The sequence below is a fragment of the Collinsella sp. LCP21S3_D3 genome (assembly GCF_052118305.1).
Lineage (GTDB): Bacteria > Actinomycetota > Coriobacteriia > Coriobacteriales > Coriobacteriaceae > Collinsella.
Map to the genome: position 1 here is coordinate 1 of NZ_JBQKHK010000015.1, position 53,595 is coordinate 53,595.

Annotated in this window: 44 protein-coding genes and 1 other RNA gene; 33 read left to right on the plus strand and 12 right to left on the minus strand. The window is 60.5% G+C overall.

What is annotated here, in order from left to right; translation table 11 throughout:
• Positions 1-332: 332 nt before the first annotated feature.
• The 4 genes from ACTQ1S_RS07320 to serB form a co-directional block, all read right to left on the minus strand.
• Positions 333-872 carry a TetR/AcrR family transcriptional regulator gene (locus ACTQ1S_RS07320; protein ID WP_441547409.1) on the minus strand — a complete coding sequence of 180 codons (540 nt, stop codon included), beginning with the start codon at positions 870-872 and terminating at the stop codon, positions 333-335.
• Positions 873-874: 2 nt separating this feature from the next.
• Positions 875-1,804 (minus strand): LarC family nickel insertion protein, encoded by a 930-nt coding sequence (locus ACTQ1S_RS07325; RefSeq protein WP_441547410.1) that lies wholly within the window; start codon positions 1,802-1,804, stop codon positions 875-877.
• Positions 1,805-1,814: 10 nt separating this feature from the next.
• On the minus strand, positions 1,815-2,597 hold the full coding sequence (gene larB / locus ACTQ1S_RS07330; RefSeq protein ID WP_441547411.1) for a nickel pincer cofactor biosynthesis protein LarB: 783 nt from the start codon (positions 2,595-2,597) through the stop codon (positions 1,815-1,817).
• Between the two features lie 117 nt (positions 2,598-2,714).
• Positions 2,715-3,350, minus strand: a complete 636-nt coding sequence (gene serB / locus ACTQ1S_RS07335; protein ID WP_427747576.1) for a phosphoserine phosphatase SerB — start codon at positions 3,348-3,350, stop codon at positions 2,715-2,717.
• A gap of 257 nt (positions 3,351-3,607) precedes the next feature.
• Between serB and aspS the strand changes: the two genes are divergently transcribed.
• From aspS to ligA, 14 genes are all read left to right on the plus strand, one after another.
• On the plus strand, positions 3,608-5,395 hold the full coding sequence (aspS, locus tag ACTQ1S_RS07340; protein WP_427729277.1) for an aspartate--tRNA ligase: 1,788 nt from the start codon (positions 3,608-3,610) through the stop codon (positions 5,393-5,395).
• A gap of 357 nt (positions 5,396-5,752) precedes the next feature.
• Positions 5,753-6,001, plus strand: coding sequence for an HPr family phosphocarrier protein (locus tag ACTQ1S_RS07345; RefSeq protein WP_441042500.1), 249 nt, complete (start codon positions 5,753-5,755; stop codon positions 5,999-6,001).
• Positions 6,002-6,233: 232 nt separating this feature from the next.
• Positions 6,234-6,476: a FeoA family protein gene (locus tag ACTQ1S_RS07350; RefSeq protein WP_229770688.1), complete on the plus strand. Its 243-nt coding sequence runs from the start codon at positions 6,234-6,236 to the stop codon at positions 6,474-6,476.
• A gap of 39 nt (positions 6,477-6,515) precedes the next feature.
• The gene (locus tag ACTQ1S_RS07355; RefSeq protein ID WP_006234774.1) at positions 6,516-6,737 is read left to right on the plus strand and encodes a FeoA family protein; all 222 of its coding nucleotides are present in this window, start codon (positions 6,516-6,518) and stop codon (positions 6,735-6,737) included.
• A 123-nt stretch (positions 6,738-6,860) separates the two neighbouring features.
• Positions 6,861-9,188, plus strand: coding sequence for a ferrous iron transporter B (gene feoB, locus ACTQ1S_RS07360; protein ID WP_441049139.1), 2,328 nt, complete (start codon positions 6,861-6,863; stop codon positions 9,186-9,188).
• Between the two features lie 180 nt (positions 9,189-9,368).
• Positions 9,369-9,569 carry a hypothetical protein gene (locus ACTQ1S_RS07365; RefSeq protein ID WP_117634210.1) on the plus strand — a complete coding sequence of 67 codons (201 nt, stop codon included), beginning with the start codon at positions 9,369-9,371 and terminating at the stop codon, positions 9,567-9,569.
• A gap of 102 nt (positions 9,570-9,671) precedes the next feature.
• On the plus strand, positions 9,672-11,621 hold the full coding sequence (locus tag ACTQ1S_RS07370; RefSeq protein ID WP_441064097.1) for an NAD(P)/FAD-dependent oxidoreductase: 1,950 nt from the start codon (positions 9,672-9,674) through the stop codon (positions 11,619-11,621).
• 344 nt (positions 11,622-11,965) lie between these two features.
• On the plus strand, positions 11,966-12,313 hold the full coding sequence (locus ACTQ1S_RS07375) for a hypothetical protein (protein WP_441547412.1): 348 nt from the start codon (positions 11,966-11,968) through the stop codon (positions 12,311-12,313).
• 544 nt (positions 12,314-12,857) lie between these two features.
• Positions 12,858-13,550, plus strand: a complete 693-nt coding sequence (locus ACTQ1S_RS07380) for a GntR family transcriptional regulator (RefSeq protein WP_427719797.1) — start codon at positions 12,858-12,860, stop codon at positions 13,548-13,550.
• 124 nt (positions 13,551-13,674) lie between these two features.
• Positions 13,675-14,697, plus strand: coding sequence for a LacI family DNA-binding transcriptional regulator (locus ACTQ1S_RS07385; protein ID WP_441547413.1), 1,023 nt, complete (start codon positions 13,675-13,677; stop codon positions 14,695-14,697).
• A 134-nt stretch (positions 14,698-14,831) separates the two neighbouring features.
• Entirely contained in the window at positions 14,832-16,169 is a 1,338-nt protein-coding gene (locus ACTQ1S_RS07390) for a glutamine synthetase family protein (protein ID WP_427728639.1), read from the plus strand.
• Positions 16,170-16,219: 50 nt separating this feature from the next.
• Positions 16,220-16,882: a response regulator transcription factor gene (locus ACTQ1S_RS07395; protein ID WP_118256204.1), complete on the plus strand. Its 663-nt coding sequence runs from the start codon at positions 16,220-16,222 to the stop codon at positions 16,880-16,882.
• 208 nt (positions 16,883-17,090) lie between these two features.
• Positions 17,091-18,551 carry a S1C family serine protease gene (locus ACTQ1S_RS07400; RefSeq protein ID WP_441547414.1) on the plus strand — a complete coding sequence of 487 codons (1,461 nt, stop codon included), beginning with the start codon at positions 17,091-17,093 and terminating at the stop codon, positions 18,549-18,551.
• 448 nt (positions 18,552-18,999) lie between these two features.
• Positions 19,000-21,228 (plus strand): NAD-dependent DNA ligase LigA, encoded by a 2,229-nt coding sequence (ligA, locus tag ACTQ1S_RS07405; RefSeq protein WP_441547415.1) that lies wholly within the window; start codon positions 19,000-19,002, stop codon positions 21,226-21,228.
• A 155-nt stretch (positions 21,229-21,383) separates the two neighbouring features.
• Here the strand turns inward: ligA and ACTQ1S_RS07410 are convergent, their stop codons facing one another.
• On the minus strand, positions 21,384-22,730 hold the full coding sequence (locus ACTQ1S_RS07410; RefSeq protein WP_441547416.1) for an MATE family efflux transporter: 1,347 nt from the start codon (positions 22,728-22,730) through the stop codon (positions 21,384-21,386).
• A gap of 208 nt (positions 22,731-22,938) precedes the next feature.
• Between ACTQ1S_RS07410 and moaA the strand changes: the two genes are divergently transcribed.
• The 10 genes from moaA to ACTQ1S_RS07460 all read left to right on the plus strand — a co-directional run bounded on the left by moaA (position 22,939) and on the right by ACTQ1S_RS07460 (position 32,784).
• Entirely contained in the window at positions 22,939-23,994 is a 1,056-nt protein-coding gene (gene moaA / locus ACTQ1S_RS07415; protein WP_441547417.1) for a GTP 3',8-cyclase MoaA, read from the plus strand.
• Positions 23,995-23,998: 4 nt separating this feature from the next.
• Positions 23,999-25,300, plus strand: coding sequence for a molybdopterin-guanine dinucleotide biosynthesis protein B (gene mobB, locus ACTQ1S_RS07420; RefSeq protein WP_441064109.1), 1,302 nt, complete (start codon positions 23,999-24,001; stop codon positions 25,298-25,300).
• A gap of 277 nt (positions 25,301-25,577) precedes the next feature.
• Positions 25,578-26,864: an MFS transporter gene (locus ACTQ1S_RS07425; RefSeq protein ID WP_441064110.1), complete on the plus strand. Its 1,287-nt coding sequence runs from the start codon at positions 25,578-25,580 to the stop codon at positions 26,862-26,864.
• A gap of 300 nt (positions 26,865-27,164) precedes the next feature.
• Positions 27,165-27,476, plus strand: coding sequence for an Asp-tRNA(Asn)/Glu-tRNA(Gln) amidotransferase subunit GatC (gatC, locus tag ACTQ1S_RS07430; RefSeq protein WP_035136890.1), 312 nt, complete (start codon positions 27,165-27,167; stop codon positions 27,474-27,476).
• Positions 27,476-28,990, plus strand: a complete 1,515-nt coding sequence (gatA, locus tag ACTQ1S_RS07435; RefSeq protein WP_441547418.1) for an Asp-tRNA(Asn)/Glu-tRNA(Gln) amidotransferase subunit GatA — start codon at positions 27,476-27,478, stop codon at positions 28,988-28,990. The genes gatC and gatA overlap by 1 nt, the downstream gene beginning before the upstream one ends.
• Positions 28,990-30,666 carry an Asp-tRNA(Asn)/Glu-tRNA(Gln) amidotransferase subunit GatB gene (gene gatB / locus ACTQ1S_RS07440; RefSeq protein ID WP_441042508.1) on the plus strand — a complete coding sequence of 559 codons (1,677 nt, stop codon included), beginning with the start codon at positions 28,990-28,992 and terminating at the stop codon, positions 30,664-30,666. Before gatA ends, gatB begins: the two co-directional genes overlap by 1 nt.
• 684 nt (positions 30,667-31,350) lie before the next feature.
• Positions 31,351-31,518 (plus strand): hypothetical protein, encoded by a 168-nt coding sequence (locus ACTQ1S_RS07445; RefSeq protein ID WP_441016404.1) that lies wholly within the window; start codon positions 31,351-31,353, stop codon positions 31,516-31,518.
• 36 nt (positions 31,519-31,554) lie between these two features.
• Complete coding sequence (locus ACTQ1S_RS07450) at positions 31,555-31,773, plus strand: hypothetical protein (RefSeq protein WP_441547419.1); 219 nt, start codon at positions 31,555-31,557, stop codon at positions 31,771-31,773.
• A gap of 145 nt (positions 31,774-31,918) precedes the next feature.
• Complete coding sequence (locus ACTQ1S_RS07455) at positions 31,919-32,272, plus strand: hypothetical protein (RefSeq protein ID WP_441547420.1); 354 nt, start codon at positions 31,919-31,921, stop codon at positions 32,270-32,272.
• Entirely contained in the window at positions 32,269-32,784 is a 516-nt protein-coding gene (locus ACTQ1S_RS07460; RefSeq protein WP_441547421.1) for a type II toxin-antitoxin system VapC family toxin, read from the plus strand. The genes ACTQ1S_RS07455 and ACTQ1S_RS07460 overlap by 4 nt, the downstream gene beginning before the upstream one ends.
• A gap of 59 nt (positions 32,785-32,843) precedes the next feature.
• On the opposite strand, the gene ACTQ1S_RS07465 is transcribed toward ACTQ1S_RS07460, so the two are convergent.
• Positions 32,844-33,278: a hypothetical protein gene (locus ACTQ1S_RS07465; RefSeq protein ID WP_441016416.1), complete on the minus strand. Its 435-nt coding sequence runs from the start codon at positions 33,276-33,278 to the stop codon at positions 32,844-32,846.
• Positions 33,279-33,517: 239 nt separating this feature from the next.
• Between ACTQ1S_RS07465 and ssrA the strand changes: the two genes are divergently transcribed.
• The 8 genes from ssrA to ACTQ1S_RS07505 all read left to right on the plus strand — a co-directional run bounded on the left by ssrA (position 33,518) and on the right by ACTQ1S_RS07505 (position 43,092).
• Positions 33,518-33,881, plus strand: a transfer-messenger RNA (tmRNA) gene (ssrA, locus tag ACTQ1S_RS07470).
• A gap of 766 nt (positions 33,882-34,647) precedes the next feature.
• Positions 34,648-35,526, plus strand: a complete 879-nt coding sequence (locus ACTQ1S_RS07475; protein WP_441547422.1) for a patatin-like phospholipase family protein — start codon at positions 34,648-34,650, stop codon at positions 35,524-35,526.
• Between the two features lie 157 nt (positions 35,527-35,683).
• Positions 35,684-36,127 carry a 50S ribosomal protein L13 gene (rplM, locus tag ACTQ1S_RS07480; protein ID WP_370450665.1) on the plus strand — a complete coding sequence of 148 codons (444 nt, stop codon included), beginning with the start codon at positions 35,684-35,686 and terminating at the stop codon, positions 36,125-36,127.
• Between the two features lie 2 nt (positions 36,128-36,129).
• Positions 36,130-36,525, plus strand: coding sequence for a 30S ribosomal protein S9 (gene rpsI / locus ACTQ1S_RS07485; protein WP_022094634.1), 396 nt, complete (start codon positions 36,130-36,132; stop codon positions 36,523-36,525).
• A 123-nt stretch (positions 36,526-36,648) separates the two neighbouring features.
• Complete coding sequence (gene glmM / locus ACTQ1S_RS07490) at positions 36,649-37,986, plus strand: phosphoglucosamine mutase (RefSeq protein WP_441042375.1); 1,338 nt, start codon at positions 36,649-36,651, stop codon at positions 37,984-37,986.
• A 71-nt stretch (positions 37,987-38,057) separates the two neighbouring features.
• Positions 38,058-38,555 carry a PTS sugar transporter subunit IIA gene (locus ACTQ1S_RS07495; protein WP_427728682.1) on the plus strand — a complete coding sequence of 166 codons (498 nt, stop codon included), beginning with the start codon at positions 38,058-38,060 and terminating at the stop codon, positions 38,553-38,555.
• A gap of 272 nt (positions 38,556-38,827) precedes the next feature.
• On the plus strand, positions 38,828-39,556 hold the full coding sequence (nagB, locus tag ACTQ1S_RS07500; protein WP_427747557.1) for a glucosamine-6-phosphate deaminase: 729 nt from the start codon (positions 38,828-38,830) through the stop codon (positions 39,554-39,556).
• A gap of 617 nt (positions 39,557-40,173) precedes the next feature.
• On the plus strand, positions 40,174-43,092 hold the full coding sequence (locus ACTQ1S_RS07505; RefSeq protein ID WP_441547423.1) for an AfsR/SARP family transcriptional regulator: 2,919 nt from the start codon (positions 40,174-40,176) through the stop codon (positions 43,090-43,092).
• Between the two features lie 61 nt (positions 43,093-43,153).
• Here ACTQ1S_RS07505 and ACTQ1S_RS07510 read toward each other — a convergent pair whose 3' ends face one another.
• From ACTQ1S_RS07510 to ACTQ1S_RS07535, 6 genes are all read right to left on the minus strand, one after another.
• The gene (locus ACTQ1S_RS07510; RefSeq protein ID WP_427795027.1) at positions 43,154-43,453 is read right to left on the minus strand and encodes a YhbY family RNA-binding protein; all 300 of its coding nucleotides are present in this window, start codon (positions 43,451-43,453) and stop codon (positions 43,154-43,156) included.
• Between the two features lie 157 nt (positions 43,454-43,610).
• A complete protein-coding gene (locus tag ACTQ1S_RS07515) occupies positions 43,611-44,336 on the minus strand; it encodes a class I SAM-dependent methyltransferase (protein WP_441547424.1) in 726 nt (241 codons plus the stop codon).
• A 480-nt stretch (positions 44,337-44,816) separates the two neighbouring features.
• Positions 44,817-46,181, minus strand: coding sequence for a PFL family protein (locus ACTQ1S_RS07520; protein ID WP_427719427.1), 1,365 nt, complete (start codon positions 46,179-46,181; stop codon positions 44,817-44,819).
• Positions 46,182-46,289: 108 nt separating this feature from the next.
• Entirely contained in the window at positions 46,290-48,848 is a 2,559-nt protein-coding gene (locus ACTQ1S_RS07525; RefSeq protein ID WP_441547425.1) for a homocysteine S-methyltransferase family protein, read from the minus strand.
• A gap of 9 nt (positions 48,849-48,857) precedes the next feature.
• On the minus strand, positions 48,858-49,646 hold the full coding sequence (locus ACTQ1S_RS07530) for a hypothetical protein (RefSeq protein ID WP_441055160.1): 789 nt from the start codon (positions 49,644-49,646) through the stop codon (positions 48,858-48,860).
• Positions 49,646-50,518: a methylenetetrahydrofolate reductase gene (locus tag ACTQ1S_RS07535; RefSeq protein ID WP_441057807.1), complete on the minus strand. Its 873-nt coding sequence runs from the start codon at positions 50,516-50,518 to the stop codon at positions 49,646-49,648. The genes ACTQ1S_RS07530 and ACTQ1S_RS07535 overlap by 1 nt, the downstream gene beginning before the upstream one ends.
• Positions 50,519-51,013: 495 nt before the next feature.
• Between ACTQ1S_RS07535 and ACTQ1S_RS07540 the strand changes: the two genes are divergently transcribed.
• Positions 51,014-53,101 carry a glutamine synthetase III family protein gene (locus ACTQ1S_RS07540; protein ID WP_441032435.1) on the plus strand — a complete coding sequence of 696 codons (2,088 nt, stop codon included), beginning with the start codon at positions 51,014-51,016 and terminating at the stop codon, positions 53,099-53,101.
• Positions 53,102-53,595 lie beyond the last annotated feature (494 nt).

Here is a 53,595-nt window from a genome sequence, read left to right on the forward strand (position 1 = left end):
CTCGAAGAGCCCGATCGCCGCCTTCCTGGCCTCGATGTCGTGCTTCACCCTCAAGTCGACACGCATAAAAAGCCTCCCATTTCTCATGTCCAAGAAATGGGAGGCAGTTCACACTTCGTGCGGCGGGGGTTCTTTCGTCCTGCGGAATGCGCTGGGAAGTTACCCCATGCGGACAGCTGCGGGGTCTTTGTTGCGTTCGTACAAGCAACCCAACATATTTCTGAATTTGGATGGGAGGGGCTTGTTGCTGTTGGGGGGCGTTGAAGTGCGAGCGACACGTTGGGATGCGTGGCGCCTTGGGTTGGGGCAATGCTCTGGGATGAGCCTCTTACTTAGGTGAAGAGGGGTTTTATGGCTGAGAGGTAGTCTTTGGCTACGTCGGCCTTATCTGCTTTAAAGTTGTGCCAGGCCCACCATTGGACGGTGGCTACGAAGCTTGAGGCTATGTGGTGGAGGAGGAAGTTGCGATCCATGGTGCTGGCGGGGCCTGCGGGGTCGACAGGGACGGTTTCGGCTGCGCGCGACATGATGGTCTTGCGGAGACAGTCGGCGAAGACGCGCGAGCCGGCGCCGGCTACGAGGGCGCGTACGCCCTGACGACGATCCCAGAGGTTGTTGAGGATATGCTCGACCTGTACGAGCGGGTCATTGAGGGGTGTACCGTCATCGTCGAGGGCATGGGTGCAGATATCGCACACGAACTCAGCGAGCAGGTCATCTTTGCTCTTGAAGAGGCCGTAGAACGTTGCCCGACCCACATGGGCGCGAGCGATGATGACGCCAACGGCAATCTTGCCGTAGTCCTCTTCGCGCAGGAGCTCGGAGAACGCCGCAACGATGGCAGCGCGGCTTTTTGCCTTGCGGGCATCCATGGCTATGCGTCCGCGTGAACGAGCAGACAGCGGAGCGTGCCGGAGCAACCCTCGTAGGGGCGTTTGCCGGCGCCGTAGCCGACGGCTTCGATGCGGTAGCGTGAGGGCAGTTGGTCGGACGTGCGCAGCGCGGTGACGATGGCGGCGCCCGTTGGCGTCACGAGCTCGCCGGCGACCGGTGCAGGCGTGAGGGCGATATTGCCTGCCTGGCACAGATTGACGACAGCGGGGACGGGAATGGGCATGAGGCCGTGGGCGCAGCGGATGGTGCCGTGACCTTCGGAGAGCGACTCGACGACAATGTCCTCGATGCCCAGGTCATCGAGGCAGATGGCGACCGAGCAGACGTCGACGATGGAGTCGATGGCGCCCACCTCGTGAAACAGGACGGTGTCGGGCGTTTTGCCGTGAGCTTTGGCCTCGGCAGCAGCGAGTGCGGTAAAGATGGCGAGCGCGCGACGCTTGGCGCCATCGCTTAGCTGTGAGCCGTCGATGATGGCGGTGACGTCCGCCAAAGAACGGTGGTGATGGTGGTGGGCGTGGTGATGGTCCTCGTGGCCATGGCCGTGAGCCTCATGGTCATGCTCGTGCGTATGCTCGTGGCAGTGTTCGTGTTCATGTCCGCCATGGTCATGATGGTGGTGCTCATACTCGTGCGTGTGCTCGGCAGCTGTTTCGTTGCCAAAGAGCCAGGCCATGTCGTGGTCGTGGTTCTCGAGCTCCTCTGCCAGCTGAACGTCAAAGTCGCAGGCGTCGATGCCATGCTTGTTTGCACGCGTGACGGCGATCGTAAAGCCGTCGACCGGCAGCGTGGCGAGCTGTTCGCGCAGGTGCTCCTCGCTGGCGCCCAGGTCGAGCAGGGCCGCGACGGTCATATCGCCGCTGATGCCCGAGGTGCCGTCGATGATAAGCGTATGCTGATGGTTGGACATGGAATGCTCCTTAACGGGCGCAGGGTGTTCCGGTGCTCAGATGATTGATAAGACTTGCCTGGTAGGCGGCACCAAAGCCATTGTCGATATTGACGACCGAAACGCCGCTGGCGCAGGAGTTGAGCATGGCGAGCAGCGCGGCTATGCCACCAAAGCTCGCTCCGTAGCCCACGCTGGTAGGAACGGCGATGACCGGACAGCTTACCAGACCGCCGATAACGCTCGCCAGCGCGCCCTCCATGCCGGCGATGGCGATGACCACCTGTGCCTGGGCAAGTTCCTCGGCATGCGCGAGCAGACGGTGCAGGCCGGCGACACCTACGTCGTAGAGGCGGTCGACCTCGTTGCCGTAGAACTCGGCCGTCAACGCGGCTTCTTCGGCGACGGGCAAGTCGCTCGTGCCGGCGCAGGCGACAACGATGCGTCCGTTACCGGTAGGGGAGGGCTTGCCGCCCACGAGGGCGAGCTGGGCGTTCGGGACATATCCCAGGTCGATCCCGTTGTCGAGAAGCTCCGAGGTGCGGGCTGCTTTTTCGGCATCCAGGCGCGTAACCAGGGTGCGCTCCTGACCGGCATCGCGCAGCGCTTTGATAATGGCTGCAATCTGCTCGGCGGTTTTACCGGCGCCGTAGACAACCTCACCGGCCCCCTGGCGCACCCCGCGCGAAAGATCGAGCTGCGCAAAACCCAGATCGGCGGTTGGCGCCGTTTGGATGCGCGTAAGGGCGACTGCCGGGGTGACTGCTCCGTCGGCAACATCGCTCAGCAGCTGCTCAAGATCTCGCTTATCCATATATCTTCCCTTCGACGGCGCAAAGTCTAGCACTCAAAGGGTATGTTTCCGAACACTAAGACAAAATTGTTCGGAAACTAGATATAGGAGATTTGATTCTGTTGTTAGATGGATCGGCTAGTCACGCAGGATGATGTCCATGGCGAGCATCAGGTTGCGCTCGTCGATGGCAAACGGGGCGGCCTCGCGCGTCTTGGGCTTGGCGCAAAATGCGATGCCCGTGCCCGCGGCCTGAATCATGGGGATGTCGTTGGCGCCGTCGCCGATCGCCACGGTATGGGCCATATCGACACCGCACTCAACCGCCCAATCCAGTAGCTGGATAAGCTTGGATTCCTTGGTCACAATGTCTGCCGCCAGCTTGCCCGTGAGCTTGCCGTCTACGACCTCCAGGCGGTTGGCCAGGCAAAAATCGATGCCCGCGGCAGCTACGATCTTGTCGGCGACCTCGTGGAAGCCGCCGCTTACCACGCCGACCTTCCAGCCCTTGCTGTGCGCCGAGCGCACAAGCTCCAGTGCGCCGGGGGTAAACGTCACGCGCTCAAAAGTGCGCTCGAAAACGCTCTCGTCCAGGCCGGCAAGCAGCCCCACGCGCTCCTCGAGCGCCTGCTTAAAGTCGAGCTCGCCGCGCATGGCACGTTCGGTGATCCGCGCAACTTGCCCGCCCACGCCTGCTTCCTCGCCCAACAGGTCGATGACCTCCTGGTTGATGAGCGTGGAATCGATATCCATAACGATGAGGCGTGCAGTCATGGTGGGCCTTTCCGAGTGCGGTTGTATTGTAGGCACATTGTCGCACGTGACAAGCGCGGGCGGGCAGTGCGGTGCGCCAATTGTTTCGTCTCCGTCAAGTCTTTGAGCGGGAGCCACTTTTTCGCGGTACATCGGCGCGGGTGCGATAAGATAGAACGCCATGTCCGGCTGCGCGGTTTACGCAGGCTGGGCAAATCTGTACGACGCCGCCCGGAACGACACGGGGCGGCACAGATCCATAAAGGAGGATCACTGGTATGAGCCAGACCCGTCCCATCGACGAGCATTCCATGCACACCCGTACCTGCGGCGAGCTTCGCCGCGAGAACGTGGGCGAAGAGGTCACCCTCACCGGTTGGGTGAGCCGTCGCCGCGACCACGGCGGCCTTATCTTCTGCGACCTTCGCGACCGCGAGGGCATCACGCAGCTTACCTTCGACCCCGAGCACTCCGACGGCGATGCCTTTAAGATCGCCGAGACCATGCGTCCCGAGTGGCCCATCAAGATTCACGGCGTCGTGCGCGCCCGTGGCGAGGAAACCACCAACGCCAAGCTCGCGACCGGCGAGATCGAGGTCCTGACCGACCACGCCGAGGTGCTCAACACCTCCGTCACCCCGCCGTTCCAGATCGAGGACGGCATCGAGACCAGCGAGGACACCCGTCTGCGCTATCGCTATCTGGATCTCCGTCGTCCCGAGATGATGGCCAACCTCAAGCTGCGCTCCGACTTCACCTTTGCCATTCGCGAGGCGCTTCACAACCGTGAGTTCATGGAGGTCGAGACGCCCTCCCTGTTCAAGTCTACGCCCGAGGGCGCCCGCGACTTCATCGTTCCCAGCCGTATTCAGCCGGGTAACTTCTACGCCCTGCCGCAGTCCCCGCAGCTCCTAAAGCAGCTGCTCATGGTCGGTGGCGTCGAGCGCTACTACCAGGTTGCCAAGTGCTTCCGCGACGAGGACTTGCGTGCCGACCGTCAGCCCGAGTTCACCCAGGTCGATATCGAGATGTCCTTCGTGGACCAGAACGACGTCATGAGCGCACTCGAAGAGGTCCTGGCCGACGCCTTCGGTCGCATGGGTGTCGAGATGCCCACGCCGCTGCGTCGCATGGACTACTGGGAGGCCATGGACACCTATGGCTCCGACAAGCCCGATACCCGCTATGGCATGCATCTGGTCGATCTGACCGACATCTTTGCCAACTCCAAGTTCAAGGTCTTTGCGACTGCCGCAAACGAGGAGGGCTCTGTCGTCAAGGCCATCAACGCCAAGGGCGCCGGTGCCTGGGCACGTGCCAAGATCGATAAGCTCGCCGGCGTGGCCTCCACGTTTGGCGCCAAGGGTCTGGCCTGGATCGCTTTCCGCGAGGACGGCTCCATCAACAGCCCCATCGTCAAGTTCTTCTCGGACGAGGAGATGGCGGCTCTGCGCGAGCGCATGAACGTCGAGCCTGGCGACCTCGTGATGTTCGCCGCCGGCCCGCGCCTGCTCTCTGACGAGATCCTGGGCGGCATGCGCTCTCACATGGCCAACGCACTCGAGATCAAACGCGAGGGGCACGACTTCCTGTGGGTCGTCAACTTCCCGCTGTTCCACTGGGATGAGGACCGCAAGGCCTATGCAGCCGAGCACCAGCCGTTCACTCTGCCGACCGAGACCGACATCGCCAAGATCGAGGCCGACCCGTTGGCTGCCGGTTCCTGCACCTACGACTTTGTCATGGACGGTTTTGAGGCCGGCGGCGGTGGCATGCGCATCCATAACGCCGAGATGCAGATGTCCATGCTCAAGCTCCTGGGCTTTACCGAGGAGCGCGCCGAGTCGCAGTTTGGCTTCCTCATGGAGGCGCTCAAGTTTGGTGCGCCCCCGATGGGCGGTTTTGCCCTGGGTCTGGACCGCGTGTGCATGCTGCTTACTGGCTCCGATTCTATCCGCGACGTCATGGCGTTCCCCAAGACGGCCAGCGGCTCCGACCTCATGTCGGGCGCCCCGAGTGCCGTTTCCGGCGCCCAGCTCAAGGACGTCAGCCTGCGCTTGATGTAGGCGAGCGGCTACATATTGTCTCTAACGAGGGAAGGACGCGTGCCTTCCCTCGTTTTTTATGCGCGGGCGTTGCGAGGGCATAGGGTGACCGGACGTCGCGGAAAGTGCGTCCCGGAATCTGCGTCCAGAATGGGCCGCGCTTTCCCAAAGGGGGTCCTCTGGGAAAGCGCGGCCCAGAATTCGGCAAAATAATGGGGCACAGTTTCCGGTTGAGCCTTCTGGCGGAAACTGTGTCCCATCGTTGACACTCGAAGTGGGATGTGGTTTCCGTCCCGCTCTCGACAAGCATCTAACGCTACAATAACTACCACGTGGCTGGGTTTGGCCGGCCAAATGTGCGATGCTGCGGGAGGGGACATGGTCGAGTTTACAAAGACGATTAAAGATCCGTTGGGACTACATGCCCGCCCGGTTGCGCTTCTCTATGACATTATCGCCAAGCATCGTAGTGACGTGTCGGTCAGCATCGGCGATCGCCACACGGATGGCCGCGATATCATGGGACTCATGGCCCTCTATGGTGAGTGCGGCGAGAGCGTCGTCTTTCATGTTTCGGGCGTGGATGAGGCCTCCTGCGTCACGTCGATCAGAAACCTCTCGCTCTAAGCGTAACAATGTGAAAAAGGAGAGTCCCCTCTGTTGCATACATTGGTATGACAAGGCACCGCAAAGAGACCGTCTTTGCGGTGCCTTTGTTTAATATGGGAAACTTTTTCGAAAACTGAATAGAGATTCTTTCCAAAAAGTTAACCATGTGTTAGTTTACTAGTTCGAACATAGGCGCGGTTAACTTTTATCGCGTCGATGTTGAGGACGAACCGATGTTAGGAGCTCACTCATGTCTTGCGGACCGCAGATGCCGGCCATGCCGCTTTCGATGGTAAAAGCGGGCGAAACCGTGCACGTTTCTCGTGTAAAGGGCGATGAGGACATAAAGCACCGTCTCAAGGACCTCGGCTTTATCGAGGGCAGCGAGATCCACGTGGTGAGCTCGAGTGGCGCCAATATCATCGTCACGGTGCTGGGCGCACGCTTTGGCATCGATTCCAAGGTTGCCATGCACATCATGACCGTCGGTTAATCCGCAGCATTTCATAAAAACCGAAAGGGGGACAAGAGGATGAAGACGTTGGGTGACGTTAAGGTGGGCGAGAGCTCTACCATCGTCAAGCTTCACGGTGAGGGCGCGCTTCGCCGCCACCTTATGGACCTGGGGCTCATCAAGGGCACTTCGTTTAAGGTCGTGAAGGTTGCACCGCTCGGTGATCCGGTCGAGATCAACGTGCGCGGCTACGAGCTTTCCATCCGCAAGGAGGAGGCGGCCGTCGTCGAGGTCCAGTAAGGGCCCACGGCGTATATTTCTGCAGATTAAGTTAGATATTTCTAACTTAATGCAGTAACTTTGAAGCACATTATCCATCCTGCGCGGAGAAAGCAGCGCGGGCAAACAAGGAAGAAGGATTGAATGGCGGATTCTCAGATCCATGTCGCGCTGGCGGGTAACCCCAACTGCGGCAAGACCACGCTTTTCAACCTGATCACCGGCGCCAACGGCTACGTTGGCAACTGGCCCGGCGTCACGGTTGAGAAAAAGGAGGCCAAGCTCCTGAGCGACAAGAACGTTACCATCACGGACCTCCCCGGCATCTACTCGCTTTCCCCCTACAGCCCCGAGGAGCAATGCTCGCGCGATTACCTCATGAGCGGCGAGCCCGATGTGGTCGTCCAGGTGGTCGACGCCACCAACCTCGAGCGCAACCTGTACCTGGCGCTTCAGGTTATCGAGACCGGCCTACCCGTGGTCGTTGCCCTTAACATGGCCGACTTGGTCGAGAAGAACGGCGACAAGATCGACACGGACAAGCTCTCCAAGAAGCTCGGCTGCCCGGTCATGATGATTTCGGCCCTTAAGAACAAGGGTATTAAGGAACTGTTCGAGCAGGTTAAGAAGTCCGCTGCTTCCAAGGGCCAGGTGCCGGAGCACAAGTTCGATTCCTCCATCGAGGACGTTCTGGACCACATCGAAAACAACCTGCCGGCGAGCGTTCCCGCCAACAAGCGTCGCTACTACGCGGTTAAGCTGTTCGAGCGTGATGCGGACGCCTGCAAGCTCATCAACCTCACTAAGGAGAAGGCCGCTCGCGTGGAAGAGCTGGTCGCCCAGTGCGAGCAGGACTGTGATGACGACGCCGAGTCCATCATCACCGGTGAGCGCTATGGCGTCATCGCGCACATCATCGACGAGTGCCTCACCAAGGCTCCGGCCAAGATGAGCACCTCCGAGAAGATCGACCGTGTGGTTACCAACCGTATCCTGGGCCTGCCGATCTTTGTGGTCATCATGTTCTGCGTGTACTACATCGCCGTTTCCACCTTAGGCGGCACAGTGACCGACTTCACCAACGACCAGCTCTTTGGCACCGACGGCTGGTACGTGCTCGGCCAGGGTCGCGACGCCTACGACGCAGCTGTCGAGGCTGCGGGCGACGATGCCGACTCGGTTGACCCGGCGCAGTACGGCCCCTATGTCCCGGGTATCACCACCGTGGTGCACGATGCCCTTGTGGCGGGTGGCACCGAGGACGGCGGCCTGGTCGATTCGCTGGTCTGCGACGGCATCGTCGGCGGTTTGGGCGCTATCTTCGGCTTCGTCCCGCAGATGTTCCTGCTCTTTGTGATGCTGTCCTTCCTGGAGGACTGCGGCTATATGGCCCGCGTCGCCTTCATCATGGACCGCGTGTTCCGCCGCTTTGGCCTGTCCGGTAAGTCCTTTATCCCCATGCTCGTGTCCTCGGGCTGCGGCGTCCCCGGCGTCATGGCCACCAAGACCATCGAGAACGAGAAGGACCGCCGCATGACGGTCATGACCACCACGTTTATTCCCTGTGGTGCCAAGCTGCCGATCATCGCCCTGCTCATGGGTTCCATCATCGGCGATTCTTCCACCACCGCGGCGTGGATCAGCCCGCTCTTCTACTTCCTGGGCGTCTTCGCCGTCATCGCCTCGGGCCTTATGCTCAAGAAGACCAAGCTCTTCGCCGGTCGCCCGACGCCGTTCGTTATGGAGCTTCCTGCCTACCACTTCCCGGCGATCCGCTCTTGGGCACTGCACGTGTGGGAGCGCTGCTGGGCCTTTATCAAGAAGGCCGGCACGGTCATCTTCGCATCCACCGTCGTTGTTTGGTTCCTCTCCAACTTTGGAAGCTACAACGGTTCCTTTGGCTTCCTGCCTGCAATGGACGGCATCTCCGAGGAGTTCATGGACTACTCCGTGCTTGCCATGCTCGGTAACCTGGTCGCTTGGATCTTCGCTCCGCTCGGCTTTAGCACCTGGCAGGCAACTGCGCTGACCGTCTCGGGCCTTGTGGCTAAGGAGAACGTCGTCGCCACCGCCGGCTCGCTGCTGTCCGTGGCTGACGCCGCCGAGACCGACCCGAGCCTGTGGACTGCGTTTGCCGGTATGTTCCCCACCATGGGCGCTTGCGTTGCCTTTGGCGCGTTCAACCTGCTGTGCGCTCCGTGTTTTGCCGCCATGGGTACTATCCGCAACCAGATGGACTCCGGCAAGTGGACCGCGATTGCCATCGGTTACGAGTGCGCCTTCGCTTGGGTGATCGGCCTGTTCATCAACCAGTTCTACAACCTGTTTGTGTTGGGACAGTTTGGTATCTGGACGATTGTGGCCATCGTTCTGCTGGTTGCGATGCTCTTCCAGATCTTTCGCCCTATCCCTGCGCATGCATGGACCGACGAGGACGAGACCAACACTGCTTCCGCCGCAGTTTCCGCTTAAGTCCGAATAAGGATTAGCCCCTTTCCACAAGCCCGGGTGTCCCAGCGACACTCGGGCTTTTTGGCGTAATGGGGGAGATGTGGCGTTTCCGCAGATAAAACCGACCAAAATAAACCTGTCCCTTTTTGGCAGGTGGAAAATGGGGTAAAGTAAGTGATGGTTAACTAGAGGAGGCTTGCTATGGCACCTATCGATATTGTTGTTCTGGCTGTTATCGGTATTGCGTTTGTCGCGGTATGCGTGCGCATCTACCGCAAGGGCACCTGCGCCGACTGTGCTCAGGGTGGCGTTTGCACAGGACATTGCTCCAACAAAAAGACGTGTGCCGCACTTAAGGGCGTGGACAAAATCGCCGAAGACCTGGGCCGCGGTATTCATTAGTCGAACGGCGCTTGGGCATGTATGATTGCGGATACGGCGGTCGCTGATACGATAGGTGTGTTAGCAACTGCCGCCGAGCGGCTCAAACGAAAGGAACCCTGTATGGAGTCCTGTGCCTACCCGATGCTCTTTAGCCCGATCAAGGTCGGTACGACCGAGGTCAAGAACCGCGTCTTTATGCCGCCGGTATCTACCAACCTAGCCGATCACGGCTATGTGACCGACGACTTGGTCGATCATTACCGTGCACGCGCCAAGGGCGGCGTGGGCCTCATCATTACCGAGGTCGTGACGGTTGAGCCTACCTATACCTATCTGCCGGGTGACATGTGCTGCTACGACGACACGTTTATCCCCGGCTGGAAAAAGCTCGCAGCGGCCGTCCACGAGTATGGCTGCAAGATCATGCCGCAGCTCTTCCACCCCGCCTACATGGCCTTTAACATTCCGGGCACGCCGCGCCTGATCGCTCCGTCCTTTGTGGGTCCGTCCTATGCCCGCGAGGCACCGCGTCCTATCACGGTCGATGAGATTCACGAGCTCACGCATCAGTTTGGTGACGCTGCCGTGCGTATGCAGAAGGCCGGTGTCGATGGCGTCGAGGTCCATGCGGCACATGCCCACGGCATGCTCGGCGGCTTTTTGACTCCACTCTACAACAAGCGTACCGACGAGTACGGCGGCTCGCTCGACGCCCGTATGCGCTTCTTGCTCGAGGTCATCGCCGAGATTCGCGAGCGCTGCGGCAAGGACTTTATCATCGACGTCCGCATCTCGGGCGATGAGTACACCGATGGCGGCCTGACCCTCAACGACATGATCTACGTCTCGCGTCGCTTGGAAAAGGCCGGCGTCGACATGATTCACGTGTCGGGCGGCACCACCATCAAGCGCGGCTCCGCGATTCCCGCCGCCGGCACGCAGCAGGCCTCGCACGCCGCCTGCTCGCGCGAGATCAAAAAGCACGTCAACATTCCCGTCGCCACCGTCGGACGCATTAACGAGGCCTGGATCGCCGAGGAGCTGATCGAGGACGGCGCGGCCGACATCTGTATGATGGGCCGCGCCAATCTGTGCGATGCCGAGTTCTGCAACAAGGCAGCCGCTGGCAACGCCGACGAGATCCGTCCCTGCATCGGTTGCCTGCGTTGCCTGAACGGCATTATGTTTGGCAAGCGCATCTCCTGCACCGTCAACCCGGACGTGGAGCGCGACGAGGCTGGCTACGAGCCTGCCGCCGAGGCCAAGAACGTACTGGTTGTGGGCGCCGGTCCCGCGGGTATGGAGGCAGCCTACATTGCCGCCAAACGCGGTCATAACGTGGTGCTCGTGGATAAGCAGGACGAGCCGGGCGGAGAGATGCGCATCGCAGCCGTTCCGCCGGCAAAGCAGGAACTCACCCGCGTGATCAAGTATCAGTACCGTCGCCTGGCCGAGGCCGGCGTAAAGTGCGTCTTTGGCACCGAGCTTACTGCCGAGGACATTCAGCGTGACTACGCCGACTACGAGGTCGTCCTGGCCTATGGCGCCGAGCCTATCGCCCCGGCCTTCATGCAGGGCTTTAAGCAGGTTATGACGGCTGACGACCTGTTGGGCGGCAAGGCTTTCCCGGGCAAGAAGATCGTCATCGTGGGTGGCGGCACCGTTGGCTGCGAGACGGCCGATTACCTGGCCCCGTTGGTCAACGACCTGTCGCCGGCCAACCGCGACGTCACCGTCATCGAGATGACCAAGACGCTCGCCGCCAACGAGGGTGGTGCCGGTCGCGCGGTGCTCATCACGCGCATGCTCTCAAAGGGCGTTCACGTGCTGACCGAGGCCAAGGTGACCGAGATTACCGAGGATACTATCAGCTACGAGAAGGACGGCGAGATCCACACCATCGCCGGTGCCGATACGCTGGTGCTTGCTATGGGCTATCGTCCCAATACCAAGCTGGCCGACGACCTGGCTGCAGCCGGCGTTACCACTCACGTGCTGGGCGATGCCAACAAGTGCGGCAACATTCGCGACGCCATCGGCGATGGCTACAAGGTCGCCTGCGAGCTCTAGTCAACCCCTTGGCGTATGGGGACAGGTTACTTTGCACCAAGTTGGTGCATGTGAACCTGACCCCATTGCACCATTTGATAAAACGCAAGCGGCGGCCGTCCCGTGTTTGGGCGGCCGCCGCTTGCGTTTTATCATAGAAAGATCATTGCCGAGCCTTAAATGCCTTTTGTCTGTGTGCCTTCCACAATCATGTTGCGGTTGTAGGCCAGGTGCAGATACATCGTATCGTGATCGATTGAGCCATACGAAAGCGAAATTATGCGTCTTAATTCCGTACGCAAATCAAGACGAAAACCGTTTGCGTCTCGGATAAATCAGTACGCAAACGGTTTTCGTCTTATATCTTGAAGGCCTACAGGCAAAACGATTCGGCAACGGTGGAGGTCGACCGGTTTGAGTATGGCAGGCTGACGCTCGAAGGCAGCAACGTAACGTTCGACGCGCTCACGTCGGCTCGCCAGGACTTGAGTTTTCACACGCTCGAGCATAAGTGTGTTGAACATCTCGGCATTTCTGAGCTAACGCCGGATATTATGCGCACGCTTCGCTTGCTCGGCAAAGATGGCTATACCAACGCTGCGGCGATTTTGGCGGATAAGAATGATTTTCCGGGCATCGACTGCGTCCGTTTTGGTGATACCGAGGATGTAATACTTGGATCGCGAGGCGGCGACAAATATATCCGCAATTGAGCAGGTGGACAGGGCGGTGGCTATGTTTGCACGCTACTACCGTTATGAGCGTATCGAAGGGATGGAGCGCGTCCAAACCGATCGAATTCCTCTCGAGGCGTTTCGCGAAGCTGTCGCAAACGCTTTGGTGCATCGGACGTGGGACGTTCGAGCTATTGCAACCCGCATAGCGCGCCCTGATTATCAACCGTCCGTATTTCGCAGCAACTTATAACAGGCTCGGGGTGCCAATTTGGGGTGCAGTAGTGCTGCGCCACGAAAAGGGCCTATCGACTACGTTTAAGCCGCAGGGGTCAACCATAGTCGGCTTTTTCGAAAATCGACAAGCTGCCTACCTGCGGTTTTGTTTTCACGGTTTTTGGTATGGCCGAGGCTATCCGTGTTAACGTAGTAAATGGGCCACTTTTGTGGCAAGGGGCCGATCTGCGGGCTAGGGTAGCTAAAAGAGCCCCGTCCCAAAAAGACTGATTGGGAGCTGGGGCGTGTCGATGCGATAGTATTGCATGGTGGTATTCGACTAACCGAGGGTTTATCCGAGGGCTTTATGGAACAGCACCAGCATAATCAAAGCTTGCAAGATCAGGCATACAATGCACTGCGCTCCAAGATCATCTATGCCGAGCTCAAGCCCGGCACGCGCCTTTCGGCGATTGGTCTGGAAAAGGAGACGGGAATCGGGCGTACGCCCATTCGCGAGTCCTTTGTGCGCCTGCGTGAGCAGGAGCTGGTGGAAACGCGTCCCAAAAGCGGTACCTACGTCTCTAAGATCAGCATGGAGCGCGCCGAGAACGCCTGTTTCTTGCGCGAGAAACTCGAGCGAAGCGTACTCATTAAATGCTGCTCGGTCGCCACACCCGAGCAAAAGCATCGGCTCGATCAGATTCTTGCCGAGTCCGAGTCGCTCGACCATGGCGAAACGCGTCGTTTCTTTGACCTGGACAACCTGTTCCATGAGACGTGTTTTGAGATTGCCGGCCGTCACATGTTGTGGGATTGGATGAAGAGCGTCAATACGCATTTTGAGCGATACAACTGGTTGCGTATGGTGTCGCAGGATCTAGATTGGGAGCCGATTCGTCGGCAGCATCGCCGGATTCTCGAGGCCATTAAGAGGGGCGATACCGACGCGGCGAGCTATCTGGCCGAGACACACCTGCACCTGATGCCCGAAGAGCAAGGTCCGGTTATCGCCTTACATCCCGATTATTTTGAGCTGTCCAAAGACTCGGCTATCTAGCCCATTATCGCATCTGCTCGAGACGCAAAAACGATGCTGCTCACCTACAGCGTTTTGCAACCGAGAATTTTAAAAAATGCCTAAAATGGCTCAGACTGCCGACAATGGGGAAACGGGGTGCGCTATGGCGCAGATGAGAATCAAGGACATTGCCGTCGAGGCGGGTGTGAGCCCGGCCACGGTCTCGCGCTATCTCAATAACCGCCCCGGGCAAATGACCGAGGAAACCCGTGCTCGCATTGCGGAGGTTATCGAGCGCACCGGCTATCGCCCACGTGCCGCCGCGCGCAATCTGCGCAGCTCGCGTACCAACCTCATCGGCGTGATCTTGGCCGACATCGCCAACCCGTTCTCCAACGCCATGCTCGAGGGCCTTTCCGCCAGCGCCGCCGCGCGCGGCTGCTCGCTCATGACAGCCATTAGCGGCAACGATCCCGCCAAGGAGGCCGAGTCGCTCACCAGGCTTATCGACGCTGGCGTGGACGGCCTGGTCGTCAATACCTGCGGTGGTAACGACGAGGCGATCGTCGCGGCAGCGGGACGCCTGCCCGTTGTGCTGCTCGACCGCGACGTTGCCGACGGCGGTGTCGATCTGGTGACATCTAACAACCGTGAGCTGGTCGCCGGCTTGGTAGACGCCTTGACCGCCGCTGGCAGCGAGTGCCTGTGCCTGCTCACCGAAGCAAGCGACGAAAGCTCCGTCCGTCGCGAGCGCGCCGAGGCCTTTACCGACGAGCTTTCGCGCCGCGGCCTTTCCGGCGAGGTCGTCACCCTGGCCGATGGCGGCGCCACGGGCGTCGGCCGCCTGGACAAGACCATCCGTGGCTATGCAGGAAAAGATCTCGGCCTCATTGCCGTCAACGGCCTGGTTTTCCTGCGCCTGACCGAGGCGCTGGCGCAGCTTGGCCCCTCGCTGCCGGCGGGGCTCAAGATCGCGACGTTTGACGACTATCCCTGGAACCATGTGCTCTTTGGTGGAGTTACCACGGCCGCGCAGGACACCCTCACCATCGCCGAGCGCGTGGTCGATCGCCTCTCCGAGCGTATCGACGTTGTTACCACCACCGTGGGCGATGCCGCAAAGCTGGCGCCTAAACGCATCGAGGTTCCCGGCCACATCGAACACCGCGCTTCGACCTCGCGCTAGCCGCTCGTTCGTAACTGCCTGTTCGCGCACGTTTTTTGGGCGCTTGATACGCTTTAACCCTGCGGAAACATTTTTCTGCGATAGTATCTGCGATATAGACCAGTCGAAACCCGCCCGAAAGAAAGGGGAGCGACATGAACCAGCAGAACATCGATTACGTACTCCGTTCCGTAGAGCAGCGTGACATCCGCTTTGTGCGTCTGTGGTTTGTCGACATTCTCGGCCGCCTCAAGAACTTTGCCATTAGCCCCGAAGACCTCGAGGTCGCTTTTGAGGAGGGTATTGGCTTTGACGGCTCCGCCATCGAGGGCTTTGCCACGCCCGAGGAAGCCGACATGCTCGCGTTCCCTGACGCCTCGACCTTCCAGATCCTGCCGTGGCGCCCGAGCCATAACGGCGTCGCCCGCGTGTTCTGCGATGTGTGCACTCCCGATCGCAAGCCGTTTGCCGGCGACCCGCGCGACGCCCTGCGCCGCATGTTCTATAAGGCAGAGAAGGCCGGCTACCTGCTCAACGTGGGTGCCGAGCTGGAGTATTACTACTTCCCCGACGAGCACACCCCCGAGCCGCTCGACAACGTGGGCTACTTCGACCTTTCGGTGAGCGATGCCGCTCGCGACCTGCGCCGCAATACGGTGCTCACGCTCGAGAAGATGTCCGTGCCCGTGGAGTACACCTTCCACGCCGCCGGCCGCTCGCAGCACGGCATGAGCTTGCGTCACGCCGAGGCCCTGAGCATGTCCGACGCCATCACCACGGCCAAACTCATCATTAAGCAGCAGGCCTACGAGAGCGGTTGCCACGCCTCCTTTATGCCCAAGCCGCTGGCGGGCGAGGACGGCAGCGCCATGTTTTTGCATCAGTCGCTGTTCGACCACGACGGCAACAACGTCTTTTGGGGCGAGGACGACGAGAAGTACCACCTCTCCGATATCGCCAAGCATTATATGGCCGGCATTCTGGCACACGCGCGCGAGATCAGCGCCATCACCAACCCCACGGTCAACTCGTACAAGCGCATCACCACGGGCGGCGACTCCGTGCCACAGTACGCTACGTGGGGCCTGCGCAACCGCGCGAGCATGGTCCGCATCCCGGTCTACAAGCCCGGCAAGCAGCTGTCCACGCGCATCGAGCTTCGCAGCCCCGATCCCATGGCCAATCCGTACCTGGTCAACGCCGTCACGCTGGCGGCTGGTCTGGACGGCATCGAGCGCAAGCTGGAACTCCCACCCGAGGCAACGGCCGAGACGCTCAAGCTTACCGACCGTCAGATGGTCGAGGCCGGCTATACGCCGTTGCCGCGCTCGCTCAAAGAGGCGCTCGACGTGTTTGAGGACTCGCAGTTTATGAAGGATGCCCTCGGCGAGCACATCCACAGCTTCTTCCTCAAAAAGAAGCGCGACGAATGGCATAAGTTTGAGTCCACGATTACCGAGTGGGAGATCAAGCATTATCTGGCGAACTCCTAATCGCGCTGGTTCGTTCCAGTACGATTGAGCTCATTTACTTGGAGGCCGATATGTCCGAAAAGAGTGCCCTGTTCATGGCGCGCACGACGCGCTTCCACGAGTTTGCCCGCAGCTTGACGACCACCCTGGGTGTCGAGGTGAGCCTGGCAACCCCCGATTCGCCGACTGCGGCGCACGACTTTGACCTGCTGATCCTCGATTCCGATGGCATCCGCAGCGACCGCATCGATCAGATTGCCAAGTGGCTTGACGACCGCGGCGGCGTTCCCATGCTGGTGATCGTCGACGACGAGGCGCTCGGCACCCTGCGCCTGCCCAATCACGCGCATGCCGACTTTGTATGCCCCACGGCGACACCCAACGAGCTTAAGGCTCGTGCGCAGCGCCTGATGGGCGAGGAGGAGACCGTCGCCGCCGACGATGTGCTCAACATCGATAACCTCGAGATTAACCTGGCTACCTACCAGGTGACACTCGATAACGAGCCCATCGACCTGACGCTGATGGAGTACTCGCTGCTGAGCTTTTTGGCGACGCACCCCAACCGCGCCTACAGCCGCGAGGTGCTGCTGCACCGCGTGTGGGGTTTTGAGTACTGCGGCGGCACGCGCACCGTCGACGTGCACATTCGACGCATCCGCTCCAAGGTGGGCCCGCAGATTGCGGCACATATCACCACCGTCCGTGGCGTGGGCTATCTGTTTAAGGACTAGCTTTTCACCGCAAAGGGGGCAGGTGCCTTCGTGGTGGTTTTGCCGCATGCGTGGATCCCTTTCGAGTTTGCAGCAGAACTTAAGCATTCCTTAAAGATTGCGTTCTCATACACGTTCGCCCGCATATTGGGGTACAACTCAACGTGAACAATGATGGCCCGCCACATGTTTGGCGGGCCTTTGGTTATTAGACGAAAGGATCGCAGCTATGAGCGAGAACGATTCCCAGCGTCCCCAGGATGCGGGCAACGCTGGCGAGACCCAGCAGCAGCCGCGCGTGCAGGTGGAGTCGACGCCTGCCGACGGCAACATTCCCTACGTGCAGGCCTACGACACACAGACCGGCCAGCCGCTGGGCGGTCAGCAGGTTGTAACCAAGCACACGGTGGTCAAGACCAAGACCAAAAAGCTACCGATCTTTATTACGGCGCTCGCCGGCTGCGCCTGCGGCGCCCTGCTGGTCATCGCGCTCATTATGAGTGGCACGCTCAACATTGGCGGCGGAAAGAATGTCGTGACGGCGGGTGCTTCGGGTTCATCGACGCAAAAGATTACGATCGACTCCGAGGACACCACGCTTGCCGAGGCCGTTTCTGCCAAGGCCCTGCCCTCCGTCGTTTCCATCACCGCCACTTCGAGCGGTAGCCAGAATGGCTCGTTTTCGCAGTCTGCCGACGAGTCGGATGGTTCGGGCAGCGTCGGTTCGGGCGTGGTGCTCGATACCGAGGGCCACATCCTCACCAACAACCATGTGGTCGATGGCTATGACCAGTACGTGGTTACCATGGACGACGGTACCACCTACGAGGCCGAGTTCGTGGGCAACGACGCCTCGAGCGACCTGGCCGTCATCAAGCTCAAGGATGCTGACGCCTCCAAGCTCACGCCGATCGAGATTGGTGATTCCTCCAAGCTTAACGTGGGCGAGTGGGTCATGGCGATCGGCTCGCCGTTCGGCAACGAGCAATCTGTCTCCACGGGCATTGTGTCGGCGCTGTATCGCTCCACGGCCATGAGTTCTACCAGCGGCAACACCATCTACGCCAACATGATCCAGACCGATGCCGCCATCAACCCGGGCAACTCCGGCGGCGCGCTCGTTAACGACAATGGCGAACTCGTGGGTATTAACTCTCTTATCGAGAGCTACTCGGGCTCCAGCTCGGGCGTGGGCTTTGCCATTCCGGTCAACTATGCCAAGAACATCGCCGACCAGATCATCGACGGCAAGACGCCGGTTCATCCGTACCTGGGCGCCACGCTTTCGAGCGTCAACGCGCTCAACGCCCGCACTAACAATCTCGGCACCGATAGCGGCGCGTATGTGGCAAGTGTCGTCGAGGACGGTCCTGCCGCCAAGGCTGGCATCCAAGAGGGCGATGTCATCACCAAGCTGGGTGACGATGAGATTACGAGCGCCGATGGCCTGATTATCGCGCTGCGCAGCCACGAGGTGGGCGAGAAGGTCGAGATCACGCTCGTGCGCGGCAAGGAAGAGAAGAAGGTCACGGTCGAGCTGGGCTCCGACGAGGAGCTGCAGAACCAGCAGCAGAACGACAGCGCGACCGACACCGGCAACGGCGGCATTACCGACGAGCAACTGCGCCAGTACCTGGAAGAACTGCTGGGCCAACAGGGTCAGGGGCAAGGCTACGGTCAGGGTTTCTAACGAGCTGTATCGCACATATCGAAGCCAGAGGGGCTGTTCCGCCAGCGCGGGACAGCCCCTCTTCTCTTATTGATCCGTTGGGGACGGAGGAAAACGGATCATTTAGAAATGGCAAGGGCATGGTTCGGAAGGGCTTGGACAGTTAGTTCAGATTTGTATAAAACGGGTGCGGTCTGAGGCGTGTTTTGAGCGGTTTTGAAATGAAAGACGGGCCGAGATGGGTGTCTCGAAGACGGAAGCAAACCTAATTCGCCGTCCAGAACGATTGATTGGGGCGAAAAGACGGTATTTCAGCTCGATTCGGCGCACGTAATTATACAAATCTGAACTAACTGTCCAACCCCGGTCCGGTCGCTGCCAATTCGGTGCGGTTTGAGACCGCTATTCGGCCCCGTCGCGACCGGTGGTACTCTTGTATCCGTTTGAAATCGAGCGAAGGAGTGCCGCTATGGAGCAATCGAGCCTGTTTGGTGACGGCGTGGACATCGATACCGAAACGCCAGCGAGCACGGATACCGCCGCGCCGGCCGATATCCGTGCCCAGGCGGCAGCGCGCGCGGCTGAGTTGCGCCACGAGCTCGATTACCACGCCTACCGCTACTACATGCTCGATGCGCCCGAGATCACGGACGTCGCCTTCGACAAAATGCTCGTTGAGCTGCAGGAAATCGAGGCTACCTACCCTGACCTGGTGACGCCCGACAGCTATACCCAGCGCGTGGGCGGCTACGTGAGCGAGCAGTTTACGCCGGTCAAGCACATGGCGCGCATGTATTCCATGGACGATGCCATGGATCTGGACGAGCTCGACGCTTGGCTCCAGCGCACCGAGGATGCGCTCGGCGCCGGTAGCGTCACCTATACCTGTGAGCTTAAGATCGACGGTCTGGGCGTCGCGCTTACCTATCAAAACGGCACCTTTGTGCGCGCCGCCACGCGCGGAGACGGCACCACGGGCGAGGACGTATCGCTCAACGTGCGCACTATCAAGGATGTGCCCATGCACCTATCCGAGCCGGCGCTCGCTCATATGGGCGTCGACCGCGAGCGCACCATCGAGGTACGCGGCGAGGTCTATATGCCCAAGGGCAGCTTTGTCCGCCTGAATGAAGAGGCCGATGCCGAGGGCCGCGACCCCTTCGCCAACCCGCGCAACGCCGCTGCCGGATCCTTGCGCCAGAAGGATCCCAAGGTCACGGCGCGCCGCGACCTGGCCACCTTTATCTATGCCATCGCCGATACCGACCCGCTGCACGTCCACAGCCAGCGCGAGTTTCTGGACTGGTTGCGTAGCGCCGGCTTTAGCGTCAACCCCAACGTGGCTCGTTGTGCCACGCCGGCCGAGGTCCACGAGTTTTGTGCCCAGGCGCTCGAGCACCGCGGTGACCTGGATTACGACATCGACGGCGTGGTCGTAAAGGTTGACAGCTTCCAGCAGCAGCTCGACCTGGGCTTTACCGCTCGCGCACCACGCTGGGCCATTGCCTTTAAGTTTCCGCCCGAGGAAAAGCAGACCATCCTGCGCGAAATTCGCATCCAAGTGGGCCGCACCGGTGTGCTCACGCCGGTCGCCGAGTTCGACCCGGTGACGGTTGCCGGCTCCACCATCGCGCGCGCCACGCTGCACAATATCGACGAGATCCGTCGCAAAAACGTGCGCGAGGGCGATACCATCATCGTGCACAAGGCGGGTGACGTGATCCCGGAGATCGTGGGCCCGGTGCTCGACAAGCGTCCGGCCGATTCGGTCGACTGGCACATGCCCGAGGTCTGCCCCGTGTGCGGTAGCCCCGTGGTCCACGAGGATGGCGAGGTGGCTTACCGCTGCGTGTCCATCGACTGTCCCGCACAGCTCAAGGAGCGCCTGCTCCACTGGGTGAGCCGCGGCTGCATGGACGTCGATGGCCTAGGCGACGAGATCGTCGACAAGATGATCGCCGCCGGGCTGATTCACGACGTCGCAGACTTCTACCAGCTCACGGTCGACGACATCGCCGGCCTGGACACGGGGCGCACCTATGCCAGCTCCAACAGCAAAAAGGGCGTTAAGAAGGGCGATCCCATTCCGGTAGGCCTCAAGACGGCCGAGAAAATCATCGCCGAGCTCAACAAGTCCAAGAGTCAGCCGCTCGGTCGCGTGCTGTTTGCCCTGGGCATCCGTCACGTGGGCAAGAGCGTGGGCGAGGTCATCGCCGAGCGATTCCTGTCGATTGACAAGCTTATCTTGGCGAGTGAAGAGGACATCGCCGAGTGCGAGGGTATCGGCCCCAAGATTGCGGCGAGCGTCAAGCAGTTCCTGGCCGTGCCCGAGAACCTTGCCGTCCTGGAACGTCTGCGCCAGGCGGGCCTGTCGCTCGAGGTCGATTTGGGCGCCGCGCACGCGCAAGCCGCAGCCGACGCTGGCGTGGCAGGCGAGCTCGCCGACGCACAGCCACTCGCGGGTCTGACCTTCGTGCTGACAGGCACGCTCGTCAACCGCACGCGCGACGAGGCGGGCGCGGCGCTCAAGGTGCTCGGCGCCAAGGTTTCGGGCAGCGTATCAAAGAAGACGAGCTATCTGGTTGCCGGTCCCAAAGCGGGTTCCAAGCTTACCAAGGCCGAGCAGCTGGGCGTACCCGTGCTGGATGAGGACGCACTCGAGCAGATCTTGGCTACCGGCGAGGTGCCTCAGGCTTAAGGTATCAATAGTCAAATTGAAGAACCGCCCGAAAGCGCGATGCCTTCCGGGCGGTTCTTACTTTGTTGGGGAAACCGGCACCGTGATCTGCGTCACGTAGGTCGCGGGGTCGTCGCTGATGATGTCGTCAATGAGGGCGATTTCGCGTTGCCCCGCTACGCTGCTAACTTGTCAAAAGACCCGCGCCGGTTGAGCACGGTAAACGCGACAACACAGATGACTGCCGACAGAATCGATCCGCACGGCGAGGCGATGCCCATGGGAAACAGCGTGTCGGAATAGGCGTTCGACAGCAGCCAAGCGCCCGGCACGCGAATGAGTGCCACGGCCAGCACGTTGTGCGCAAAGCCGATGTAGCTCTTGCCATATGCAGCGAAAAAGCCGCTAAAGCAAATGTGGATACCGGCAAAGATTGCGTCGAAAATATAGCTGCGCATATAGCCGGTGCCGGCAGCGACTACTGCAGCGTCCTTGGCAAAAAAGCCAATAAACGCCGGCGCCACCAGCCACATCAGCACCGTGATCAGGCAGCCGTACACCACCGAGATGGTCATGGCGTCTTTGAGCACCTGACGCGCGCGGTCGCCCTTGCCCGCGCCGGCGTTTTGCGCCGTGAGTGCACTGACGGTGGCACCCATGGAGCTCGGAACAATGAACAAAAAGCTGATCATCTTTTCGACCAGGCCCACGGCGGCGGCGTCGACCAGGCCGCGATGGTTGGCGATGACGGTGATAAACATAAACGCCACCTGGATGCAGCCGTCCTGCACGGCCACGGGCACGCCGATCTTAAGGATGCTGCCGAGCACCTCGGGCTGGGGACGCAGGTCGCTACGCTTAACGTGGATGTTCGTACGGCGGCTCTTAAGCCACACGAGCGCGAGGGCAACGCTTGCCGTCTGGGCGGTTACCGTGCCGAGTGCCGCACCCACGGGGCCGAGCCCCAAGTGGCCGATAAACAGAAAATCGAGCGCGATGTTGATGATGCACGCCACGCCGATCACGTACATGGGCGAGCGCGAATCGCCCAGCCCGCGAAAGATGGCCGAGAGGATGTTGTATGCGGCGATAAACGGAATGCCGACAAAGCAGATGCGCAGGTAGGCGGCGGTTCCTTCGACTGCCTCGGCTGGCGTGCCAATAAGTGCCACGATCTGCGGGCACAGTGCGAGCAGGATGGCTGCCAGCACTACCGAGACACCCATAAACAGCGTGATGGTGTTGCCGATGACGGTCTCGGCGCGATCGAAGCGGCGCGAGCCCACGGCGTGGCCGACGATAACCGTCGTTCCCATGGCCAGACCCACGAGCGTCACGGTAATGATATAGAGCGTCTGTGCGCCATTGCCCACGGCGGTGATGCCGGCGGCACCGCTAAACTGCCCCATCATGTACAGGTCGGCCATGCCGTAGAGCATCTGCAAAAAGTACGAGAGCATATAGGGCAGGGCAAAGACCGCGATGGTCTTAAGGACATTGCCGCGTGTGAGGTCGTGTTCCATAGGTGGGGCTTTCTGGCTGGGTCTGTTTCCGTACCAGTGTAGTGAAAACCCTACAACGATTGTAGAGTCAAGGTTTGTGTGTTGAGGATGGGCTTGGGAAGTCCGTTTTGCTCAAAGCGACCTGTCCTGTCGTACGGGTGTCGGCATGATTCTCTCGTGGGGTATTATGTTTTTCGAAGAATAAAACGCCGCGTGAGGGGAGGGCTGCGTGGACGGGCACGTGCAGCATGACGGTTTTGGCCGCGATATCATCTACCTGCGCATTGCCGTTACCGACAAGTGCAATTTCCGCTGCATCTATTGCATGCCAGCCGATGGCGTGGCGCCCCGTGCACACGACGAGTTACTCAGCGCCGAGGAAATCGCCCGCTTTGTGCGCTTGGTGGCGGGGGAGGGCATTCGCCGCGTGCGCCTGACGGGCGGCGAGCCGCTGGTCAGCCGCCGTATTATTCCGCTTATTCGCGACATCCGCGCGATCCCTCAGATCGAGGACATCTCGCTCACCACCAACGGCGCCCTGCTGCCCAAGCTGGCGCCGCAGCTCAAAGATGCCGGGCTTAACCGCGTCAACATCTCGCTCGACACGCTCGACCCTACGCTCTTTGGAAAGATCACGCGCCTGGGTCGGCTCGAGCAGACCATGGCCGGCATCGACGCGGCGCTGGCTTGGGGCTTTGAGCCCGTTAAGGTCAACTGCGTTGTTGTGCGCCGGCTCAACCAGGATGTGGCGGCCCTCGCGCGGCTCACGCTCGACCGTCCCATCCACCTGCGCTTTATCGAATATATGCCCATCGGCGACGAGCGCACGAGCTCGCATTGCGCTGTGGACCCGCATGCGCCCGCGCTCAATCCCGAGCTGTGGGACGCGAGCGATACCGTGCCGAGTGACGAGCTGCGGGCGCGCATCAATGCCAGGGCCACCGCGAGGGGACTGGGCGAGCTCGAGCCGCTCGACATCAACGACGCTCCTGCCGGCGCGGGCCCTGCGCGCTATTGGCGCTTTCCGGGCGCGGCGGGAACGGTTGGCTTTATTAGCGCCATGTCCAACCATTTTTGTGCGAATTGCAACCGTCTGCGCCTGACGGCCGATGGCAACGTGCGTCCATGCCTGTTTAGCGATGCCGAGTATTCGGTGCGCGACGACCTGCGCCGTGGTGATGATATGCAGGTACTTTCGATTTGGCGCGATGCCGTGGCCCACAAACCGCAGGAACACGCGATAATTGAGGGCACGCAACGATTTATGTCCCAAATCGGAGGATGATCATATGGCCAAGAGCAGGTACGCCGACGCCACCAAGGCCGCTCGCAGGGCCGCGATGTCTGCCCACAAAGTCACGGCAGCGGCGAATGCTGGCAATGCCGACGCGTCTGCGCAGCCGACTTCCAGCGCGGCCACCGAACCCGCCCGTGACGCCCGCCGCGACGAGCTGACGCACGTGGATGCCAAGGGCGAGGTGCGCATGGTCGATGTGTCCGACAAGGCCGAGACCCATCGCATCGCCATCGCCGAGGGCACCATCCTCATGCATCCCGAGACACAGGCCATGGTGCTGCAGGACCGCGCCAAAAAGGGCGACGTGCTTGCCTGCGCGCGCGTGGCGGGCATCATGGCCATCAAACGCACGAGCGACATCATTCCCATGTGCCATCCGTTGCTCATTACCAAGAGCAAGTGCGACATTGCGCCCATCGCTCCGGCGGGGACGCCGGCCGAGGATATGCCCGAGGGCTGGGCACCGGCGCGCGCGGACGGGCAGGTTGGCTTTCACGTACTGGTTACGGCCGGCGTGACGGGCAAGACGGGTATCGAGATGGAGGCCCTGACCGGCGCGAGTGCTGCGTGTCTAACGATCTATGACATGTGCAAGGCGGTTGATCGCGGTATGGAGATCGTCGACGTGCGCCTGTTGCACAAGGAGGGCGGCCGCTCGGGCGTGTGGGACCGCGCAGAGCGTCAGGCCGCTGCTGTTGAGGCCGTGGCCACTGACGGTGCCGCACCCGCGAGCGCACCCGTCGCCGTCGCGCCCGCAGCTCCGACACCGGCCGTCCCCGCGATCGCGTTTATCGGCTACCAGAACTCGGGCAAGACCACGCTCGTCGAGAAGGTCATTGCCGAGCTCACCCGTCGCGGCCTGCGCGTGGGATCGCTCAAGCATCACGGGCACCACGGCTTTGATATCGACGTGCCCGCTAAGGATACCTGGCGCCATCACCAGGCCGGATCCAAGCACGTGGGCCTCATCTGCGCCACGCGCTGGGCGGAGTACGCCGACACGCGCGAGGAGGACGAGATGCCCGCGCGCGAGCTGCTGTCGCGTTACAACGATGTCGACGTGGTGATCATCGAGGGCTACAAGACCGAGGATTTCGACAACATCGTGGTCGCGCGCTCCGGTGTCGACCGCCTGCGCGGCAAGAGCTCGCTCGACCTGGTCGACGGCCGCACGCTGGCCCTTGCCTGCAACGAAGCCCTGGCACGTCAGGCCTTCGACGCAGGCTTTGCGACCCGGGCCATCAACATCAACGACGCCCGCGCCATCTGCGACCTTATCCAAGACCACCTTTAAGGCTTGGCGCTGAACCTGCCAAAAAGGGACAGGTTTATTTTGGCAGGTTCTATCTGGGCAAACGTCATTTCCACCACAAAGGGGCCAGGCACCTTTGTGGTGGTTTTTGCTTTGGTAGATTTTTGTGACATGCCTTACAATCTACCAAGTAGTTCATGACGGGCGAAAAACGGAGAGAAGGGTCCTGATGCGTCCTTAATGTTTCATGCGGATAGATTGATTTGACAGACGGCGACGAATGTCCACCGCCCGTATTCGTATGAAACGAGGAGTCTCCGTGCTCGTATCTCTTCTCTCAAAACCTCACCCTTCGCTGTCCGCGCAGGCTAAGCACCTGGTGGCAATGCGCTTCCTCATATATACCGGCTTTCAGACCAGCTACTTCATCGGCGTCATCGGAACACCCACCTATGCGGACGGCGCTTCGGTCGTTGCGACATCGCTGGCCGTCTTGTTTATGAACGTCTTCGTGATGCTGGGATCCTTTGCGGGTGGAGCGGCGCTTGACGCTTGGGGTCCGTGCCGGCATTTCCGGGCGAGTATCTTCGGCACGTTGGCAACCGGCGCGGCGATTATCGCCTTTGGCAGCGCGACCGGAACAGTCCTTGCCGGCGCGGTGCTCCTGGGCTTTGTGATAGGATTCGCCCAGCCCGTCGCCACGTCCTATCCGGCGTATCTCACCGACGACCCCGTCGAGCTCAAAGACATCAACTCCGCCATCGCCATGCTCTCCAACGTGAGCATTATCGTCGGCCCCACACTGGGCGGCTTTGTCGCGGCGGCTGCATCGTCACACGCGGTGTTTTTGCTCATGATGATCTTTACCGTACTGGCGCTCGTCGCCGGTTGGGGCTTTAGGCCGCAAGCAGGTCGCGTCGCCGCGCGCGAAAGTGCTCCCGCGGATAGCAGCACAACGGCAAGTACTGCCATTCAAAGCTCCGACTCCAATAAATCCACCCGCGCCACTTTCGTGACCAGCATCAAGACAGTCTTTACCAACAGCGTCCTCGCCCTACTGTTCTGCATTATTTTCCTTTCGAACTTTGGCTATGGCGCCTTCGATCCACTGGAGTCATTCTTCTACCGTGATGTTCTGCATGTCGGTGTCGAGTGGATGGGCTGGCTCTCGTCCGCCTGCGGCGTGGGCGCGGTGCTGGGCGCCGTGGTCGCGCTCCGCTTGCCGCCGCACCTGGTCAACCTTAAGACGCTGCTTGTGGCGCTTCTGTCCGTGGGCCTGGGAAGTTTGCTCTATGTGGGGACACCGTACGTGGGCGTAGCCCTTGTCGGCCAGATTGCCCTGGGCGTGGCCTGGGGCATCGTCAACCCGCTCCACAACACGATCGTGCAAACGACGGCCCCGCTCGAACAGCTCGGCCGCGTCAACTCGGTCATGGGCTTTGGCAACATGTTCGCCGGCGTGGCGCCGCTGGCGATTGCCCCGTGGCTGGCGGCGACGTTTGGCGTGCAGCAGACGCTCATCGGGGCGGGTATGGTCGTGACGGCGGTTCCCGCGGCACTGCTGCTGTTTGGACGCCGGCATTTGGATCGTGCCGCAAAGCAGTAAAAACCATCACAACATTCGATGAAAATCGCGATTTTGCCGAATAACGTCGAATGTTGTGATGGTTTGCGCCCCGGGTCATGCCATCCTGCGGATCTGGCCGCCACAAAGGGGGCAGTTCACAGGCACCTTTGTGGCGGTTTTTGCTATGGACGGTTCGGTTTCGCTGCAGAACCGCCAGCCTGCCGCCTGCCAACCGCCGCCCTCGTTACGTTTTCGCTGCATTTGGGTAAAGCGCCTGCTCCAAGCCGGCGTTGCCTTGTATACTAGAGCGGTTTAACTGTTATGCGGAAGGGAGCGCCTATGGCACTCAGCGAGAAAGACGTGCGCGGTATCGCCGAGTACGCAAAGATCGCACTGACCGATGATGAGCTCGCCCAGATGACGTCCTACATGAACGATGCCGTCCAGATGCTCGAGCCCGTCTTGCAATATGACTTGCCCGACGTGGAGCCCACGTTCCATCCCATCGGAAGCCTGTCCAACGTGATGGGCGATGACCTGCGCGAGCCCGAGCGCGACCTGCCGCTCGACGTCGCGCTCGAAAACGCCGGCAGCGCGCGCGACCGCTACTTCCGCGTGCCGTCCATTTTGGGAGAGGGGGAGAGCGAGTAATGGCGCAGAGCTTCGATTCCCTTACCGCTGTCCAGATTGCCGCGGGCGTTGCCGCTGGCGACTTTACCGCTACCGAGGTGGCCCAGGCCTCCCTTGCCGCCATCGAGGCGCGCGAGGGCGGGGTCCAGGCATTCCTGCAGGTGGCGCCCGAGCTTGCGCTCGAGGCCGCCGCGCGCGTGGATGCCGATCGTGCCGCAGGCAAGCCGCTGCCCCCGCTTGCGGGCGTGCCGCTGGCCATCAAGGACAACATGAACCTTGTGGGCACGCGCACCACCTGCGCTTCCCGCATGCTCGAGAACTACCAGAGCGTCTACACCGCCACCTGCGTCCAGCGCATGCTCGATGCCGGCTGCCTGCCCATGGGCAAGGCCAACATGGACGAGTTTGCCTTTGGCAGCTCCACCGAGAGCTCGGCGTTCCACCGCACCAACAACCCCTGGGATACCGAGCGCGTGCCCGGCGGCTCCTCGGGCGGCTCCGCTGCCGCCGTCGCTGCGGGCGAGGTCGCGCTCTCGCTGGGCTCGGACACCGGCGGCTCCATTCGCCAGCCGGCGTCGCTGTGCGGCGTGGTGGGCTTTAAGCCCACATATGGCGCCGTGAGCCGTTACGGCGTGGTCGCCTTTGGCTCGTCGCTCGACCAGGTGGGCCCCTTCGGCCGCACGGTCGAGGATGTCGCGCTGGCCATGAACGCGCTTACCGGCGCGGGCCACGATCCGTACGACTGCACCAGCCAGGATTGCGCCGTCGATTTTACCGAGCATCTCAACGACAGCATCGAGGGTAAGCGCGTGGGTATCATCCCCGCGTTTATGGAGGCCGAGGGCCTGACGCCCGAGGTCAAGGCCGCTGTTCAGCGCGCCGCCCAGGAGCTGCAGAACCAGGGCGCCGAGCTGGTCGAGGTCGACCTGCCGCACCTGGATGCCGCCATCGCCGCCTACTACGTCATCGGCCCGGCCGAGGCGTTCTCCAACCTGGCCCGCTTCGACGGTATTCGCTACGGCTATCAGGAGGAGGGCTGCGCCAACCTGTCCGACCAGAGCTCGCTGTCGCGCGCCCACGGCTTTGGCGCCGAGGCCAAGCGCCGTCAGATGCTCGGCGCCTACCTGCTGAGCTCGGGCGTGTACGACAAGTACTACTACGCTGCGCAAAAGGCCCGCACGCTCATCACGCAGGACTACGACACCGCGTATGCCAAGGTGGACACCATCCTCATGCCCGCCTCGCCGCGCACGGCCTTTAAGTTTGGCGAGATCAGCGACCCCACGCAGATGTACCTCTCCGACCTGTACACCATCTCGCTCAACATTTGCGGCAACGGTGGTATCTCGGTGCCCCTGGGCTTGGGCGAGGATACTCAGCTGCCCGTTTCTGCCCAGCTGGTGGGTCCGGCGTTTAAGGACCGTCAGCTGCTCACGTTTGCCCGCGCCCTGGAGCGCGGCTTTGCCGATGCCGCCACGGGTGCGCCCGTGCTTTCCGTCGCACCCGATTTTGCCGGGAAGGGAGGCGAGCTGTAATGAAGGAGCTTTCCGAGGTCCTGCAGGATTGGGAGGCCGTGATCGGCCTGGAGATTCATACCGAGCTCACCGCACTCGATACCAAGATGTTCTGCAACTGCAAGCTCAGCCACGATGACGAGCCCAACGCCAACGTGTGTCCGGTGTGCTTGGGCCTGCCCGGCGCCCTGCCGGTGCCCAACAAGCGCGCCATCGAGAGCATCGTTAAGGCCGGCCTCGCCACCAACTGCGAGATCCAGCGCCACTCGATGTTCTACCGCAAGCACTACTTCTATCCCGATATGGCCAAGAACTTCCAGACCACGCAGGGTCCAGTCGCCTTTGCCATGTACGGTCACCTGGACCTGGACGTGACTGGTCGCGGCGCGGCAGAGCGCCCCGATTGCGCGTTTGGCGAGGCCGAGGCCCAGAGCCTGGCGAGCGCCTCGGCCAACGCCGAGGGCCTGTCCACGTCCATGACGTCGACCATGCGCGAGGGCAACCAGCGCGCCGGCCATCTGGCCAGCTATGACGCGTCCAACCTGCAGATGCCCGAGCGTCGCGAGGACGGTTCCTACACGGTGCCCATCCGCATCCTGCGCATCCACATGGAGGAGGACGCTGCCAAGATGGTGCACGTGGGCGGTGCCGAGGGCCGCATTACCGCCGCTGCCGAGTCGCTCGTCGACTACAACCGCTGCGGCACGCCTTTGATTGAGCTCGTCACCGAGCCCGACTTGCGTACGCCTGAGGAGGCTCGCCTGTTTATGGAAAAGCTCCGTCGCATTTTTGTGACGCTGGGCATTTCGGACTGCTCCATGGAGAAGGGCTCCATGCGCTGCGACGGCAATGTGTCGCTGCGCCGCCGCGGCGAGACCAAGCTGGGCACCAAAACCGAGCTCAAGAACCTCAACTCGTTTAAGAGCCTGCACGACGGCCTTGCCTACGAGATTTGCCGCCAGGCCGAGGTGCTCGAGGAGGGCGGCATTATCTATCAGGAGACCCGCCACTGGGAGCCCAGCCGCAAGCGCACCGTGGTCATGCGTGTGAAGGAGACGGCCGACGACTATCGTCTGTTCCCCGACCCCGACTTGGCGCCGTTCGATCTGGACGACGAGTTCATCGATCGCTGCCGAGGTGAGATTCCCGAGCTGCCCGATGCCAAGCGCGCCCGTTTTGAGGCCGATTTTGGCATTAAGGCGGCCGATGCCGAGCAAATCGCCGGTGACCCGGAGTTTGCCGAGTTCTTTGAGGCCTCCGCTGCCGGTATGGCTGGCAAGGAGGCCCAGACGGTTGCAAACTTGCTGGTGAACGAGATGATCGCCTACCTTAAGGGCGCGGGCGTGTCGCTCGCCGAGTCCGGCATCGCGCCGGCTCAGGTGGCAGCGCTTGCCAAGCTGCTGGCGACCGATGCCATCAGCTCCAACCAGGCTCACGAGGTCTTTGAGGCCATGGCCCAGACCGGCGACGACCCCAACAAGATCGTCGACGAGCGCGGTATGCGTCAGGTGAGCGATGCCGGCGCGCTGCAGCCGATTGTGGACGAGGTACTGGCAAACTGTGCCGAGCAGGCACAGCAGTATCGTGACGGCAACCAGAAGGTCATCGGCTTTTTGGTGGGCCAGTGCATGAAGGCGAGCCGCGGCAAGGGCAACCCGAAGCTCTTCAACGAGTTGCTGAGAACGTCGCTCTCGTAAACGGGAACCGAGGGGCCGGGCGCAGGGCCTTGCCTCTCAATTTCGGACAGTCCTGACTCACGACGGAGGCGCCACTGGCGCCTCCTGTTCGTGCGGAACTCATTGAGAGGCAAGGCCCTGCGCCCGGCCCCTCGGTTCCGTGGCGACTCAGCCGTTCTGGTCAGTCGGGCTGAATGGAATTTGGTGAATGAGGGTGCCGTTGGCACCCTCATTTTTTTGTGGATGTGGCGCAGGGACGGTCCCTTGGTCACATTTTTGGGCTGTGGAAAGCGAAGCTTAATACTTTTCCCGAGAAGTGAACGACCTTATTTGGACCTCTGAAGCATCGACACTATTTGGACGCTGTTTCCTGCGGTTTTGCCGAGTTTTCCCTGCGGTTTTGTTACTAAAAAATGCGGATGCTTCAGGGGTCCGATTTTGCTCGTTCACTTCTCGGGAAAAGTATTAGACCTCGATTTGCTGGGACGGGGGAGAGTCTTTCTTGGATGCCGGAGATGTACGTTGCGGCAGACCGATTGTCGAAAGTCGGCCGGTCTGCACCCTAAGATTTCCAGAAAGTTAACCATTTTTGACCTTAATAGTTAGATAAATTAAATTATTTTCCAAAAGTGTGCTTTAGTAAACTTATTCACTCGGGTGCTGAGGCACCGTGCCGTGTCCAATGCGGCAAAAGGGAGAAGCAACATGAAGAAGCCGACGTTTAACACCCTGCTTGTCGGTGGCGGTTTTCTGCTTGGTACGGCTGGCATCAAGCTGCTCGCCAGCGCTCCGGTAAAGAATGCCTGCGTGCAGGGCATTGCGTGCGGCATGCTGCCGTCGAGTACATCGTGGCGCACGGCATCACTTCGTTAATCGAAGGGCGTCGCGCCATCATCGGTTCCGAGCACTTTGACCGATACGGATCTTGCAGCGATCGTGCGCCTGCGCCGTATGAGCCAGGGCCTCGTTGATCGTCTGACGAGCTCCTACTCTAAGGTGATGCTTACCAACTCGGCGCTCTTGGCACTGGGCAGTACCGGCGCGATTGCCTCGCAGGCATCGTCGCTGCTGCACAACGGCTCGACGATCGCCTACAGCCTGAGCAACGCGAAGGCTTACCTGCGTTAGCAGACGTGTTTGCCCACGTTATCTGGCCTGCGCCCAGACGGCATCGGTGTCGTCCGGGCGCAGGCCTTGTGCATCTGACCCCAATTGATAGCGTCTCTATATAGTGTTGCTATCGAGGATAGCAATTGAAGGGAGCGAGAGCGCCGTGGGTGCTGCTAGCGGCATGGCGCAGGTGAACGTTTGCGTGGATCGCCAGGTCAAGAACCGTGCCGAGGAGGCGCTGCGGCTTTCGGGCGGGTCACTGCCCGAGCTCATCAAAAAGGTGGTGGCCAAGGTTGCGCAGGGTGGCGGTTCGTGCGAAGAGGTGTTGTCGGCCGTTGAAGACCAACTGCCTAGTGCTGGTGCCACCTCGCCGTTTGTCGCATCATGGGCGGCGGCGGATCAGCTTTACGCGGACCTGGGCATCGATACATCATCTGCGTCTGATGACCGCAGCTGGGACACAGTCTATCCCGAAGCCATGGATGAGCATTATCGCCAAAAGGGGATGATCCTGTGAGTGGAGGCCCCCTTAAGATCAGGGTGGACGCCAACGTATGGGTCGATTCGTTTTGCGCCGAGCATACCGAGTCGCTTGCCGCGCGTGCGTTTATTGGGCAGGCGACGGAGGCGGGGGCATTGCTGTTCTTTCCGGTGCATATCGCCAAGGACGTGCTGCACGTTGTCCAACACGAGCTGAAGCGTAGCGTTCTTGCCGGCGGGGGAGCGCTCGACGAGGCATCTGTCCGTGCAATTGGCGATGCGGCGTTGGCGTTTGTTCGGAACATGACCGAAAACGCCATGGCCGTGGGCGCTGATGCATCCGAACTGTGGCTAGCCGACAAATATCTGACGCTCCATCGCGATTACGAGGACAACTTGGTGCTCGCCGCGTGCAAGCGCGCGCAGATCGATTACTTGGTGACCAACAATCGCAAGCTGCTCGAACATGCCGATCTTGCAGCAAAGACCCCGCGCCAAATGATGCCGATTCTAGCTTTGGCCGAACGTGGTGGCGCGGCTATCGGTTAGCGCGAACTGTTTGCGTGGCCTTCGGAACGTCGGCGCTCAGAAGGCCACGCATCCTTTAACTACAAAAGCGCTGCCTTGATGACGGGAGCTTCGACGAGCTTCTCGGCGGCCTTTTCGTCGGAATCGTTTAGTGCTGCTAGACTGCGGTAGACCCACTCGTTGACCTGGGTGTTCTTGACGCCTGCGGTCTGCATAAGGGCGCCTACCTCGCGGATTGCTGCGAGCAGATCGGCTTTGGGACCTGCGAGCTCGACCTCGATGCCGTGGTAGGCGGCCACGCCGCGGTTCTCGCTCACGTGGTCGATAAAGCCCGCGACGGTCTCAAACTGCTGGGCGAGAGCTGCATCATCGTCAGCGTCCAGCGCAACAAGGGCGTTCGATACCGTGAGGGCGGGATGTCCACAGGGGACAAAGCCTTCGATGACATCCATGGCTTCGGTAATGGTTGAGCCCAGGCCTGCGAGGGCATTGATGAGTTGCTGCTTGGTATCCATAACGGTCCTTTCGACGGGTCAATTTTGCTTGGCGAAAATATACGTGACGTGTTCAGTGGCAAAAATGCGAAGTATGGCGCACATTAGGGTCTTCACAGCTCGTGCATAGAGCAGGTGTCTGCCTTTAGAACGTGGTAAGATAGCTATCCACGAGCGGGGTTTACCCCGCGTGTTCCTTGAAAAGTCGACGGTTATCGGGTGTTTGCAGGCCCGATACCATCCAGACTTTCCCAACATTCGGGGGCGACTGGTTTCGACACGATAGCTCTGAGAGAGGAAGCAAGCCGAGGTCTCCTCGCCTCGTTAAACAGGGGTACCGTCAAATTGAATTGACAACAACTCTTCTTTTGAGCCTATGGCTCTCGCTGCTTAGTTTATAGCGGCGCGTCAACCCGGTGATTTCCCCGACACCGGCGCGACGTCATGTTAGGGGAATGCTCCCGCGCACGTAATCGGTATGGCGCGGGCTAAGACCGAACCGGTTGGGATGCCGCGAGCGTGTCGCTGCGCGCAAAGCGTCCGAGACTAAACCAGCGACTGAGCTTGGAGATGCCAATCAGGGGGCTTTCGTGGACCGGAGTTCGATTCTCCGCGCCTCCACCAATAGTTACAGGCAGGTAGAGAAGTGTTTCTACCTGCTTTTTTTATTACATATAGATACCGCGGAGAATCGAACTCTATGCAGGGCGCGGGCGTAAAGAAAACGCGTAAGCGTTTTTAGCCCGCGGGCGAGGACGCCGGCAGGCGGCCGAAGCCGGTGCGGATTTGCGAAGCAAATACGCGGATTCTCCGCGCAAAGCCTCGACCCTATATAGATGCGATGCCGATCGGATGACAGCCGGCAACGCCCTGCGCCAGCGTCATCCCCGCACCGCGGAGAATCGAACTCTATGCAGGGCGCGGGCGTGAAGAAAACGCGTAAGCGTTTTTAGCCCGCGGGCGAGGACGCCGGCAGGCGGCCGAAGCCGGTGCGGATTTGCGAAGCAAATACGCGGATTCTCCGCGCAAAGCCTCTACAAGGTGGAGTAGTCAATTTGGGACGGGGCTATTTTAGCTACCCCTATAAGCCAGTCGATATTAGTTCCGGTCCCCAATAATTCGTCGACAGTCAAAGGGCAGCTAAAATAGCCCCGTCCCAAATTGACTGTTCACGTTGACGCCTCAAGCGGAAGTTGCATCCCAGAATCTACGCTCAGAATGGGATGCATTTTCCGGATGGGTTGTTGGCGGAAAGTCCATCCCGGAATCGCCCCCCAGAACGGGACGTGCTTTCCGCCAGCCGCCCCGTCCTACTCAACTCCAAAACCCATACGCTCTCCATCTCAAAACTGGGTAGAAGAAGGCCAAAACGAAACAGTAGGAGGTCAACATGACGGCAGAAGATAAGGCAAAGAACGCCGGCAAGGTCGCGCTCGTTTTGGAGGGTGGCAGCTTCCGCGGGCAATTTACCGCGGGCGTGCTCGACGTCCTCATGGAGGCTGGCGTCGAGATTCCGGCTGTCTACGGTGTATCGGCCGGCGCCCTCAACGGCGTGAACTACAAGTCGCACCAGATCGGCCGTGCCAACCGCATCAACCTGACTTTCTGCAACGACAACCGCTTCATGGGTGCCGCATCGTTTGCGTCCACGGGCTCCATCGTGGGTTACGACTTCATCTTCAACGATGTCCAGGACCGCTTGGATCCCTTTGATAACGAGGCATTCGACGCGAGCCCCATCGAGATGTACGCCGTCGCGACGGACATGCTCTTTGGAACCGCTGCATACCTGCCGGTCAAAAGCGCCGTGCTCGACCTCGATGCCGTGCGCGCCTCGACGTCGCTGCCGCTGGTGACGCCGCCGGTCGAGATCGACGGGCACAAATACGTCGACGGCGGCGTAGCCGATTCGGTCCCCATCGAGCACGTGCTGGAGGAGGCCGGCTTCGATCGCGCGGTTGTCATTGTCACGCAGGACCGCTCGTACGAGAAAAAGCCCTACGAGTTTATGCCTGCCGCACGCGCCCGCTATGCCGACTACCCCTATCTGCTCGAGGCTATTGAGACGCGCCACGACCGCTATAACATCCAGCGCATGCATCTGTGGAAGTATGAGCGCGAGGGCCGCGCGCTGGTCGTTGCCCCGCAAAAGCCTGTCGAGGTCGGTCACGTCGAGCACGATCCGGTAAAGCTTCTCGACCTGTATATTCAGGGTCGTCAGGAGGCAAAGCGTCTGCTGAGTGATATCGAGGCATTTGTCGAGCGCTAGCGTCGCGACATCATTACCGATGGACGACATGTGCAGAAAGTCTGGTCAGAGCCAAAATACCTGTTGACTCGGGCGACGGGCGGGGTAATATGGACGGGTTACTTGCAGAGCCCCGTGAATCTCTGTAACAACACGTACTGTACATGGAGGAGTCTAAGTGATTTCGAAATCGACTCACTACGCCAAGCAGGGCGAGGTCCAGCGCAACTGGGTTCTCGTCGACGCCGATGGTGCTGTCCTGGGCCGTCTTGCCACCCAGATCGCAATGATCCTGCGCGGTAAGAACAAGCCCCAGTTCACGCCCAACAGCGACTGCGGCGACTTCGTTGTCGTCATCAACGCCGATAAGGTCCAGCTTACCGGTAACAAGGCCGACACGAAGACCTATTATCGCCACAGCGGCTACAACGGCGGCCTCAAGGCTGAGAGCTTCCACCAGGCTATGGAGAAGCACCCGGAGAAGGTCATCGAGCGCGCCGTTCGCGGCATGCTGCCCAAGACCACCCTCGGCCGTGCCCAGATGACCAAGCTTAAGGTCTACGCTGGTGCCGAGCATCCGCATGCTGCCCAGAACCCCACGAAGATTGAGCTGGAGGCTTAAAGATGGCTGAGAACACCGTTGTCTACCAGGGTACCGGCCGTCGTAAGAACGCCGTCGCCCGCGTCCGTCTCGTCCCCGGCACCGGCAAGGTGACTATCAACAAGCGTGACGCCGAGCAGTATTTCGGCCGTCATCAGCTCGTTGAGAACGCCCTTGCTCCCTTCAAGGTGACCGATACCGCCGGTCAGTTCGACGTTATCGCTCTGTGCGATGGCGGCGGCATCTCCGGTCAGTCCGGCGCTCTGCGCCTGGGCATCGCTCGCGCTCTTCTGAACGCTGGCGACTACCGTGCTGACCTCAAGAAGGCCGGTTTCCTTACGCGCGATGCTCGCGTGGTCGAGCGCAAGAAGTACGGCCTCAAGAAGGCCCGCCGCGCTCCCCAGTTCTCCAAGCGCTAAGGTTTTATCTCCTTACGAGATACAATGTACAAGCGGGGCCTGCCGATTGCTCGGCGGGTCCCGCTTTTCTTTTTCGACTAGGGTGGGCGACTGCGTTTTGCCCACTTGGGAAGGAGCGATCCTATGCCCCAGAACATCTTTGGCACCGACGGCGTCCGTGGCGTCGCCAACGCCGATCTCTCGTGCGACCTCGCGTTTCGCCTTGGCCGTGCGGCGACCAAGTTCCTTGGTCCGGACATTTGCGTTGGCCGCGACACGCGTCTTTCGGGCACCATGCTCGAGAGCGCTCTGACCGCTGGCATTATGGCCGAGGGCGGTCGCCCGCACTGCTGCGGCGTTATCCCTACGCCGGCCGTGGCGCTGCTCACTGTCCAAAACGATCTCGACGGCGGCATCGTCATCTCCGCTTCTCACAATCCGCCGGAGTTTAACGGCATCAAGTTCTTTAGCCGCAAGGGCATGAAGCTTCCCGATGCCGTTGAAGAAGAGATCAGCGCCTGGGTCATGTCCGAGGAGGCCATGGCTGCCGACACGCTGCCTACCGGCGCCGGTGTGGGCCACATCATCAAGATGAAGGACGCTCGCAAGGCATACGTCGACCACGCTATCAGCACCCTCGGCGGCCTTAAGCTCGACGGCCTGGTCGTTGCCGTTGACTGCGGTCACGGTGCTTCCTGCCAGACCACGCCTGCCGCGCTTCAGCGTCTGGGCGCCACGGTACACGCCATCAATACCGACTACTGTGGCACCGACATCAATGTCGAGTGCGGCTCCACTCATCTTGAGCCCCTGCGCGAGCTCGTGCTGCGCACCCACGCCGACATCGGCCTGGCCCACGACGGTGACGCCGATCGCGTGCTGTTCGTGGACAGCGAGGGCAACGAGATCGATGGTGATTACATCCTGGCCATCTGCGGCTCTGACCTCGCCGCTCGCGGCAAGCTCGCCAACTCCGAGATCGTCTCGACCGTTATGTGCAACTTGGGCTTTTCCATCGCTATGAAGGAACAGGGCTTTGAGATGGTGCAGACCGCCGTGGGCGACCGCTACGTGCTGGAGCGCATGCTCGCGGACGGCGCCGTTATCGGCGGAGAGCAGTCCGGCCACATCATCTTCCTGGAGCACAACACCACCGGCGATGGCCTGGTGACGGCGCTGCAGCTGCTGGCCGTGCTCAAGCGCACTGGCCGCACCCTCACCGACCTTGCCGGCATCATGAAGAAGTACCCGCAGGTGCTCGTCAACGTGCATTCCGACAACAAGGCCGGTCTGGACGATTGCCAGCCCATTTGGGACGCTGTCGCTGCCGCCGAGAAGGAGCTTAACGGTCGCGGCCGCATTCTGGTGCGCCCGAGCGGTACCGAGCCGCTGGTTCGCGTGATGGCCGAGGCCGAGACGCACGAGCTGACTCAGCGCGTCGTTGACGACATCGTCGAGGTTGTCAAGCGCGAACTTCCCTAATGGTCAAAAACCAATGCCAAGTGGTAAACTACTAAAACTGGTTTTGATTATTGGTATGTCCAAGGGGGAGCATGTTCACTAAAGTCCTAAGGTCTTTTGGTATGCGTGGTCGAGTCCTTACGCTGGATGCTCCCATCTCGGGCGATGTCATTCCGCTTTCCGAGGTTAACGACCAGACGTTTGCCACTGGCCTTTTGGGCCAAGGCGTTGCCATTCGGCCTACGGGCACGCGCGTGATTGCACCTGCGGATGCCAAGATCGAGGCGATTTTTCCAACGGGACACGCCGTTGCGCTCAACACGGTCGATGGCTTGGATGTTTTAATCCACGTTGGACTCGATACCGTTCAGCTCGAGGGCAAACACTTTACCGTGCATGCACAGGTGGGCGATATCGTCCATAAGGGCGATGTGCTTATCGAGTTTGAACGCGAGGCAATCGAGGCCGAGGGCTACGATGTGACGGTTCCCATTTTGGTGTGCAACTCTGTTGAGTTCTCGAGCATCAAGGGCTCCGTCGGCGAGCATGTCGAGGAGATGGATCAGCTCATCGTCGCTCGCGAGCGCTAACTCGTTCGCTTGCCCTTTGGCCTACAATTCAAACACGTTTACGGAGGGCGCCCTTGAAAGAGGGCGCCCTTCGTGGCAAGATGAAAAATGTCCGAGGCTAAAAGGCTTCGGGTCACCGTGGACGGGCAGGGGCCTCGACGCGGCTAGACACGAGATACATACATTACGCGACCTCGCCCTGGTGGCCGCACACGTTGGTTGCGGCCGACGCAGGCCGCGGGCAAGTGCTTGTAAGGGGAGCCTTGCCTCTCTTCTACGAGAAAGGATGCGTAATGAAGATCATTAAAGCTAAAGACTACGAGGATATGAGCCGCAAGGCCGCCAATATCATCTCGGCGCAGGTTATCCTTAAGCCCGATTGTGTGCTCGGTCTTGCCACCGGCTCCACTCCGATTGGCGCCTACAAGCAGCTCGCCGATTGGTACAAGAAGGGCGATATTGACTTCTCCGAGGTCAGCACCTATAACCTGGACGAGTATCGCGGCCTTTCGCACGATGATCCCCAGAGCTATCACTACTTCATGCGCGAGAACTTCTTCGATCACATCAACGTCGATCTGAATAACACGCACGTGCCCGATGGCTCCAACCCCGATGCCGCCGCTGCCTGCTCCGAGTACGATAAGATCGTCGCTGCCGCCGGTTACCCGGATCTGCAGCTGCTCGGCATTGGTAATAACGGTCATATTGGCTTCAACGAGCCCGATGACCACTTCTCCAAGGGTACGCACTGCGTCGACCTCACCGAGAGCACCATTCAGGCCAACAGCCGCCTGTTCGATAGCATCGACGACGTTCCCCGCCAGGCTTACACCATGGGTACCCAGACCATCATGTATGCCCGCATGATCCTGGTCGTCGCCAACGGCGAGGCCAAGGCTCAGGCTGTTCACGATATGTGCTATGGCCCGGTTACGCCCGAGTGCCCGGCTTCGATCCTGCAGCTGCACACCAACTGCGTCGTCGTTGCCGACGAGGCTGCCCTTTCGCTCTGCGAGTAGTACAATCCGAGCGATTTGTTATTACTTTGTTACAGGCTCCCGTTCTGCGGGGGCCTTTTTTATTATGCATATGCGGGATGGCGGCTAGCTTATAGACTCATGGGCCCCTATGCTGCGTCCGTCCGCAATATCTGCCAGCGGAATCAGAATGAGCGCGGGCTTTATGGTGTGCATAACATTAGCTTGCCAAAAGCTTGACGGTGGTGCCTCGTATAGTGTGATGCATTCTCTAGCATATTCTATTCAAATATGCTACTAATGAGTCGCAAACGGTAGCAGTGCGTAGGCGAGTTGCGCAACAAAATATTACAAGCCCCATTGCGTTACACTGCCAAATGAGTGGGACATGCTGGCAAGCGCATTGACCTGCGCAAAGACCGGTTGGTTGGGGGAAAAGTTTCAATCGGCGCTCGCTGAACAAAAACTTGCCAAATGCGAACCGAAAGACAACCTAAAACTCTGCGTCGTTCGATTTACGGGATGGCTTGGGCTGTCTTGCGATTACGGTGTCCATGTGGCCGAGGTAAGGAGCGAGCATGATGAACGGGCTGAACGATACGGACGATCTCGAATTGGCGCCATTGGGCACAGGTTATATGGTCCGACGTGATCGCCTGATGAGCGAGTTGATTGTCAAGGGCCGCAAGGCGGGCATTGTGTTGCTCTATGCACCAGATGGGTTTGGGAAAACATCGATATTGCTTCAGTACACTCAGGAAGTCAAAAGCGACCCGACGCGCGGTCTGGTACGAATCATCGAGGCTGACCGCGCGATTGCCCGCGAGGTGTTTATGCAGCTCGAAGTGGTTACAGATGAACTTGAGGACAAACCGCGATCGTTGATTGCGATTGATAACGTCCCCAACCTCGATCAGCAAGATACCGAGGAGCTTATCGATCGAATTCGAGGCCTGCGCACTATGGGGATCGGGGTCTTTGTCACCTGCCGCCCCTCAAATCGCCAGTTGATTCGCGGGCTGGGTGACTCGGTCAAGATCAATGCGCAGATGCTCAAGGTGCATGCCTATGAGTATTCGGCTTGGGCATCGGCGTTCTCGATTAGCACGTCGCTCGATTTTTACCAGCTCACACAGGGTGTTCCCGAGTTGGTTTCGGCTATGCAGACGGGGCTGTACGGAGAGGGCGACGTTGCCAGCTTGCTCGAAAACGAGATTGTCAACGTATACGGTGCGGCACTTGCCGATATGGCATCAATCGATAACGGCGCCCTATTTAACGTGGCGTGCGTGATGGCCCTGATGGGCGAGGGCAAGATTGCGGAACTTGAGGCATGTGGTGTCAGGCTCTCCATGATCGATCAGTCCTATCTTGTTCGTGATTATCCGATTTTTGGTGTCGATCCGGTCGACCGAAGCTTTACGTGTATGGGCACCGAGGATAACGCGCGCCTGAGATTACGAAAAATGGTTGCGGAAATTCGTCCAGAGCTCGTTATGCGCGCGGCACGCATTCTGCTCAAGGCGGGCCGATGCGATGCTGCGATGGATTTGGCAGATGCCTTTTTGGATCGCGACGCCGTCCTTGAGCTTGCTGGACAGTATGGTGTCGATTTGGCTCTGACTGGGCATGGAGGGGATGTCTGTCGCGCGGTACTGAGGACGACGGATGCCGACAAGCCCGCGTTGGAGCCGACGCCCACCGAGGCACTTGGTGTCTATTTGGCGGCGGTAAGCGTTTCGAATACTAAACTGGCCCGGTATATGGCCTCGATTGTCGAACATGCGAGCGCACAGTCGGTCCGCGAGATTGATTTGGTTTCTTGGAAAGTCGCCCAGGTGCTTACGGTCGTCTGTTATGGAGATTGCGAGCTTGGGCTTCCAGCCAATCCTGCTCTTCCAAAAAATGAGGCATCTTGTGCTGCGCTCGATATGCTGTCGGCGCATATCGAGGTTAAGAGCCGGCTGACCGAACAGGCGAAAGACGGCGCAGCACTTTCGGGACTCAAGGCGAACAAGGTATATGATTGCGAACTCGATATTGCAGAGATTCTCATACGGGCAGATCGGATGTTGGTGGAGCTCTTTGATGGGTCCTTTATGGGAATCGATGAGCGTGACGACGAGATGTCTCGAACACGGGAGGCACTCGATGCTCGTGGGCTTAAGGCACCGGCTGTCTGGGTGCGTATGGTGCTGGCGGCACGGCGTCTGCTTGCAGGCCTGCCAATGACTGACGATACGGCGTTTAATGAGCTCGATCGCTTTGCCGTGCGCGTGCGTGACAATCAAATCCAGCTGTTTGGCCTGCTACTTGAAGGCTGGCAGGCGCTCGCCGAGGGGCGCCCGGTCAACGCGAAGTTCCGCGCGGTCCAGGTGCTCAAGCTTGCTGACGAGTCGATCGCATACATGCGCGACAACGCGTTGCTGTTGGAGCGTGCATCAAGCCTTCGCAATACGTCGATGGTGTCGGTACGAGAAGAGGCAGAGCTGCTCGACCTAAGTCGGACACAAGTCGGCGGCGCGGAGGCTTGGGTCGTAGCGCTGCATTTGGCGTCTGCGGGCCGTGACAGCGATCTTGCCGCCTGGATGTCTATGAATCGTTCTGGGATTCTGGAGCCAGCGTATCGGCTGTTTGCACGCCTTGCGATGCATTGCCTGGGCGAGCCTGCTGCCAAGATTCGAAAGAAGCTCCCGGTGCGTGAGCTATCGCGATATTCGCTGCGCGACGATTTGGAGGGAGAGAGCGAGCGGCTGTTCCAGGTCGGCGAGGTCGAACCCGTCGACGCTATCGATCATATCGAGATTCGCATGTTTGGCGCGTTTCGTGCCGAGCGCGACGGATTTCCCATCACAGACAAGATGTGGCGTCGTAAGAAAGCGGCAACGCTTGCCGAGCGGCTTGCGTTGGGTATCGATTCGTTTGTCGATCGCGAGACCTTGGCTATGGAACTGTGGCCACATGCCGAGTACAGTAGCGCCCGTAACAACTTGTATTCGACTGTGTCACGCTTACGATCCGCTTTGGGACCCACGCCAGATGGCAAGTCGTGCGTCCTGATCCAAAACGACTGTCTTGGCCTCAACAGGGATTACGTTAAGACCGATGTGAAGCTATTTGAGCAGATAAGCCGCGAGATTTTGGGTAATCGCACAAGAGTGCGTGGGCCTCACCTGGTCGAGCTGTGTCTTAAGATCGAACAGCTCTATACCGGACCGCTGTATATCCCCAACGGTTGCAATCCGACGTACTTTTTGCGCATGCGCCGCATCATGCAGTCGAAGTTTATCGACTGCATGATAGTGGGAGCAAGCGCTGCCTTGGAAGAAAACGACCTGCAGTCGGCAATCTGGCTGGTAGAAGCGGGGCTACGTCAGGAGACCGCACGCGAGGACATGGTGCGATGCGCCATGCGCGTGTACGGAGCGGCGGGGAGACGCCGCGATATCGTCGAGCTCTATAGCGGGCATATCCATCATCTTAAGGAACAGGTCGCAGGCGTTCCCGAGCCCGAGACCAAGCGTCTCTACGAGCGTTTGGTCGAAAGCAGGGTCAACCGACCGTTCATTGAGCGATAAAAAACGGGCGCCCGCATCATTCGGACGCCCGCAGGCTTGCTCTGTGTGAACCGATCGGCCCTTAGACGAGCTTGATCTTCTCGATATCCTTGCGCGAGGACTCTCGATACAGCGAGAACTTGCGGCCGATAACCTGAACGACGTCGGCGTGGCAGCGCTCGGCGAGTTCCTCGGCGGCCTCGCGGGCAGAAAGGCTAGAGCCGTCCAGCACGGAGCACTTAACGAGCTCGTGCTTTTCCAGGTAGGCGGCCGTCTGCTCGACGGTACCCTCGTTGACATCGGACTTACCGATGATGATGGCGGGGTTGAGGTGATGGGCCATGCTGCGAAGCTGCTTGACCTGGGCTCCTGTCAGTGCCATGGGATCTCGCTTTCTATGTATGGGGCGCCCCGCGATGGGGCCTTAATCTACGTGAGCTGTCCCACGATAGCGCAGGAACGGCGCGGTGTGGAGCGCGTTTGCCAGTTCGCAAAGAATGCGGATGGCGGGCGGGTAGACGATGCATACTTTAGATGGGCTACGGTCGGGGCGCAGAGACCGGCTCCCAGGCGATGAACGCCCATCGGACCTTGCGGATGTGGTCGAGCATGTAACGTCCCTGCGGCACGCCCTTGGATCCCGGCTCGCCGGCATGGGGGTTCTCGATCATATGTTGGGCGATATAGTCGCGCAGACGATCGATCTTATCCTCGTTGCCATGCTCGAGCATACGGGAGAGGTCCGCCACGCCGGCCTCGAGGCTATCGAAGGTGTCACGACGGGGCGATTCAAAATACGTGACCTGCGGTAGTGCACCCATCTGAATAAGGATGTTAAAGGCGTACACAAAACCATTGCTACGGGTAACCGAGGCGCCGATGGCATTCATCACGTGCAGGTCATAGCGCGGGCTGGAGTTGGCGACCATCGTGACAGCACAACGCCGCCGAGCCGTACGGTCGAGCTTGGCAAGCGCGCCTTTTAGGTCGTTCGTAGTAACCGAGCGACTCGCAAAGGCAACATCTACCGCTTTCGCGACCGGTCCAACCAAATCCCAGTCATCATCCCAAGCAAGCTCAAGCGGTGTAATGCAATCCTCGAGCCCATAGTACTCAATGCCAGCATCAAGCGTGCCCAACATAGCAGGGGAAAAATCAGCGGCAATCACGGGATGTCCAGCCTGAGCAAGCGGAATAGCAATCGACCCAGCCCCACACCCCATATCGAGCAACGATTCACCAGGCTTTAACGCCAACAGCTTCATAAAGTCCCGGGCATACGGAGCAGTCTCAAGCGGCCGAAAATGCCGAGCCCGCTTATCCCATTCAAAAGAATCATCAGCCCGCCGCCGACCAGCCTGCAAGCGCATCCATTCGCCATTCCAATCCGCAGAAAGAAGCTCAGATTGAATTACACCATCAGCCACGGGCCATCCCCCTTACAACAAAAAAGCGGCCCCTCCCAAAAGAAGAGCCGCAACAAGCATATATCAGAAAAAGAACCGTTCCAACGCCAAACCGCCGCACCAGCCAAGTGGTGCAGGAGCGAAGCAACTGCAACCGGGATAGAACCCAACCGAGGTCCCGTTGTGCGGGAGCCCCGGTGAGGGCAAATAGATAAGGTCGATCGCGAGTTCCGCACGAGCCGGAGAGCACTTAATGTGCTCTCCGTGCGAGTCAGGACTGTCCGAGCAGGCGACCTTATATATTTGCCCTCCCCGGGGCTCCTCGCCAGTCCCCCTCAGCTAGTTCTTGAGCGAGTTCAGCGGCGCCGGGAAGCGTCCACCGCGGTGGGCAAGCACGGTGCCGGCGTTGGGGTTCACCGGCATGATGGGCGCACGGCCAAACAGGCCGCCATACTCGACGCAGTCGCCCACGCCCTTGCCGATGGCGGGGATCACGCGCACGGCCGTGGTCTTATTGTTGATGACGCCGATGGCCATCTCGTCGGCGATAATGCCGGCGATAGTCTCGACCGGGGTGTCGCCGGGAATGGCGATCATGTCCAGGCCAACGGAGCACACGCAGGTCATGGCCTCGAGCTTCTCGAGCGAAAGCGCGCCGGCCTCGACGGCGGCGATCATGCCGGCGTCCTCGGACACGGGGATAAAGGCGCCCGAGAGGCCGCCCACGCTGGAGCTGGCCATGACGCCGCCTTTCTTGACGGCATCGTTGAGCATGGCGAGCGCGCAGGTCGTGCCGGGGCCACCGCAGGTGCCCACGCCGATGATCTCGAGGATGCGCGCGACGGAGTCGCCGACGGCAGGCGTAGGCGCCAGCGACAGGTCGACAATGCCCTTCTCGACACCTAGGCGACGGGCGGCCTCGCGACTCATGAGCTCGCCGGCACGGGTGATCTTAAAGGCGGTCTGCTTAATCTTTTCGGCGACTTCCATCATCGATGCGGAATCGGGCAGCTTCTCCAGGGCTGCGGCCATAACGCCGGGGCCCGAGACGCCTACGTTGATGACGGCGTCGGCCTCGCCACCGCCGTGAACGGCGCCCGCCATAAACGGGGAGTCCTCGACCATGTTGGCAAAGCAGACAAACTTGGAAGCACCGACGGAATCCTCATCTGCCGTAAGCTTGGCGGCATCGATGATGGTCTGAGCCGCCATGAGCACGGCGTCCATGTTGATGCCGGCGCGCAGGCTGGCGACGTTGACGCTGGAGCAGACGCGGCTGGTGGTAGCGAGCGCCTGGGGGATGGACTGAATGACGCGGCGGTCGGCGTCGCCGATACCCTTCTGGACGAGTGCGGAGAAGCCGCCCAGGTAATCGATGCCGAGCGTCTCGGCCGCGCGGTCGAGGGCATGCGCGATGGGGGTGAGGTCCTCATCCTTGCAGCACGCGGCGATCTGCGCCACCGGGGTGACGGAAACGCGCTTGTTGACAATGGGGATACCGTACTCGCGCTCGAGGTTCTCGGCGGTCTCGACCAGATGCTCAGCCGTGTGCGTCACGTGGTCGTAGATCTTCGTGCACATGCGGTCGAGGTTCTCGTCGCCGCAACCCATGAGCGAAACACCCATGGTGATGGTCCTGATGTCGAGGTTCTGCTCCTCAACCATGCCGCGGGTTTCCGCGATTTCTGCGGGCGTGATCGCCATCCTTGCACTCCTATCTGCCAAAACGAGCATAGTCTTGTCTATTCTAACGTGCCGCACGTGCCAAGTGGCGCATGCGGCACGTTTTGGTGCTCGGTTGTTTCCGTTGTGTTACTGCCCAAAGACCTCTTCGGCGATACGAGCGCTTTCGGCGGCGTCCTTGGCGTAGTAGTCCGCGCCGATCTGCTTGGCGTATTCGGGGGTGAGTACGGCGCCGCCTACGATGATCTTGACGTCCGGCACCTCGGCATGAAGCAGTTTGATGGTCTCCTCCATAGCGACGACCGTGGTGGTCATAAGCGCCGAGAGGCCGACGAGCTTGATGTCGCGCTCCCGTACGGTCTTGAGCACCTCCTGCGGGTCGACGTCGCGGCCTAGGTCAAAGACGGTATAGCCGTAGTTATCGAGCAGCATCTTGACGATGTTCTTACCGATGTCGTGGATGTCGCCTTTGACGGTGGCCACGCAGATTTTGCCCTTGTCGGCAATCTCGCCGGCGGGCATCCGGCGCTTGATGGTGTCAAAACCTACGCGCGCGGCCTCGGCCGAGGCCATGAGCTGCGGCAAGAAGAACTTTCCCTGGTCAAAGAGGACGCCAACCTCGTCGAGGGCGGGGATAAAGTGGTTGTTGATGAGGTCCATGGCGTCGTGGTCTGCCAGCAGACGCTCGGTCTCGGCCGCAATCTCGCCTTTGCGGCCCGAGACGACCATGCGACGAATCGGGTCGTCGTTGCCGTCGGTGCCGTCGGTGCCAGCGGCGGGCACAGTGTCGGCCGATACTGTCTGAGCCGCCGCCGGGTTCGCGGCGATCTTGTACGGATCGGTCCAGCCGGCGTAGCGCTCGATGTATCCGGTCGAGCCCTCGTCCTCAACGCTCAAGACGCGATAGCTGTAGACGGTATCCATAAAGCGCTTGGAGCCCGGGTTCATGATGGGGGCGTCCAGGCCCGCGCCGAAGGCGGCGGCCAAAAAGACCGAGCCCAGCAGCGGGCGGGCGGGCAGACCAAAGCTGATGTTCGACACGCCGAGCGCGCATTTGACGCCCAGACGCTCCTTACACAGGGACATGGCGCGCAGAATCTGTTCGGCTTGGCGTTGATTGGTCGAGGCGGTCATGACCAGACAGTCGATGAGGATGCGGTCCGGTCCGATGCCGTAGCGGGCGGCCTCGGCCACGATGCGCTCGGCGATGGCGAAGCGAGCCTCGGCGGTATCGGGAATGCCGCCTTCGTCGAGCGTGAGGCCGACGACGTTGGTGCCGTAATGGGCGACCAGCGGAAAGATCTCATCCATGATCTGCTGTTTGCCATTGACCGAGTTGATGATGGGCTTGCCGGCGTAGCGGCGCACGGCGGCCTCGACGGCTGCGGGGTCGGTGGAGTCGATTTGCAACGGCAGCAGCGTGGAACCCTGGAGCTGCTCGGTGGCCTGTTGGATGATCTTGACCTCGTCGATCTCGGGCAGGCCCACGTTGACGTCCAGGATGTCGGCGCCTTGCTCCTGCTGGCTGATGCCCTGGCTTACGACGTAGTCCAGGTCGCCGTCGCGCAGGGCCTGCTGCAGGCGCTTTTTGCCGGTGGGATTGATGCGCTCGCCGATGACGGCGATCTTGTGGCCGTCACAGGGAAGGTCCACCACGGTCTGGGCGCTTGTGACCGACATGCTGGGCTTGCGGCGGCGCGGACTGGGCGTGTGGTTGTCGATAAGCGTGCGCAGCGCTGCCATGTGCGCCGGCGTGGTGCCGCAGCAACCGCCCACGACGCTCACGCCGTCGGCGATCATGCCGGCGACGGCCTTGGCGTATTCGGGGGCCTGGATGTCAAAGACGGTGTTACCGTCGTCGTCCACGTAGGGCAGTCCCGCGTTGGCCTGCACCATAACGGGCTTGTCGGTAACGGTGAGCATGCGTGCGGCGAGCCCTCGGAGCTCGGCCGGTCCCTGGCTGCAGTTGATGCCCAGGACGTCGGCGCCGATGGCGTCGAGCGTGATAGCGGCAACCTCGGGACTCGTGCCCAGGAAGGTACGGCCGTCCTCCTCAAAGGTCATGGTGGCAAAGACGGGCAGCTCGGAGTTCTCGCGGCAGGCAAGGACCGCCGCCTTGATCTCGGCAAGGTCGGTCATGGTCTCGATAATAAAGAGGTCCACACCCGCGTCGACGCCAGCGCGCACTTCCTCGGCAAAGAGGTCATAGGCCTCGTCGAAGCTGAGGGTACCCAAGGGGCGAAGCAGCGCACCGATGGGGCCGATGTCGCCGGCGACGTAGCGGGCACCGGCCGCGCGGGCGCAGGCGACGGCGGCGGCAAAGACATCTGCCACGGTGGCGGCACCGTCGAGCTTGTGGGCGTTGGCGCCAAAGGTGTTGGCGGTGATCACATCGCAGCCGGCCTCGACATACTGACGCTGAATATCGGTAATGACCTGGGGCTCCTCAAAGTTGAGCAGCTCGGGCAGGGCGCCGGCCTTCATGCCGGCCGCCTGCAGCATGGTGCCCATGCCGCCGTCGAACAGCAGGTGCCCCGTGCCCTCGATGGCGGCGCGCAGGCGATCGTCCTTAATGCAAAGGTCGTCGATCGTGCGCGTCTTGTACGTGGCGCCCTTGCGGCGGGCAGCATCAACGGGCGCCGCCAGCGCGGCGCCGTCCAGATCATGAGTGATAAGCGGAGTAAACATCGGGGGCTCCTAATGGCTGGAATAGCAGGTGGTGTGGGCGGCGCGGAAGCGGCAGTGCTCGCGCATGCGGCAGATATTGCAGGTGGGGCGACTCTGGGCGTCGTGGACCTCGCCGTCAAACAGACCGATCACCGCGGTCACGCTCTTGGTGGGCATGAGCAGGCTGGTAGGTGTGACGGTAAGCCCGATGAGCCGCGTGGCGTTGAGTGCAGCCACGATTGAACGCTGAGCCGTAAGCGGGCAGTCGCCGTAGCCGGGACTGAAGCGCCAGTTACCGGCGAGTCCGTGTGCGGCGGCCGCAGCCTTGACCTGCTGGTCCATCTGCTCGACGGCAGCTTCCACATAGGCGGAGCACGCGGCATCGAGCACGGCTCCCTCTAGGGGCTGCTGGGCTCCCGTGGTGCGCAGACGACGCTCGGCGTCCATGCCGAGGGTGCATGCCATGAGCGCGGCAAAGCGGGCGTCTTTGAGATGTCGATAGATATCGCGACCGCGCAGCTCAACGTTGGTTCCAACCAGACGGATGCTGGGCTCTCCCTGCTCGTCCACGCCCATGGCATCGACGGCAAATACGCGGCGCACGCCACGGGGCTCAATGTCCAGCTCCAAACGTTCAACGACAAGCTCAATACGCTGCGACAGCTCGGGCTCAATCTGCTGGCCGCCGTAACCCAGATACCGCAGCATCTCGGCACGATCGACGCGGGGATGGTGGGCATCATCGATACGGTAGAGCGCCGGCGACGCAAGGTCGGCCGGCACTTCACCAAAAGCTGTATCGATGTGCGGTTTTTCCATTACCCCAGGCGCTCCATAATGGTTGCGGCGATCGCAGGACGATTCATAGTGTACAGGTGCAGGCCGTCGGCGCCGTGTTCCTTAAGGTCGCAAAGCTGACGGGCTGCATAATCTACACCGGCTGCCTGCAGGCTCTCGGGGTCGTTCTCGTATTTGGCGAGAATCTTGATGACGGGGGAGGGCAGCGACGCGCCGCACATAAAGACCATGCGGCTGATCTGCGATTTGCCCATAAACGGCATGATGCCCGCGGTAATGGGCACAGTGATACCGGCCTTGTCGGCAAGCTCGCGAAAACGGTAGAAGCACTCGTTATCAAAAAAGAGCTGCGTCACAAAGAAGCTCGCGCCGGCGTCTTGTTTTTGCTTGAGGTATTCGACCGAGAGGTTGAGATTCTCACAGGCAATGTGGCCTTCGGGGTAGGCTGCGGCGCCCACGCAAAAGCCGGCGTCGACAAGCTCGGGGATGAGGTCGCGGGCGTAGGCGTAGTCCGAGGCGGGCTTGTCATCCTCGCTCGCGCCGGCGGGAAGATCGCCACGCAGGGCCAGCACATTTTCTACGCCGGCGGAGCGGTATTCGTCGATCTTGGCAGCGATATCGGCATGCGTGCGACCAACGCAGGTGAGGTGCGCCACCGAAGGCGTATCGAATTCGCTCGTAATCATATGCGCGATGGGGGCGGTGGTGGCGCCGTTGCCCGAGCCGCCGGCCGAGCAGGTGACCGAGACAAAGCTCGGCGAAAGCTTGCACAGATTGCCAGCCACCTCGCGAGCCGTGTCGAGGGTAAGCTCGCCCTTGGGCGGGAACATCTCAAACGAAACGGGCGTGGTGCCCTGGGATGCTGCCTGCTTAAAAACCTCGTCGACGCGCATGTCGTGCTCCTTTAGATACATTAGCGTGATGTGTTGTAAGGATTCTACAGCACCGCTGCGCTACGGTGGAGTTTTACTCGCTATTTGGAAATATCAATCGAAGATGCTTCGCTATCGGCATTCCCTATAACAGCGTAGCTAATTTGGAGCTTTTTTACCCCATCAACCAGGTACGCAGGGTAGTCTTTTTGGGACGGGGCTTTTTTAGCTACCCAATCCGGCGCCTCCAAAGCTTGAGACCATATTTAAATAGGGCAGCTAAAAAAGCCCCGTCCCAAAAAGACTACCCGTAAACCATGTGGAGAGGTCTGCAATTTATACAGTTGATTGACTGTTGAGGGTGGCAACATTGCCGCGATGCGGTAACCTCATTGATTAGTTTCGCGACGGCAACATAACGGTAATGTCGCGGAAACACGGCGAGTCTAAGCTATGACTCGTTCGTTAGTAATCAACACCGCTTCTCACGCGGTGCCGATACGAAGGGAGTTCCGTATGGCCGAACTTACTGACCGCTTCGGGACCATGGTGTTCTCTGAGGAAGTCATGAAGGACTACCTCCCCAAGGACATTTGGAAACGCCTTGCTGCAACCCTCGAGGACGGTGAGCCGCTCGATCTGGATGTGGCCAACGCCGTTGCCCATGCCATGAAGGTTTGGGCCATCTCCAAGGGCGCGACGCACTACGCGCACTGGTTCCAGCCGCTTTCGGGCATTACTTCCGAGAAGCACGACAGCTTCCTCGAACCCAATCACGACGGCACCGCTATTACCAAGTTTACGGGAAAGAACCTCATCCAGGGCGAGCCGGACGCCTCCAGCTTCCCCAACGGCGGCCTGCGTGCCACCTTCGAGGCCCGCGGCTATACCGCTTGGGATCCCACCAGCCCCGCCTTTATCAAGGACGATGTCCTGTGCATCCCCACGGCTTTCTGCTCCTACACGGGCGAGGCCCTGGACAAGAAGACCCCGCTGCTGCGCTCCATGACCGCGCTCTCGCGTGAGGCCAAGCGCGTTTTGGCGCTGTTTGGTAAGACCCCCAAGAAGGTCGTTCCTTCCGTGGGCGATGAGCAGGAGTACTTCCTGATCAAGAAGGACGCTTACCGCAAGCGCAGGGACCTGGTCATCACCGGCCGCACCCTCTTTGGTGCTGCTCCCTGTAAGGGCCAGGAGCTCGAGGAGCACTACTTTGGCGCTATCCGCCCCACCGTCTCGGCCTATATGAAGGACCTGGACGATGAGCTGTGGGCGCTTGGCATTCCCGCCAAGACCAAACACAACGAGGTCGCTCCCTGCCAGCATGAGCTCGCCCCCGTCTATGGCGAGGTCAACGAGGCTATCGACCAGAATCTGGTCATGATGGAGAAGATGAAGCTCATCGCCTCCCGCCACGATTTGGTCTGCCTGCTGCACGAGAAGCCCTTCGAGGGCATCAACGGTTCGGGCAAGCACAATAACTGGTCGCTTGGCACCGAGTCCGAGAATCTGCTCGATCCGGGCGACACCCCGCTCGACAACCTGCAGTTCATCGTCTTCCTCACCGCGGTGATCGAGGCCGTCGATAACTATCAGGAGCTCCTGCGTGCCTCCGTTGCCTCGGCCGGCAACGACCATCGTCTGGGCGCCAACGAGGCTCCTCCGGCGATTATGTCCATCTTCCTGGGCGACCAGCTTACCGAGGTCGTCGAGAAGATCATCGATGGCAAGGCTTCCGTCCATGCCACGCGCGGCGTGCTCGACCTGGGCGCCGATACCCTGCCCAAGCTGATGCAGGACAACACCGACCGCAACCGCACCTCTCCGTTCGCCTTCACCGGCAACAAGTTCGAGTTCCGTGCCTGCGGCTCCGAGCAGAACGTCTCCGACTCCAACCTGGTGCTCGATGCCGCCGTGGCCAAGTCGCTCAAGTCCTTCGCCGATGCACTCGAGGGTACGCCCGAGGATAAGTTCCAGGACGCCGCGCTCGAGTACTGTAAGAAGGTGCTGACCGATCACCAGCGCATCCTGTTCTCCGGCGACGGTTACTCCGACGAGTGGCCCATCGAGGCCGAGAAACGCGGCCTTGCCAACAACAAGACCACGGCCGACGCTCTTCCCGCCTTTGTTTCCGATAAGGCTATCGCGCTCTTTGAGGAGACGGGCGTTCTGACCAAGGCCGAGGCACAGTGCCGCTACGACTGCAAGCTCGAGAAGTACAACAAGCTCATGAACATCGAGGCTACCACGATGATTCGCGAGGCACGTCGTACCTATCGTCCGGTCATTACCGCCTATGCCACCAAGGTCGCTAAGGGCCTTGAGACAATTCGTGCCGCCGGTGCTGAGGCCGCCATGCAGTGCGAGCAGAACACGCTCAACAAGCTCTGCAACGGTATCACCGCCATCAACGACTCCATCAAGGCGCTCGACGCCGTGCATCAGAAGGCCGAGGCTCTCGATGGCCAGGAGCAGGCCAATGTGTATGCACACGAGGTCGTTCCCGCTATGGATACGCTGCGTGCCTCCGTGGATGCCATGGAGGAGATCGTGGCCGCCGACTACTGGCCGGTCCCGACCTACGATGACATCCTGTTCTACGTGTAGGGCATAGCCAACATATCGTCACGGTATTAAGCCGGGGTCCGCATCGCGCGGGCCCCGGCTTTTTGATTGCGAAGGACGCTTTGGAGTCCGTTTTGCCGCCGATTTGCCGGGGTCCGCACCCTGCCGGGTTCGAATCCCGGCGTTGGGGTAGAAAAAAGCCCGCCACCGCGAGGGTAACGGGCTTCTCGTTTCAAATGGTGCCCCCAGCGGGATGTCCGCGTGCGGCTGGCGCCGCCCGCCTTCGCTGCGTCGCTTCGCTCCTTGCGTGCTGCGCTGGAAAACGCTTCGCGTTTCCTCAGCTCCGCACCCTGTCGGGTTCGAATCCCGGCATATCGGTAACAAAAAGCCCGCTACTGAATTGGTAACGGGCTTCTCAGATTCTGTGGTGCCCCCAGCGGGATGTCCGCGTGCGGCTGGCGCCGCCCGCCTTCGCTGCGTCGCTTCGCTCCTTGCGTGCTGCGCTGGAAAACGCTTCGCGTTTCCTCAGCTCCGCA

What these genes read in the sequence shown, in the direction of transcription:
- ACTQ1S_RS07465 (WP_441016416.1), bottom strand. Translation starts at nt 33,278, where the DNA reads ATGGATACCAAGCAGCAACTCATCAATGCCCTCGCAGGCCTGGGCTCA.
- ACTQ1S_RS07520 (WP_427719427.1), bottom strand. Translation starts at nt 46,181, where the DNA reads ATGGCGATCACGCCCGCAGAAATCGCGGAAACCCGCGGCATGGTTGAG.
- ACTQ1S_RS07395 (WP_118256204.1), top strand. Translation starts at nt 16,220, where the DNA reads ATGTCCGAAAAGAGTGCCCTGTTCATGGCGCGCACGACGCGCTTCCAC.
- larB (WP_441547411.1), bottom strand. Translation starts at nt 2,597, where the DNA reads ATGGATAAGCGAGATCTTGAGCAGCTGCTGAGCGATGTTGCCGACGGA.
- gatA (WP_441547418.1), top strand. Translation starts at nt 27,476, where the DNA reads ATGGCGCAGAGCTTCGATTCCCTTACCGCTGTCCAGATTGCCGCGGGC.
- ACTQ1S_RS07355 (WP_006234774.1), top strand. Translation starts at nt 6,516, where the DNA reads ATGAAGACGTTGGGTGACGTTAAGGTGGGCGAGAGCTCTACCATCGTC.
- ACTQ1S_RS07510 (WP_427795027.1), bottom strand. Translation starts at nt 43,453, where the DNA reads ATGGCACTGACAGGAGCCCAGGTCAAGCAGCTTCGCAGCATGGCCCAT.
- ACTQ1S_RS07390 (WP_427728639.1), top strand. Translation starts at nt 14,832, where the DNA reads ATGAACCAGCAGAACATCGATTACGTACTCCGTTCCGTAGAGCAGCGT.
- ACTQ1S_RS07410 (WP_441547416.1), bottom strand. Translation starts at nt 22,730, where the DNA reads ATGGAACACGACCTCACACGCGGCAATGTCCTTAAGACCATCGCGGTC.
- ACTQ1S_RS07320 (WP_441547409.1), bottom strand. Translation starts at nt 872, where the DNA reads ATGGATGCCCGCAAGGCAAAAAGCCGCGCTGCCATCGTTGCGGCGTTC.
- feoB (WP_441049139.1), top strand. Translation starts at nt 6,861, where the DNA reads ATGGCGGATTCTCAGATCCATGTCGCGCTGGCGGGTAACCCCAACTGC.
- ACTQ1S_RS07530 (WP_441055160.1), bottom strand. Translation starts at nt 49,646, where the DNA reads ATGGAAAAACCGCACATCGATACAGCTTTTGGTGAAGTGCCGGCCGAC.
- ACTQ1S_RS07495 (WP_427728682.1), top strand. Translation starts at nt 38,058, where the DNA reads ATGTTCACTAAAGTCCTAAGGTCTTTTGGTATGCGTGGTCGAGTCCTT.
- gatC (WP_035136890.1), top strand. Translation starts at nt 27,165, where the DNA reads ATGGCACTCAGCGAGAAAGACGTGCGCGGTATCGCCGAGTACGCAAAG.
- ACTQ1S_RS07515 (WP_441547424.1), bottom strand. Translation starts at nt 44,336, where the DNA reads ATGAAGCTGTTGGCGTTAAAGCCTGGTGAATCGTTGCTCGATATGGGG.
- ACTQ1S_RS07365 (WP_117634210.1), top strand. Translation starts at nt 9,369, where the DNA reads ATGGCACCTATCGATATTGTTGTTCTGGCTGTTATCGGTATTGCGTTT.
- ACTQ1S_RS07370 (WP_441064097.1), top strand. Translation starts at nt 9,672, where the DNA reads ATGGAGTCCTGTGCCTACCCGATGCTCTTTAGCCCGATCAAGGTCGGT.
- ACTQ1S_RS07380 (WP_427719797.1), top strand. Translation starts at nt 12,858, where the DNA reads ATGGAACAGCACCAGCATAATCAAAGCTTGCAAGATCAGGCATACAAT.
- glmM (WP_441042375.1), top strand. Translation starts at nt 36,649, where the DNA reads ATGCCCCAGAACATCTTTGGCACCGACGGCGTCCGTGGCGTCGCCAAC.
- ACTQ1S_RS07385 (WP_441547413.1), top strand. Translation starts at nt 13,675, where the DNA reads ATGGCGCAGATGAGAATCAAGGACATTGCCGTCGAGGCGGGTGTGAGC.
- ACTQ1S_RS07540 (WP_441032435.1), top strand. Translation starts at nt 51,014, where the DNA reads ATGGCCGAACTTACTGACCGCTTCGGGACCATGGTGTTCTCTGAGGAA.
- ACTQ1S_RS07525 (WP_441547425.1), bottom strand. Translation starts at nt 48,848, where the DNA reads ATGTTTACTCCGCTTATCACTCATGATCTGGACGGCGCCGCGCTGGCG.
- rpsI (WP_022094634.1), top strand. Translation starts at nt 36,130, where the DNA reads ATGGCTGAGAACACCGTTGTCTACCAGGGTACCGGCCGTCGTAAGAAC.
- ACTQ1S_RS07350 (WP_229770688.1), top strand. Translation starts at nt 6,234, where the DNA reads ATGTCTTGCGGACCGCAGATGCCGGCCATGCCGCTTTCGATGGTAAAA.
- ACTQ1S_RS07400 (WP_441547414.1), top strand. Translation starts at nt 17,091, where the DNA reads ATGAGCGAGAACGATTCCCAGCGTCCCCAGGATGCGGGCAACGCTGGC.
- serB (WP_427747576.1), bottom strand. Translation starts at nt 3,350, where the DNA reads ATGACTGCACGCCTCATCGTTATGGATATCGATTCCACGCTCATCAAC.
- ACTQ1S_RS07345 (WP_441042500.1), top strand. Translation starts at nt 5,753, where the DNA reads ATGGTCGAGTTTACAAAGACGATTAAAGATCCGTTGGGACTACATGCC.
- ACTQ1S_RS07445 (WP_441016404.1), top strand. Translation starts at nt 31,351, where the DNA reads ATGAAGAAGCCGACGTTTAACACCCTGCTTGTCGGTGGCGGTTTTCTG.
- ligA (WP_441547415.1), top strand. Translation starts at nt 19,000, where the DNA reads ATGGAGCAATCGAGCCTGTTTGGTGACGGCGTGGACATCGATACCGAA.
- ACTQ1S_RS07475 (WP_441547422.1), top strand. Translation starts at nt 34,648, where the DNA reads ATGACGGCAGAAGATAAGGCAAAGAACGCCGGCAAGGTCGCGCTCGTT.
- mobB (WP_441064109.1), top strand. Translation starts at nt 23,999, where the DNA reads ATGGCCAAGAGCAGGTACGCCGACGCCACCAAGGCCGCTCGCAGGGCC.
- ACTQ1S_RS07505 (WP_441547423.1), top strand. Translation starts at nt 40,174, where the DNA reads ATGAGCGAGTTGATTGTCAAGGGCCGCAAGGCGGGCATTGTGTTGCTC.
- ACTQ1S_RS07535 (WP_441057807.1), bottom strand. Translation starts at nt 50,518, where the DNA reads ATGCGCGTCGACGAGGTTTTTAAGCAGGCAGCATCCCAGGGCACCACG.
- aspS (WP_427729277.1), top strand. Translation starts at nt 3,608, where the DNA reads ATGAGCCAGACCCGTCCCATCGACGAGCATTCCATGCACACCCGTACC.
- ACTQ1S_RS07325 (WP_441547410.1), bottom strand. Translation starts at nt 1,804, where the DNA reads ATGTCCAACCATCAGCATACGCTTATCATCGACGGCACCTCGGGCATC.
- gatB (WP_441042508.1), top strand. Translation starts at nt 28,990, where the DNA reads ATGAAGGAGCTTTCCGAGGTCCTGCAGGATTGGGAGGCCGTGATCGGC.
- nagB (WP_427747557.1), top strand. Translation starts at nt 38,828, where the DNA reads ATGAAGATCATTAAAGCTAAAGACTACGAGGATATGAGCCGCAAGGCC.